Below are 57,314 nucleotides of genomic sequence, written 5' to 3' on the forward strand. Positions count from 1 at the left end.
CGCGCCAATGGCGTGAACGGCGTCTGCCTGCGCGGCAAGGCCGGCTGGGGCGAGAACATGGCCTTCCTAACCGCCATGTCGAACTCCTTCGGCGCCCGCTGGTTCGATGAGAACTGGAAGCCGCAGTTCGATCAGCCCGAGTGGAAGAGCACGCTGCAGTTCTATGTCGACCTGATGAAGGCCGACGGCCCCGAGGGCGCATCATCCAACGGCTTCAACGAAAACCTGGCGCTGTTCCAGCAGGGCAAGTGCGGCATGTGGATCGATGCCACGGTCGCGGCGTCTTTCGTCTCTGACCCGAAGGCCTCCACCGTCGCCGACAAGGTCGGTTACGCGCTCGCTCCCGACAATGGTCTCGGTAAGCGCGGCAACTGGCTGTGGGCCTGGTCGCTGGCCATCCCCGCCGGCACGCAGAAGGCTGATGCGGCACAGAAGTTCGTCTCCTGGGCAACCAGCAAGCACTATGCCGAACTCGTCGCTTCGAAGGAAGGCTGGGCCAATGTTCCTCCGGGCACGCGCTCCTCGCTCTACGCCAACGCCGAGTACCAGAAGGCGGCGCCTTTCGCCAAGATGACGCTGGACTCGATCAACGCGGCCGATCCGACGCATCCGACCGTCAAGCCGGTGCCTTATGTCGGCGTCCAGTTCGTCGCGATCCCTGAGTTCCAGGGTCTCGGCACCACCGTCGGCCAGCTCTTCTCCGCGGCACTTGCCGGCCAGTCGAGCGTCGACGATGCCCTGAAGCAGGCTCAGGACGCTGCCACGGCAACGATGACCGAGGGCGGTTATATCAAGTAGGCTCCTCCCGGTGCCGAATGCCGGTCGTCGATCATGACCGGCAACGGCCGCCCGAATCCCAGTTCGGGCGGCCGCCTTCACAATCCCAGGAATTGTGGCACAACTCTGAAAATCTGACTGACCTTTGGAGGGTGACCGTCATGGCTACTCAGCAGACCCGTTCGCTTGCCCGCTTCATGATGGCGCCATCCGTGGTGCTGCTGTTCGTCTGGATGATTGTGCCGCTGGTCATCACCTTGTGGTTCTCCTTCCAGCAGTACAATCCGCTCAACCCGATCCGCGATGGGTTCGTCGGCTTCTCGAACTACGCGCTGTTCTATTCCAACCCGGCCTTCCTGCAGTCGATCCTCAACACACTTGTCCTCGTCGGTAGCGTGCTTCTGATCACGGTGATCGGCGGCATCCTGCTGGCGTTGCTGATCGATCAGCCGATGTGGGGACAAGGCATCGTGCGCATCCTCGTCATCTCGCCGTTCTTCGTCATGCCGCCGGTGGCGGCACTGGTCTGGAAGAACATGATCATGCATCCGCAATACGGCGTCTTTGCCGACATAGCGCGCTTCTTTGGTGGGCAGCCGATCGACTGGTTCGGGCAGCATCCGATGCTGGCCATCATCATCATCGTCGCCTGGCAGTGGCTGCCATTTGCGACGCTGATCCTGTTGACCGCCCTGCAGTCGCTTGACGGCGAACAGAAGGAAGCCGCCGAGATGGACGGCGCCGGCTTCGTCAGCCGCTTCATCTATTTGACGCTGCCGCACATGTCGCGCGCCATCACCGTCGTCATCCTGATCCAGACGATCTTCCTCCTGTCGGTCTATGCCGAGATCCTGGTCACCACCAATGGCGGCCCGGGCTATGCCTCCACCAACCTGCCCTTCCTCGTCTACCAGAAGGCCTTGCTGGAGTTCAAAATCGGCCAGGCATCCGCCGGCGGTGTCATCGCCGTCATTCTCGCCAACATCGTCGCCTTCTTCGCCATGCGCGCGGTCGGCAAGAACCTGGACAAGTAAGGGAGGATACGATGGCACGTGCAGTCACCACCCAACACAAGGTCGTTGCGACCGCGGCAGCCTGGATCGTCGCGCTGCTGATCTTCTTCCCGATCCTTTATACGATCATCACCTCGTTCAAGTCGGAGCAGGAGGCCATCCAGGGCTTTGCCCTGATTCCGTCGGGGACATTCGAGAGCTATACCGAAGTCCAGGCGCAGAGCGGCTACTTCAAGTTCTTCTTCAACTCGGTGCTGCTCTCGGTCGGCTCGACCATTCTGGCGCTGATCGTTGCGGTTCCGGCGGCGTGGTCGATGGCCTTCTCGCCGGGCAAGTGGACCAAGGACATCCTGATGTGGATGCTCTCGACCAAGATGATGCCGGCCGTTGCCGTGCTGTTCCCAATCTATCTGATCTTCCGCRATACCGGACTGCTCGACAGCCGCATCGGCCTGATGGTCATGCTGATGCTGATCAACCTGCCGATCGTGATCTGGATGCTCTACACCTACTTCCGCGAAATCCCGGGTGAAATCCTCGAAGCGGCGCGCATGGACGGCGCCACGTTGTGGGGCGAGATCATCTACGTGCTGACTCCCATGGCGGTGCCAGGCATCGCTTCGACCATGCTGCTCAACATCATCCTGGCATGGAACGAAGCATTCTGGACCATCCGCCTGACCACCACCGAGGCGGCACCGCTGACGGCCTTCATCAGTTCGTTCTCAAGCCCGCAGGGCCTGTTCTGGGCCAAGCTTTCGGCAGCCTCGACGCTGGCGATCGCGCCGATCCTGATCATGGGCTGGTTCAGCCAGAAGCAGCTTGTGCGCGGCCTGACATTTGGTGCTGTGAAGTAGCGTACCTTGCCTGAAGCAATCCACGAAAAATAACCCTTCGGGGGAGGAAACCATGGGAAACATCACGCTCAAGAACGTCTCCAAGCACTTCGGATCGACGATCATCATTCCGGGCCTCGACCTGGTCATCGAGAATGGCGAGTTCGTCGTCTTCGTCGGTCCGTCGGGCTGCGGCAAGTCCACGCTGCTGCGCCTCATCGCCGGCCTCGAGGACACCAGCGGCGGTACCATCAACATCGATGGCCGCGACGTCACCGGCGAGGCGCCGGCCAAGCGCAAGCTGGCCATGGTGTTCCAGTCCTATGCGCTTTACCCGCATATGACGGTGGCCAAGAACATCGGCTTCCCCTTGAAGATGGCCGGCGAGGATGTGGCGACGATCGACAAGAAGGTGAAGGACGCCGCGCGCGTCCTCAACCTCACCAACTATCTCGAACGCCGCCCCGGCCAGCTCTCCGGCGGTCAGCGCCAGCGCGTCGCCATCGGGCGCGCCATCGTGCGCCAGCCCTCGGCCTTCCTGTTCGACGAGCCGTTGTCCAACCTTGACGCGGCACTGCGCGGCACCATGCGCCTCGAGATCAGCGAGCTGCACCACCAGCTCAAGACGACGATGATCTACGTCACCCACGACCAGATCGAGGCCATGACCATGGCCGACAAGATCGTCGTGCTGAACGCCGGCAACATCGAGCAGGTCGGTTCGCCGATGGAACTCTACAAGTCGCCGAAGAACCTGTTCGTCGCCGGCTTCATCGGCTCACCGAAGATGAACCTGATCGAGGGCACGCCGGCCGCCAATTACGGCGCCAAGACCATCGGCATCCGGCCCGAGCACATGAACATCTCGACGACGGCGGGCGAATGGAAAGCCGTCGTCGGCGTCGCCGAACATCTCGGCTCCGATACCTTCCTGCATGTGCAAGCCGATGGCGTTGGTCCGCTGACGGTGCGTGCCGACGGCGAAATGGCCGTCCGTCACGGCGATACCATCTATCTGTCGCCCGACAAGGCCAGGATGCATCGCTTCGGCGCCGACGGAAAGGCGATGGCGCAGTGAGGCTGAAAGGCAAATCGGCGCTGGTCACCGGATCGGCACGTGGCATCGGCAGAGCTTTCGCCGAAGCCTATGTGCGTGAAGGTGCGACCGTCGCCATTGCCGATATCAACCTGGCGGCTGCCGAAAAGACAGCCGCCGAGATTGGCGCCAAGGCCTATGCAGTCAGGCTCGATGTCAGCGACCTCGCCTCGATCGAGGCGGCGGTGAAGGCGGCGGAGACAAAGACCGGCGGCCTCGACATACTGATCAACAACGCTGCGCTGTTCGATCTGGCGCCGATCGTCGAGATATCAAAGGCGAGCTACGACAAACTGTTTTCGGTCAACGTCGCCGGCACTTTGTTCATGCTGCAGGCCGCGGCACGTTCGATGATCGCACGGGGCAAGGGCGGCAAGATCATCAACATCGCGAGCCAGGCCGGACGGCGCGGCGAGCCGCTGGTCGCCGTCTACTGCGCCACCAAGGCCGCCGTGATTTCGCTTACCCAGTCAGCCGGGCTCGACCTGATCAAGCACCGCATCAACGTGAATGGCATCGCGCCCGGCGTCGTCGACAGCGATATGTGGGATGAGGTCGATGCGCTGTTCGCCAAGTACGAGAACCGGCCAAAGGGCGAGAAGAAGCGGCTGGTCGGCGAGGGCGTGCCTTACGGCCGCATGGGTAAGCCGGAGGATCTGACCGGCATGGCGGTGTTCCTGGCCAGCGATGACGCTGAATACATCGTCGCCCAGACCTACAATGTCGATGGCGGCCAGTGGATGAGTTGAGGGGCGAAGGCACTCCTCTCCCCGTCCCTCCACGGGGAGAAGAGGCCGGGATCACCCAGGCCGCAGCCCGGCCGAAGGGTAAAAGCAGATGACCATGAAACTCTCGTCTTCCGTCCTCGCCAAGCTCCCCTCGAAGGTCGCCGGCCCGAAATACGATCGCTCGACGCTCAAGGCCGGCATCGTGCATTTCGGCGTCGGCAATTTCCATCGCTCGCACCAGGCCGTCTATCTCGACGATCTGTTCAATTCCGGCGTCGGTCACGATTGGGCGCTGATCGGCGCCGGCGTGTTCGAGGGCGAGAAGATCGGCCGCGGCAAGCTTGCCGAGCAGGACTGGCTGACCACCGTGGTCGAGCAGGACAGTGGCCATATGAGCGCCCGCGTCACCGGCGTCATGATCGACTTCCTGATGCCCGGCGATGCCGCCGCGATCATCGATCAGCTTGCCGATCCGGCGATCAAGATCGTTTCGCTCACCATCACCGAGGGCGGTTATTTCATCGACCCGGCGTCGGGCGTGTTCAACCCGACCCATCCCGACATTGTCGCCGATGCGCAACCGGGTGCTGTACCGAAGACGGTGTTCGGCCTCATCCTTGCCGGACTGATCCGTCGCCGCGATGACGGCATCGTGCCGTTCACTGTCATGTCCTGCGACAACATCCCCCACAATGGTCATGTCACCTCGGACGGGGTTATCGGACTGGCGCGGCTGATCGACGAGGACCTGGCAAACTGGGTGAGCACGAAAGTCGCCTTTCCCAACGGCATGGTCGACCGCATCACGCCCGCGACCAGCGACCGCGAACGCGGTATCCTCTCCAGCGAATTCGGCCTCGACGACAACTGGCCGGTGTTCTGTGAGCCGTTCAAGCAGTGGGTGCTGGAGGATCGCTTCACCGCCGGCCGGCCGCCACTGGAAAAGGTCGGCGTGCAGTTCGTCAAGGAAGTCGCGCCTTACGAGCTGATGAAGATCCGCATCCTCAATGGCGGTCACGCCACCATCGCCTACCCAGCCGGCTTGATGGACATTCATTTCGTGCATGAAGCGATGCAGGAGCCACTGGTGCGCGGCTTTCTCGCCAAGCTCGAGCGCGACGAGATCATTCCGACCGTGCCGCCGGTGCCGGATACCGTGCTGGAAGACTACTACCAGCTGATCGAGGGCCGCTTCTCCAACCCCAAGATCGGCGACACCATCCGGCGGCTTTGCCTCGACGGCTCCAACCGCCAGCCGAAATTCATCATCCCGACCATCGCCGACCGGCTGAAGGCGGGAAAAAGCGTCGCTGGCCTGGCGCTGGAATCCGCGCTCTGGTGCCGCTACTGCTTCGGCACGACCGACAGCGGCGCCGTCATCGAGCCCAATGATCCCAACTGGGACCGGCTGCAGGCAACCGCCAAGGCGGCCAGGGATGCGCCCGGCGCCTGGCTTGCCATGGAAGACATCTATGGCGACGTCGGCCGCTCGGCAGCATTCGCCGATGCCTTTGCCCATGCGCTCAACGTGCTGTGGGCAAACGGCGCGCGTGCGACGCTGACGCGCTATATCGCCGGCAAGCTCTGACACCAAGCAATGACGGCCATGGCGCCTGAACTGGTCATTTTCGACTGTGACGGCGTGCTGGTCGACAGCGAAGCGCTGTCGGTCAAGGCGCTGCTCGGCATGATCGCGCTCGCCGGCGGCGATGTCAGCGAGGACACCGCCTACGAGCATTTCCTCGGCAAGAGCATGAAAAGCGTCCGCGAAATCCTTGGCCGCGATTTCGGCATTGAGATCACCGACCAGCATTTGACCGCGATGCGCGTCGAACTGATGCGCAAATTTCGCGAGGAGCTGAAACCGATGCCTGGCATCGCTCAGGTTTTGCCCAGGCTCGGCGTGCCGTTCTGCGTCGCCTCGTCCGGCACGCTCGACCGCATCCGCTATGCGCTCGACATCACCGGGCTGCTCGGGCTGCTGGAGCCGCATCTGTTCAGCGCTGCCATGGTGGCAAAGGGAAAACCGGCGCCGGACCTTTTTCTCCATGCGGCTGCCAGCATGCGGGCTCAACCGCGCAACTGCGTCGTCGTCGAGGACAGCCCGGCGGGCATTGCTGCGGCGCGCGCGGCGGGCATGCGCGTCCTTGCCTTCACCGGCGGCACCCATGCCGGCAACCCGACGCTGAAAGCGCGGCTTGCGTCGAGTGAGCCGGACTTTATATTCGCTGACATGCTGCAATTGCCCGATTTGATTGCAGGCCTGGGAGCGAGAGTAAGAGCATCTTGACGAAAAGCTTCGTTTGCGCGGTCGATGTCGGCACCGGGAGCGCCCGTGCGGGCATTCTCGACACCAAAGGCACCTTGCTCGGCCGCGCCGAGCACCCGATCGTCATGCACCAGCCGAAGGCTGACCACGCCGAGCACAATTCCGAGGATATCTGGTCGGCGGTCTGCATTGCCGTGCGTGCCGCCCGTGAAAAGGCAGGGGTCGCGGCGCAGGATATCGTCGGCATTTCCTTCGACGCCACCTGCTCGCTGGTGGTGCGCGGCCGGGATGGCGGTCAGCTCAGCGTATCGGTGTCAGGCGAAAAGCGCTGGGACACCATCGTCTGGCTCGATCACCGCGCCATTGCCGAGGCCGACGAATGCACGATGAGCGGTCATGCCGTGCTCGACTATATCGGCGGCGTCATGTCGCCGGAGATGGTGACGCCGAAGCTGATGTGGCTGAAGCGGAAGCTGCCGGGAACGTGGAATGAAGCCAGCTATCTATTCGACCTCACCGACTTCCTGACCTGGAAGGCGAGCGGCTCGCTGGCGCGCTCGCAATGCACGCTGACCGCCAAATGGACCTATCTCGCGCATGAGCAGACAGGCTGGCGGCTCGACTTCTTTGAAACCGTCGGCCTCGGCGATCTTTTCGAACATGGCAATCTGCCGGAGACGGCGAGCCCGGTCGGCGCCGATATAGGGGCGCTGAACGCGCAAGCCGCTGCCCAACTCGGCCTGACGGAGCAATGTCGCGTCGGCGCCGGGGTCATCGATGCCTATGCCGGCGCGCTCGGCGTGCTCGGCGGCTTTGCCGGCGACGAGAAGAATATCGGCCGGCACTTGGCGCTGATCGCCGGCACGTCGAGCTGCGTCATGGCGATGTCGCCCGACCCGCAGCCCTTTGCCGGCGTCTGGGGACCGTATTATGGCGCGGCCCTGCCCAAGCTGTGGCTGTCGGAAGGCGGCCAGTCGGCCACCGGCGCGCTGCTCGACCACATCATCCGCTGGCACGGCGCCGGCGGCGAGCCGGATGCGGCGATGCATGCGAAGATCGCCCGTCGCGTCGCCGAACTGCGCACCGCCGAGGGCGATAATCTCGCCGCACGGCTGCATGTGCTGCCGGACTTCCACGGCAACCGCTCTCCGCTCGCCGACCCGCATGCGGTCGGCGTCGTCAGCGGGCTGACGCTGGATGCGTCCTTCGACAGCCTGTGCAAGCTCTATTGGCGCACCGCTGTCGGCATCGCGCTTGGCGTGCGCCATGTGCTGGAAGCGCTGAACGAGAACGGCTACCTGATCGACACGCTGCATGTCACCGGCGGCCACACCAAGAACCCGCTGTTGATGGAGCTTTATGCCGACGCCACCGGCTGCACGGTCATCGAGCCGCTGGCCGACGAAGCGGTGCTGCTCGGCACCGGCATGGTCGCGGCCACCGCCGCCGGGCTGTTCCCCGACCTGAACGCCGCTTGCGTCGCCATGCAGCAGGGCGGCAAGAAACGGCCGTCAAACCCGGCCTCATCAGGACGCTTCGACCGCGACTACAAGGTGTTCCTCGAAATGCACCGGCAGCGGCAGGTGCTAGACGCGATCAGATAGGCAGGCTGCTTTTGCCGGCGTCTGGTCTCAACAGGGACGCCCCGGATTGCGCATCGAACAGATGCAGGCTCTGTTCGTCGATCGTGTAGCGGACAGGGCTGCGCAGGACCGGGCACTCGCGGGTCGGCACCAGCGCGCTGATTTCCTTGCCGCCGAAACCGAAGATCACCAGCGCGTCGTTGCCATGAAACTCGATCAGATCGGCCGTGCCCTCCAGAAGATTCCCGGTGGCATCAGGGGCCGCGGTCTTCAAGTCTGGCGGCCTGACACCAAGCACTGCCCTATGGACCCCCCGCAGATCGAAGCGCGAGCCTTCGATGGAAAAGACTGTGCTGGCGCTCGTCAGTGTCCAGCGGTTGTCCTTCCGCCCGACGGCAACATCGATGAAGTTCATGTTCGGCGTTCCGATGAATCCGGCCACGAACAGATTGCCTGGCCGTTCATAGATTTCCGCCGGTGAGCCGATCTGCTCGATCTTGCCATCCCGCAGCAGCACGATGCGGTCGGCAAGCGTCATCGCTTCGAGCTGATCGTGGGTGACGTAGACGGTGGTCGTCTTCAGCGACTGATGCAGCCGCGCGATTTCGATGCGCATATGGTTGCGCAATTTAGCATCGAGATTGGACAGCGGCTCGTCGAACAGAAACACTTTTGGGGTCTTGATCATCGCCCGCGCAATGGCGACGCGCTGCTGCTGGCCGCCGGACAGTTCGGCCGGCTTGCGGCCGAGATAGGGTTCGAGACCCAGTGTCTTCGACACGGCCTCGACGCGCTGCTGGATCTCTGCCTTCGCCACCTTCTGCCGCTTCAGGCCGAAAGCGATGTTGTCGAAGATCGTCATATGCGGATAGAGCGCATAATTCTGGAACACCATGGCGATGCCGCGGTCGCCCGGGTCGAGATCGTTGACCACCTTGCCGCCGATCGAGACCTCGCCGCCGCTAATGTCCTCCAGCCCGGCCAGCATCCTGAGCAAGGTCGACTTGCCGCAACCGGACGGGCCGAGGAACACGACGAACTCATGGTCCTCGATGCTGAGGTTCAGATCGCGGATGACGGTGGTGGCGCCGTAGGATTTGTCGACATTCGAACAGACAATCGCGGACATGGTTTCTCTCAGCCCTTCTCGCCGGCAAGCAGGATCTGCAATTTGACGTCTTCCGGTCTGCCTGCCGCAGCCCGTTCGAACGCCTTGATGCTGTCGGAGAAATCGTAGGTGCCGGTGATCAGCGGGTTGAGATCGACCTTGCCCGAAGCGATGAGCTGCAGGGCGCGATCGAAAATGTTGGCGTAACGGAACACCGTCTCGATGCGAACTTCCTTCGAAATCGCCGCCGGAACGTTCAGGCTCACCGGCTCCACCGGCAGTCCGACGAGCACCACCGCGCCGCCGGGGCGCACGATGTCGAACAGATTGGCGAACGCCTTCGAGTGGCCGCTGGCCTCGAACACGATGTCGGCGCCCCAATTGTCGGTCGCCGCGGCAACCGCATCGACCAGCGACTGCTCGCCGATATTGACCGGGACGATGCCGGGATAGCGGGCCGCGATCTCCAGCTTGGGGGCGGAGAAATCGGAAATCAGCACTTTCGAGCACCCGCCGGCCAGCGCCGCCAGCGCGATCATGATGCCGATCGGGCCGCAGCCGACGACGACCGCGACGTCGCCCGGAACGATGCGGGCGCGGGCCGCCGCCTGCATGCCGATGGCAAAGGGTTCAACCATTGCGCCTTCGGCGAAGGAAACGTTGTCCGGCAGCTTGTAGGTGAAGGCGGCCGGATGGACGGCTTCGGGCGCAAGAATGCCGTGCACCGGCGGCGTCGCCCAGAAGCTCACATCCGGGTCGACATTGTAGATGCCGAGCTTGGTCGCCCGCGACGACATGTTCGGCACGCCCGGCTCCATGCAAACGCGGTCGCCGACCTTCAGCGTCCTGACATTGGCGCCGACCTCGACGATTATCCCTGACGCTTCGTGGCCCAGCACCATCGGCGCGCGCACCACATAGCTGCCGATGGCGCCATGGGTGTAATAGTGCACGTCGCTGCCGCAGACGCCGACCGTATGGATGGCGATTTTGACATCGTCCGGCCCGACATCGAGCGGCAACGCAATCTCGCGCAGCGCCAGTTCGCCTTTTTTCTCAAGTACCAAAGCCCGCATCGGATCGTCCTCGCATCAAGTCTTTTTTTGCCGGAAAACGGAATTCAGGAAACCGCTCAGCACGCCGAGAAACAACAGCGGCGGCAGCGACAACAGCACGACCGAGGCATTCAGGATGCCCCACGGCACGTTCATGCCTTGCTGCGACAGTTCCGAGGCGACGATCGGCAATGTCTTGGCGTTGGAGCTCGACAGCATCAGCGCGATCAGGAACTCGTTCCAGACCAGCACGAAGCTGAAGGCGACCGCGCCGATCAGCGAGCGTGCCGCGACCGGCAACGCGATCTTCCAGAACACCGAATAGGCGCCGTAGCCGTCGACGAAGGCGGCTTCCTCGACCTCCTTCGGCACGGCCTGGAAGGCGGGAATGGCCAGCCACATGATCACCGAGATGGTCAGCAGCGAATAGGTGACGATCAGCGCCGCCAGCGTGTCGTAGAGCCCGATCTGCAGCCAGATCACCATCAGCGGGATGGCGACCGCCACCGGCGGCAGGAAGCGCAGCGACAGCACGAAGAACTGGATGTCGCCGGCCCAGCGGTTGGGGTAGCGCGCCACCGCGTAAGCCGCCGGCAGGCCGAGCACCACCCCGATCAGCACCGCGACGCCGCAGGCGATCACTGAATTGTGCAGGCCGGTCATGACGCTGTCGCGGCCGATGATGTAGCTGATGTTGCCGAGCGTCGGCGTGAACACCAGGCGTGGGACGCGGGTGATGATGTCGACATTGTTCTTCAGCGAATTGAGCGCCGTCCAGGCGAGCGGAAACACCGCCATGAAGCCGGCAAAGGCCAGGATGGCTTTGGCGATCAGGCGGCCCGGTTTCATGCGAGATGATCTCATGCCTGCACCCGCTTCCACAACATGGTGAAGGTGATGACGGTGGCGATCATCATCAGCACGGCCATCGCCGAAGCATAGGACACTTTGCCGGATTCGATGAAGCCTTGCGAGAAGGCGTACATATCGAGCGTTTCTGTGGCGACGCCCGGTCCGCCACGGGTCATCACATAGATCAGGTCGAAGGAGCGCAGGGACTCGATCATCTTGACGAACATCAGGCTGATCAGTGGCGCCTTCAGCATCGGCAGCGTGACATAGGCGTGGATCTGCCAGCGCTTGGCGTGGTCGAGCCTTGCTGCCTCGATCGGCTGCGGCGGCAGCGTTTCCAGTAGCTTCAGCACGATGACGGCGAAGAACAGCCCCCATTGCCAGACATCGACCGAGGCGACGGCAAACAGAGCCGTCGACGGCTTGGACAGCGGATCGAAGATCAGCCCGCCGGTCAGCAGCCTGTAGGGGTAGGTGGCGATGCCGTAGAGCGGATGATAGGCGAACTTCCACACGAAGGCGGCGGAGACGCGCGGCAGCAGCACCGGGATGATGAACAGCAGGCAGTAGAAATTGCGCAGGCGCGGTGACGCGACCTCGAACATCAGCACGCCGAGGCCAATGGCCACCGCCATGGTGGCGACAACGGTGACGATTTCCCATTTCACCGACACCCAGACGGCGTTGAGAAAGCGGCGGTCGAAGAACAGGTCGTAAAAATTCGAGAACCAGACATAGGAATAGGTCGCCGAGCTCAGCTCGCGGTTCTGCAAGGCGATGACGATCGCATAGAGCGTCGGCACCATCGACAGCACCAAAAGGATGGCGAGCGTCGGAACGACAAAGGTGACCGGCAGGGAGGAACGTCGCGGCATCGGTATCTATCTCGCGTGTCTCGAACGCTTGGCTGGCATGGAGCGCGGAAATCCTGCGGCGCACAGATCCCAACATTCGCTCGAATGCCGCAGACCGCGCGCCGCAGGGGGAGGATAGCTTATTTCTTCACCAGCTCGTTGGCATACGCTTCAAGCTCGTTGAGGCCGCCCTTGATGTCGGTGCGGGTGCCGGTGACCAGCTCCTCGAGGATGATGCCCCAGCGGTCGCCGAGATCCGGCCAGCGCGGGTCCTGCCAGAAGTTGACAGCCGTGACCTTGCCGGTCTCCGCCAGCGCCTGGCCGAGGTCGGCGCCGTAGATGTCGGCGAATTCCTTGCTGGACAGGATGCTGGTGCGGTTGAGCTCGCCGAACTGATGCGCGTCGAGCCGGCGCTTCTCGTTTTCCTTCGACGTTGCCCAGGCGATGAACAGGCCGGCGCATTTCTTCGAGGCGTCGTCGGCGTTGGCTTTCGCCGCGATGGCCAGGCCGTGGCCATAGCCGCCGCCGGTCAGCGGCGCCGGGGGCGGCAGGAAGCCGACCTTGCCGACCACCTGCGAGGTCTTTGGATCGACCGACATGCCCGACAGCGGTGTTGATTCCACAAGGATGGCGACCTGGCCGGACAGGAACGCACCGGTCGATTCATCCCAGCTGCCGGTCTGCGTGCCGGGTGCCGAATCCTTGAACAGCTGCAGATAGGTCTCGGTCGCCTTGACGGCGGCATCCGAATTGAAAGCCGGCTTGTCCCCGTCGAACCACTTTCCGCCATAGGCCTTGAAGAACGGCATCCAGCGCCAGACATTGGCGCCCGAACCGCGCGCACCGCGCAGCGCGATGCCGTACATGCCCTTGTCGGGATTGGTCAGCTTCGGCACGGCGGCGATCAGCTCGTCCAGCGTCTTCGGCGGCTGGATGCCGGCGGCTTCCAGCACATCCTTGCGGTAGACCATCAGGTCGCCGCCGCCGGTCAGCGGCGCAAACCAGACCTTGCCGTCATAGGTCGCGACCTTCTGGCGGCCCGGATCGAAATCGGCGTAATCATAGTCAGCCGGATAATAGTCGGTCAGCGGCACGATCCATTTCGACGAGGCAAACAAAGCGACGTTGGCTTCATCGACATAGTAGACGTTGTAATTGCCGACGGTGGACGCATCGGCGCGCGACTTGGCCCGGCGGTCGTTCTCGTTGAGGTAGTCGATCTGGAAGCTGGCGCCGGCAAGCTTCTGGAACTCGTCCTTCGAGTCATCCAGCAGCGTCAGTCCGTCGCGTGGCTGCGCCAGCACCTTGACCGGCGCCGAGCAGACCGGCGCCTGCGCCAGGGCCATGGTTGAAACGGTAGCGGAAAGCATGAAAGCTGCGCTCAAGCTCGCAGCGAGCCGAATTGGTTGCATGATCTTTTCTCCTCCAGGAACACTCGCAGGAAGCGCAAGTCCTCGGGTTGTGCGATCCTCACTATCGCCCGAGCGACAAGCCACCCATCGCCAAAATGCGGAGTTGCGTCGGGCCTTGCTAGAAGCCCCGTTGCAGTCGACCTGTACTTTTATGCATTGTGCAGCGCAAAAAACCGCCTGCGAATGCCGGAGCCGTCACACGAGTACCGATCGGGTCTGAAATGGTAATTTAGACTGCGCTTAAGCCCGCATTGTCAGCCGCTGTCGTGACAGCCGGCGATAGGACGACGGCGTCATTTTGTGCTTGCGCATGAAGGCCCGGTTGAAGTTCGAGATGTTCATGTAGCCGACCTGAAAACAGATGTCGGTGATGGCAATATCGGTGTCCGCCAAGAGCTTGCAGGCCTGCCAGAGCCGGAGCTTGGCCAGATGGTCGCTGAAGCTGTTGCCGGTGTTCTTCTGGAAGAAACGCGAAAACGTGCTTTCGCTCATTCCGGCGAGCTCCGCCACTTCCGGCAACTTCAGATCCTCGGCGAAGTGCTGGAACAGATAGGTCAGCGTGCGCTGGATGATGTCGAGCGAGGCCGCATCGAGAACCGGCGAGAAATCCGGCGACGACAACAATTCATATTCGTCGGTTCGGGCCAGCAGGTCCACCAGTTCGAGGAACAGGCAGAGCCGGGCGAGCCCATGCACCTCGCCCATCCGCTCCATCATCTCGGCGCCCTTCAGCGCCGTGTCGCCATGGAAGACGATGCCGCGCAGCGACCGCTCCAAAAACGGTTCCAGCTCGCGCAGTTCCGGCAACAGCCCCGCCGATCCGCGCAGCTTTTGCGCATCGAACTGCAAGACGATGTCGCGGCCCTCGATCAGCTCGCCCGGCTGCACCGCCGTGACCCAGTCATGCGGCAGTCCGCCGCCGACGATCGAGAGATAGCCCGGGCCGAATTCGCCGATATGGTCGCCGACCAGCGCAACGCCCGAGGATTTTCGCAGCAGGTGGATTTCGTATTCCGGGTGGAAGTTCCAGACGTTGCGCTCCCACGGATAGTCATCCAGCCGCCACAGGAAACTGTCGCTCGCCTCGGTGACGATGTGCTCGAAGGACGGCGCTGTCCGCGGGATCGCGGCCGGGTTTTTTCGCTGTCTGAACTGCATCCAAACCTCCCGGCACTGCGTCGGCTGCCGATATGCCGGGCAATCCGTAGCAGCCCCGGGCCTGCAAGTGAACGCGGCACCGGAGGCTCCCGGCTTGCTGCTGGCTCAATCGCTCACCATCCCTCCTCCTTGCCTTCGTCTAGGGTTTCGTTCAAAAGACGGCGCAAACGCCGCGAAACCGAAGGTTTTGCCGTTTGAAATGCGGCTTCCGGCCCTTTGCCGACGTGCCGCACCTGGAAAGAGCGGAAATGTCTGCGATCGAAGCCGGTGCTCGCGCACCGGAAAATCTTTGGCGTCAGGAAATCAGGGCGACGCTGGCGCTCGCCTGGCCGATGGTACTGACCAATCTCGGCCAGACCGCGATGACCGCCACCGACGTCATGATGATGGGACGGCTGGGACCCGACACGCTGGCCAGCGGCGCGCTAGGCGCCAACCTCTATTTCATGCCGCTGATCTTCGGGCTTGGCCTGATGCTGGCGACCTCGCCGATGATGGCGACCGAGCTTGGCCGCCGCCGCCATTCGGTGCGTGACCTGCGCCGCACCGTGCGCCAGGGCCTGTGGCTGGCGATCCTGATCTGCATCCCGATCTGGCTCGTGCTTTGGCACGGCGAGGCCATTCTGCTGGCGATGGGCCAGGAACCGACATTGGCGCATCAGGCCGGCATCTATCTGCGCTGGCTGGAATGGGCGGTGCTGCCTTTCTATGGCTATATCGTGCTGCGCTCCTTCATCTCGGCGCTGGAGCGGCCGGGCTGGGCGCTGGCCATCGTCTTCGTTGCCGTCGCCTGCAACGTCTTCTTCAACTGGGTGTTCATGTTCGGCAATCTCGGCGTGCCTTCGATGGGCATTGCCGGCTCCGGCCTCGCCACCACGCTGTCCAGCATGCTGATGTTCGTCGGCCTGGCCGTGGTGGTGATGTTCGAGAAAAAGTTCCGGCGCTACCGCCTGTTCGGGCGCTTCTGGCGCGCCGACTGGCCGCGCTTCAAGGGCTTGCTGCGGCTCGGCCTGCCGATCGCCGGCATTCTCGCCTTCGAGGTGACGATCTTCAACGCCGCCGCCCTGCTGATGGGCCTGATCGACGCCGCTTCGCTGGCAGCGCACGCCATCGCCATCCAGATCGCCTCGATCTCCTTCATGGTGCCGCTCGGCCTCAACCAGGCGGTGACGGTGCGCGTCGGGCTTGCCCATGGCGCCGGCAATCCGGAAGGTGTCAGCCGCGCCGGCTGGACGGCCTTCGTCATCGGCGTCTCCTTCATGGCGCTGATGGGGCTGGTGATGATCCTTTGGCCGCATCTCTTGATCAGCGCCTTCATCGATCTCGCCAATCCGGCCAATGCCAGGGTGGTCGCGCTCGCCGTGTCGTTCCTGGCGTTTGCCGCACTGTTCCAGATCTTCGACGGTGCGCAGGCGGTGGCCGCCGGCATGCTGCGCGGCCTGCACGACACCAAGGTGCCGATGATCTATGCCGCGATCGGCTATTGGGGCGTCGGCCTGCCGCTCGGCGTGCTGCTGGCCTTCCATTTCGGCTTGCACGGCGTCGGCATCTGGATCGGCCTGGCCTCGGGACTGGCCGTGGTGGCGGCGCTGCTTCTGGCGCGCTGGCTGCGCCGCGACCGCATCGCGCCGCAGCTGGCGTTCGGGCATTGAAAAACAAAACGGCCGCCGGACATTTGCGGCGGCCGTTTTCGTTTGAGCTGGTCGGCTAGTTGCCGTCCGACGACATGGCGCCGAGCAGCCTGCGGATGTCGCCGAACCTGGCGATCGAGCCGAATACCAGGGCCGCCACCGCGACGAAGAACACCGACACCGAAGCCATGGTCGGCGTGTAGCCGTAGCGCAGCGCGTTGAAGATCTTGATCGGCAGCGTCTCGGTGGTGAAGCCGATCGTCATATAGGCGACGATGTATTCGTTGAGCGACAGCACGAAGGCGAAGGCGTAGCCCGAAACGAGGTAAGGCAGGATCAGCGGCAGCACCACCGTCTTCAGCACCGTGCGGTCGTCGGCGCCCATCGTTGCGGCGGCTTCGACCAGCGAACGGTCGATGGAGGCAAAGCCCAGCGACAGTGTCACCAGCGGCAGCGTCACGAAGAAGATGGCGTGGCTGATGATGGCGGTGAAGAACTGGCCAAACAGCCCGACCGTCGCCCAGAAGGTGAGAAAGCCGAGCGCCGTGATCACCGGCGGCAGGATGAACGGCGCCAGCCCCAGCACCTGAAAAATGTTCGCCCATGGCGCGATGCGCCGCCACAGGAACCAGGCCAGCGGCAGCGCGATGGCCACCGCAATCGCCGCCGAGCAGACGGCCAGCGTCACCGAATGGATCAGCGCCAGCCGCCATTCCGGATCGTTGAAGATCTGCCCATACCAGGCCAGCGAGAAGCCGACCGGCGGGAAGGCCAGATCCTGCTTTTCGTTGACCGAGACGCCGGCAACGACGATCAGCGGCGCCGCCAGGAACAGCGCGACGACGGTGAAATAAAGGCGGCGAAGCAAGGTCTCGATCATAGCGCATTCTCCCGGCGTCCGACGAGCAGCGTCATGCCGACCAGCGCCAGCGAGATCAGCACCAGGAACACCGCCATCGCCGCCGCGAACGGCATGTTGGACTGGTAGATCGCCTGGTCGGTGATCAGCACCGACAACGTCCAGTGCTGCGGCCGGCCGAGAATCTGCGGCAACAGATAGGAGCCGAGCGCGAAGACGAAGACCATGATCAGCGTCGCCACGATGGTGTTTCGCAGCGCCGGCGCGACGACATTGAAGAAGGCCTTGATTGGCGAAGCGCCAAGCGTGCGCGCGGCCTCGAGCAATGTCGGGTCGAGGCGTACAAGGGCGGGGTAGAGCACCAGGATGGTGTAGGGCAGCGCTTGGTAGACCATGCCGGTCAGCACGGCGCCGAAGGTAGGCAGCAGCGCCATTGGCTTGTCCATCAGCCCCAGCGCCACGAACAGATTGGTGATCCCCGCGGTGCGCGAGAACAGCGTCGACCAGGCAAAGCCGATGATGACTTCCGACAGTGACAGCACCGACAGCAGCCCGACCAGCCACAGCGTCTGCACGGTGCGCGGCCGCCTGGTCAGGAGATAGGTGAAGGGAAAGGCGATTGCGACGCAGCAGATGGCCACCAGCACCGCTAGCATCAGCGAGAAGCCGAGCACGCCGCCGAAGAATACCGACAGGAAGCGGGCGTAATTGTCGAAGACGAAATCCGGCGTGTAGAAACCGGCCGGGTTGCGCTTGAAGAAGCTCACCGCGATCATCGTCGAGAACGGCACGACGAAAAAGACGACGAGCATCAGGCCCGGAAAGAACAAAGGTGCGTAGTCGGCTACCGACCTTGGGGCTTCGCGTCTCATGAGCCGAGCACCACGCAGCTTTCGGGCGGCAGCACGACGCCGACCTTGGCGCCGACCGCAACGTTGAGCCGCTCGCGCGGTGTCGTCACGGCGATGATGCTGGTGCTGCCGACCTCGACGAAGGTCTCGATGGTGCCGCCGAGGTCGCGCACGAAGCTCACCTGCCCGGTGATGGCGCGGCTGCCGGGTTCGCCCAGATGCACATCCTCTGGCCGGATCGACACCGAGGCCTTGGTCATGCCGGCCGGCATGGCAAGGCCGGGAATGGCAGTGCCGAGGATAGTGGTGCGCCCGGCGCTGTCGAGTTCCGCCGGCAACAGATTGGTGATGCCGATGAAGTCGGCGACGAAGGCATCGGCCGGCTTGCGGTAGATCTCGATCGGCGGCGCCGCCTGCAGGATCCTGCCATGGCCCATGACGACGACCAGATCGGCCATGGTCATGGCTTCGCGCTGGTCGTGGGTGACGACGATGGTGGTGATGCCGAGCCGCTGCTGCAACTGGCGCAGCTCTACCTGCATGGCTTCACGCAATTTGGCGTCGAGCGCCGACAGCGGCTCGTCGAGCAGGAACAATTTGGGCGACAAAGCCAAAGCGCGGGCGATGGCCACGCGCTGGCGCTGGCCGCCCGACAGTTTCGCCACCGGCCGGTCGGCGAAGCCGGTCAGATGGATCAGCGTCAGCAATTCGTCGACGCGCTTCTTCTGCTCTTCCTTCGAAGCACCGCGAATGCGCAGCGCATAGGCGATGTTGTCACCGACCGAGAGATGCGGAAACAGCGCCAGCGACTGGAACACCATGCCGAGATTGCGCTTGTGCGTCGGCAGCGGTGTGATGTCCTCGCCGTCGAGCACGATGGCGCCGCTCGTCGGCTCCTCCAGCCCGGCGATCATGCGCAAAAGCGTGGTTTTGCCGCAGCCCGACGGGCCGAGCAGGCACACGAAAGTGCCATGCGGCACGTTCAGCTGAACATTGTCGACGGCGGCGAAATTGCCGAATTTCTTGGTGATGGCGTTGATGTCTAGTCCGGACATGAGTTGATCCTGGTAACCGGAGGATATTGCGAATGGTCGTTTCCCCACTTCGCGATGCGAATGGGAATTCGGCGATCGGCGGCCTCTCCCCTGTCAGAGGAGAGGCAATATGCGGGGTCAGGCGAGTTCTTCGGGGCTCACCCGACGATGAGCTCGGTCCATTTCTGGTTTATCCAGTCGGCCTTCGACGTGTAGAGGTCGTAGCGCGGAATGATCGGCTCGATCTCCGACGACACCGAGGCGAACTCTTCCGGCGTCAGGTCGAGCACCTCTTTCTTGAGCGTCGGCGTGGTGCCGACCTTGCGCGACATCACACCCTGCATTGAAGGCTGGCTCATATAGTCGATGAAGACATGCGCTTCGTCGACCTTGGTCGAGGCCCGCGACAGCACCCAATTGCCGGAATCCTGGATGCCGCCTTCCTTCGGGAAGGTCGAACGGACATGGAAGCCGTCGGCGACCGCCAGCCCGGTAACGTCGTGATAATATTGGCCCATTGGGATCTCGCCCGACTTCAGCGCCTGCTCGAACTGCGCCTCGTCGCGATACCACAGGCGGACGTTCGGCTTGACCTCGGCGAGCTTCTCGAACGCCTTGTTCAGCCCCTCTTCAGTGTCGAGCGCGTTGGTGCCGCCCATGAAGGTCTTGGCCGTCACTTCGAGCAGGAACGAGTTGGAGGCAAGCGCCAGCAGGCCGAGCTTGTCTTCGTTCGCCTTGTCCCACAGGGCTGCCCACGATGTCGGCGCGTCCTTGTAGACGTCGGTGTTGCTGACCAGCGTGATCCACCAGGCGACGGCGCCAATGCCGGCGACGCGGCCATCCGGATATTTGTTGATGAAGCGCGGCAGCAGGTCGCCATAGTGCTTGAACTTCGAGGTATCGAGCGGCGTCCAGAGTTCGGTCGACTGGCCCTTCAGCGTCGAGGTCTGCGACATCATCGAAAGGTCGGCCGGGGCCTGGCCGGCCTTGGCCGCCTGTTCGAGCTGCACCAGCCACGCCTCGCCGGTCGGCTCGGCGACGGACTCGACCGTGATGCCGGTTGCCTTGGTGAAATCGGGGAAGACATGCTCGTCGAAGGATTTCTTGAAGTAGCCGCCATAGACGCCGACCTTCAGCGACTTCTCCTGCGCCCGCAGGATCGACGGCATGGCAAGCACGCCTGCTGAGGCAAGGCCGGCGCCAAGCACGCCGCGCCGGGTGACGGGTGTTGCGATCAATCTGTTCATCTGGTTTCTCCTCTGTTGATGCCGGAGTCCCGGCTGGTTCCCTTAATTCCAGTGTCCGCCGCTTGGCGGCTCAGTGGGCCGCCGCTCGTTGCTCGAGCGTGCGGGCGTATTGCGTCAGCGGAAAGCACATGACGAAGAAGATCAGCGCCACCAGCCCGTAGACCTTGAACGGTTCGAAGGTGGCGTTGTTGATGGCGTTGGAGGTCTTGACCAGTTCCTCGAAGCCGATGATCGAGGTCAGCGCCGTCGACTTGATCAGCTGCACCAGGAAGCCGACGGTCGGTGCGCGGGTGATCGAAAAGGCCTGCGGCAGGATGATCAGTCGGAGTTCCTGCAGATAGTGCAGGCCGAGGCTGGCGCCGGCGTCCCACTGGCCGCGCGGCAGTGCATCGACGCCACTGCGCCAGATCTCGGCGAGGTAGGCGCTGGCGAAAAAAGTCAGGCCGAGCACGGCCGCGGTCCACGGTTCGATACGCAGGCCCAGCATGGGCAGGCCGAAGAACATCAGGAACAGCTGCATCAACAGCGGCGTTCCCTGGAACAGCGCGATGTAGCCGGAGGCAATGCGCTGGCTCCATTTGTTCTTGGCGATGCGGAAGAACAGCACGACCATGCCAACGATGCCGCCGCCGATGAAGGCGGCCAGCGACAGCAGCACCGTCCAGCGGGCGGCGAGCAGAAGGTTGCGCACGATGTCCCAGAAGGTGAACTCGATCATGTCACGCCAGCCCCCAACACGCGGCGTCCGCCTGTAACCAGTAGCCGGCGCAAGGCCATCGACAGGACGAGATAGACCATCGTCACCACAAGATAGGTCTCGAACGAGCGGAAGGTGCGGGCTTGCAGCATGTCAGCCTCGTAGGTGAGCTCGCGCACCGCAATCTGCGACACCACGGCGGACTCCAGCATCATGATGACGATCTGGCTGGTCAGCGCCGGATAGATCACCTTGAGCGCCTGCGGCAGCACGATCTTGATGAACACCTGGCGCGGCCTCAAGCCCAATGCGAGGGCTGCTTCCGTCTGCCCACGCGGCACCGCGTCAAGCCCGGCGCCGACGATCTCGATCGTGTAGGCCGCCATGTTGAGCGTCATCGCCAGCATGGCAGCCAGGAGCGGATCGAGCCTGACGCCAAGGCTGGGCAGCCCGAAGAAGATGAAGAACAACTGCACCAGGAACGGTGTGTTGCGCATCACCTCGACATAGATGGCGATTGCCCGCTTCACGAACGGCGGGCCGTTTCGCCGGCCAGCCGCGCCGAGGATGCTGAGCAGCGTTCCCACCAGAGTGGTCACGACGATCAACAAGACCGTCGTGAGCGCTCCGCGTGCGATATCGCCCACTGCACCTGGAAGCCAAGCAAAGGCCACGGCACATCAATCCTTGAGGTTGTCGGGATTGAGCGGCGTCTTCAGCCAGGCCTTCGAGCTTTCGTCCAGCTTGCCGTCTGCCAGCATCTTGGCGACCGCATCGTTGACCGCCTTCTTCAGCCGATCCTCGTTCTTGTTGAGGCCGATATGCGAGGGCGAGGTCAGCAGCTGGAACTTCTGCTCCGGCTGCAGCGCGTCCTGCTTGGCCAGCACCTGCGCGCCGACATCGTTGCCGACCACCATCAGCTGGGTCTGACCCGAGATGAAGGCCTGGATGACGGAGTTGTAGTTGTCGAAGCGCTTGATGTCGGCCGATGCCGGTGCGGCCTCGGTCAGCGAGGTATCTTCGAGCGTGCCGCGGTTGACCGCGATCGACTTGTCGGCGAGGTCTTCCTTGCCTTTGACCGCCAGTGCTGCCGGGCCGATGACCGCGATATAGTAGGGCGCGTAGGCGGCGGCGAAATCGATCACCTGCTCACGCTCCTTGGAGTAGCCTACGCTCATCAGAATATCGACGCGCTTGTCGGTGAGATACGGGATGCGGTTCTGGCCGGTGACGCTGACCAGATTGAGCTTCACCTTCAGCGCATCGGCGATCGCCTGGGCCACGTCGATGTCATAGCCCTTGATGCTCATATCGGCGCTGGCCGAGGAGAAGGGCGGGAAGTCGGAGAAGATGCCGACATTGAGGGCGCCCGCCTTGGTGATGTCGTCGACGGCGTCGGCATTGGCCTGAGAGGTGAAGCCAAAGCCGGTCGCGCCGAGCATCAGCACGGCGGCAATGGATGATTTGAGTTTCATGTGAAGTGTCATTGTCGTTCCCATCTGGAAGCTTGTTTGTTTGAGTGCGACCGCCGGCTCCAGCGCGGCGGCCGCCTTGGGATATGTTTGAGTGTCAGGCTCCCTTGCCGGTGATCGCCGGGCTGAACACCATCAGGCTCAGGATTTCGAACAGCACCTGCGCGCCGACATGGGCGGTGTTGGTGGTCGCGTCGTACTGCGGCGCCACCTCGACGACGTCGCCGCCGACAATGTTGAGACCCTTCAGACCGCGCAGCAGTTCGAGCACTTCGCGCGTCGTCAGCCCGCCGATCTCAGGCGTGCCGGTGCCCGGCGCGAAGGCCGGATCGACGCTGTCGACGTCGAAGGAAATGTAGGTCGGGCCGTCGCCGACGATCTTGCGCGCCTTCTCGATGATGGCGGGAATGCCGAGGCCGGTCACCTCTTCGGCATGCACCACGGTCATGCCGGATTCGTAGGTGAACTCCCACAGATATTCAGCCGAGCCGCGTATGCCGATCTGGATGGTGCGGGTCGGGTCGAGCACGCCGTCCAGCACCGCATTGCGGAACGGTCCGCCATGGTGGAACTTGGTCATGTCGAACAGCCCGCTGGTGTCGCAATGGGCGTCGATGTGGATCATGCCGACCGGCGCCTTCTTGCCGACCGCCTTCAGGATCGGATGGCTGATCGAGTGATCGCCGCCGACAGAAAGCGGAATGACCCCGGCATCGACGATCTGGTTGGTGCGGCGCTCGATGTCTTCGTGGCTGATCTCGAGCCGGTAGCGGCTCCGGAACGGCGTATCGCCGATGTCGGCGACGCGAAGCTCATGCGTCGGCGCGCATTCCAGCACGTGGTTGTAGGGGCCGATGCGCTCGATGGCGCGCAGCGCCCTTGGCCCGAAGCGCGAGCCCGGCCGGTTGGTGACACCGAGATCCATCGGCACGCCGATGATCGCCACCTGCAGGTCGCCCAAATCCGGATTGTCTGCGGCAATTTCGCGATAGGGCGCGGCGAGGAAAGTCGGTATGCCGGAATAGGGCGCCAGCCTGGTGCCGCTCTTGGAAAAGATCTTGTCGGCGACGCGCCGAAATTTTGGATCGAACATCTCGCCGCCATGGCTCTCGCCATATTTGCGACGCAAGGCTTCGAGCTTGCCGCGATCGTAACCCATCTCCGGTCCTCCTGCTGGGCTGATGCAGTGCGGCCTCGGCGACATCTAACGAACTGACCGTCATCCGGCCGGGTCGCTGTCCCGCTGGCTGCCTGCAGATTTCCAAGTCTTGATGCTGTTCCGAGCCAAAGTGTCCGGCAGCCGCATTGAAAAATCAATTGATATTGTTAGGGTGCAGCTTGTGAGAAAATCTCACAATGAATCTGGGTGCCCATGGCCAAGCGTTTGCCCCCCTTAAATCCGTTGCGCGCCTTCGAGGCGACGGCGCGCCATGCCTCGCTGACCAAGGCGGCGGCTGAGCTGAACGTCACCCACGGCGCCATCAGCCATCAGATCAAGGCGCTCGAACAATCGCTCGGCGTCAAGCTGTTCGAACGCACCGGCCAGCGGGTGAAGCTCACGCCGCACGGTGCCGAACTGCTGCCGGCGGTATCGACCGCCTTCGACGGCATCGCCGCCGCCACGCAGCGCATGACAAGGCCGGCCAGCGCCGGCACACTCTCGGTCTCCTGCGTGCCGGCGCTGCTGCTTTTGTGGATGACGCCGCGGCTCGGCAGCTTCATGGCGCAATATCCCGATATCAGGCTGACGCTGATCCCCTCCAACGACGCCAAGGATATCCGCGCCCCGCAGATCGATGTCTGCGTGCACTATGGCGATGGCAGCTGGACCGATTGCTGGATGCGCAAATGGTCGGGCCTCGAACTATTCCCGGTGGTCAGCCCGACGCTGATCAACAACCGGCCGATCCGCACCGTCCGCGACCTCGCCGATCATGTCTTCCTGCATGGTGATGACGGTCGCGAGTGGCACACCTGGCTGGCCGCCGCCGACGGGCTCGATCTGGAGCGCGGCCGACGCCACCATCTCGGCGACGCCCGCATGTCGACGGAAGCCGCGGTTCATGGCCATGGCGTGGCACTCGGTGATTCAGTCACGGCGAGCGCGCTGCTCGCCAGGGGGTTGCTGGTTGCCCCGTTCAGCCTGTCGGTGCCGGCGGTCGACGATTTCTACGTCGTCTGTCGCAACGAGATGAAATCGACGCCGATTGTGCAGCTGTTCATCGACTGGCTGTTTGCCGAGAAGGAGCAGGCCGACAGCCGCGCCGATGCGCCGGTGGCGGGCCGCATCGGCATCCGCAGGAAACGCCCGGCGCTGCGCGTCATCGGCGCCAAGACCTCGTCCTGAGCCTGGCCCGAGCGTTTTCTTTTTGTCGGGCCAGCCGCAAAGCGGGAGGCGCTTTCAAAAATTCAATGCTAAGAGGCTTTTGCGGGGAGCGAGCGAAGGCGGCATCGAGATATGGCAAAAACCGATATAGCGCGGCGCGTCTACAATCACACCTGGAAGCTCGACCCGATCGTGCGCAGCCTGCTCGATACCGACTTCTATAAGCTTTTGATGCTGCAGATGATCTGGGGCATGTACCCCAAGGTCGACGCCACCTTCTCGCTGATCAACCGCACCACCACGGTGCGCCTCGCCGACGAGATCGACGAAGGCGAGTTGCGCGAGCAGCTCGATCACGCCCGCACGCTGCGCTTCTCGAAGAAAGAGATGATCTGGCTGGGCGGTAATAATTTCTATGGCCGCAAGCAGATCTTCGAGCCGGAATTTCTTGCCTGGCTGGAGAATTTCAGGTTGCCCGAATACGAGCTTTCCAGGCACGGCGGCCAGTACGAACTCACCTTCAGCGGCCCGTGGATGTACACCACCCTGTGGGAGATCCCGGCGCTCGCCATCATCAACGAATTGCGCTCACGCGCCGCCATGCGCGCCTTCGGCCCCTTCGCCCTCGATGTGCTCTACGCCCGCGCCAAGGCCAAGATGTGGGCCAAGACCGAGCGGCTGAAGGCGCTGCCCGGCATCCGCATTTCCGATTTCGGCACCCGCCGCCGCCATTCCTTCCTGTGGCAGCGCTGGTGCGTCGAAGCGCTGAAGGAAGGCATCGGCGAAGCCTTCACCGGCACCTCCAACGTGCTGCTCGCCATGGACAACGACCTCGAAGCGCTCGGCACCAACGCCCATGAACTGCCGATGGTGTTCGCAGCACTCGCCAATTCGGAAAAGGAATTGAAGGAGTCGCCTTACAAGGTGCTGCAGGACTGGCAGCGCTACTATGGCGGCAATTTGCTGATCGTCCTGCCCGACGCCTTCGGCACGGCTTCGTTCCTGCGCGACGCGCCGGACTGGGTCGCCGACTGGACCGGCTTCCGCCCCGACAGCGCGCCGCCGATCGAAGGCGGCGAGAAGATCATTTCCTGGTGGCGCGAAAAGGGCAGGGATCCCAAGCAGAAGCTGCTCATCTTCTCCGACGGGCTCGAGGTGGAAACCATCGAGGAAACCTACCGCCACTTCCGTGGCAAGGTGCGCATGTCCTTCGGCTGGGGCACCAATCTGACCAATGATTTCGAAGGCTGCGCGCCAACCGAAACCAACAGCCTCGACGCCATATCGCTGGTCTGCAAGGTCACCGAAGCCAATGGTCGCCCGGCGGTCAAGCTGTCCGACAACCCGGCCAAGGCGACGGGTGACCTGAAAGAGATCGACCGCTATCTCAGGATATTCGGGGCGAAGGATCGCGTGGAGCAGCTGGTCAAGGTGTGAGGGGAGGCGGGGCTCTTGGATAGGCTGAGTTCCTGGCACCCTCCTCTGTCCCGCCGGACATGTCCCACGCAAGGGCCGACGGTATGCACACACATTTCAAAAGCCGTTGTGTCAACTGCTTGATGAGATTGTTTGATGACCCGGCAGAGGCTCCTTTCCTCTCCCTCCGGAGGGGGGAGAGGTGGCGCCGCGAAGCGGCGACGGAGTGGGGGAACCACTTGGCAGCCGCCGCAACGCACATAGGAAAGCGGACAACGCGCAAGCATCGTTTCGACCCGCATCAGGGTCGACCCCCACTCCGTCGAGCTGCGCTCGAYACCTCTCCCCCGATCGACGGGGGAGAGGAAGGGTGCCAAGCTGTCCGAGCAGGCACCTGTCCTCAAAGGCAGAGGCTCACTTCCGAAGATAACAGCGTGATCTCCCCCCAAGTGGGGGAGATGTCCGGCAGGACAGAGGGGGGCGCCGTAGAGCGCTGCCGTCCGGCAGCCAAGGCGATTCTCGGCCTCGGCGCTTCGATAGCCCTCCTCTCGCCCACCCCCGCCTTCGCCCACGCCTCCGACCGCGGCCACGTCCTCCTTCTCCCCACAGGCTACTATGTTGCCGGCGGCGCGCTCGCCGTTGCCGCCAGCTTTCTCGTTCTAGCTTTGCTATCGCCAGACGCGCTCGACCGCTTCTGGCGCCGACGCCTGCCGCTTTTCGCCCTCGGCGACCGCGCGCGCACAATCGTCAGCCTGCTATCTTTTGCCGGCTTCGCAATTCTCATCGCCGCCGGCCTGTTCGGCAGCCGCGACCCGCTTTCCAATCCGCTGCCCCTGGTGATCTGGACGCTGCTCTGGGTCGGGCTTGCCTTGCTGCAAGGCCTGCTCGGCGACCTCTGGTCGTGGCTGAACCCCTGGTACGGGCCCTGGCGCATCGCCTCCCATTTGATCGGCCTATCCGACGACGAAACGCAGGCGTCGCAACTGCCCGCATGGCTCGGCTGCTGGCCAGCCGTCATCCTGTTCTTCGCCTTCGCCTGGTTCGAGCTGATAGACCCGGCCCCCGACGACCCGGCGCGACTGGCCTGGGCTGCCGGCCTCTATTGGCTGGGCACCTTTGTTGCCATGCTGGTGTTCGGTTATCCCCACTGGAGCAGCCGCGGCGAGTTCCTGACCGTCTTCTTCGCCATGGTGGCGCGCTTCGCCATTGTCGAACGCGATGAAGATGGCCGGCTCAATTTCTGCTGGCCGGGCGCCAAACTGCTCACCGCCGAGTCGCTGCCGCTCAGCGGCATCGCTTTCCTGCTGCTCAGCCTGTCATCAGTCTCGTTCGATGGCCTGTCGAAGACCTTCTTCTGGCTCGGCCTGTTCGGCATCAATCCGCTGGAGTTTCCCGGCCGCACGGCGCTGATCGGCATCGGCAGTTTTGGCCTCGTGCTGACCTTTGTCCTGCTGGCAGCGGCGTTCGCGCTTGCCGTTGTCGTAGGCCAGCGTATGGCCTCCAGCCCGCATCCCTTCACTCAGGCTGCCGGCCTGCTGGTTTGGTCGATCGTGCCGATCGCGCTCGCTTATCATGTCGCCCATTATCTGACGGCGCAGCTGGTCGATGGTCAATACGCGCTTGCCGCCGTCTCCGATCCGTTTGCGCTGGGCTGGAACCTGTTCGGCACCGCCGACATGCAGATCGAAGCCGGCGTCGTCGCCGGCGCCGACTCGGCCTGGTGGCTGTGGAATGTGCAGGCCGGAATCATCATCGCCGGCCACATGCTCGCGGTCCTTGTCGCCCACGGTTTCGCCTGGCGACTGCACCCGGTTCCCGCGCGCGCCGCGCTCAGCCAGTTGCCGCTCACCCTGCTGATGATCGCCTACACCGTCTTCGGCCTCTGGTTGCTTGCCACACCGACCGCCGGCTGAGAACAAGGCGACCGGCATGCCTTTGCGCAAAGCTCGCTTGCCAGGTCGCGGCTTTGGTGATTTAGTTTGTACACATGCGATTTCTGCCCTCCCACTTGGGAGTGGCCTTGCCTCGTTGCTGCCAGTCAAAACTCAAAAACAGGGGAACTGCCGTGACCGACAAGAATGGGTTTTTCGATCTCTCCAAAACCGCTCTCTCTCGCCGCACTGCGCTGAAGGGCCTCGCCGCCGGCGCCGGCCTTGCCGTCGCCCCAGGCTTCATCCGCTACAGCCAGGCGCAGAGCTCGGCGCCGATCAAGATCGGCTTCCAGTCGCACCGCACCGGCATCGGCGCCGCCTATGGCCGCTGGTACGAGAAGACGAGCGCCGCCGCGGTCAAGGCAATCAACGATGCCGGCGGCATCAACGGCCGCCCGGTTGAGCTGGTGATCGAGGATGACGGCACCGATCCCGCCCGCGGCGCCGAGGTGGTCGGCAAGTTCGCCACCCAGCACAAGACCGACATCGTCTTTGGCACCTTGTTCTCGCATGTTGTCATCGGTTCGGCGCCAGCCGCCGGCGAAAACAAGATCCCCTATTTCGTCGTCAGCGAAGGTCACCACGTCGCCTCGACCAAATTGAACCGCTACGTCTTCCAGCCCGGCATCACCGACGTGAAGAGCCAGATCCAGTCGATGGCGCCGTGGATCGCCGCCAACGCCGGCAAGAAGGTGACGCAGATCTTCCCCGATTTCGCTTTCGGCTACGACCATCGCGACTACCTGCCGCCAGCGCTGAAGGCCCAAGGCGCCGACGTCATCGCCCAGATCGCCATCCCGCCGACGGAATCCTCCTTCACCAAATATTTCCCGCAAATCCCCGCCGAAACCGAGGTCATCTACCACGTGATGGTCGGCCCGGCCGTGCTCACCTTCGTCAAGGAACTCGGCGAATTCTACGGCTCCAACCGGCCGCAATTGTTCGGCTTCATGGATTCACTCGAGGCCACCGACATCAACAGCCCCGGCCTCGAATTCCTCGACGGCAGTCATTTCTGGGAGGGCTCGCCGCGTTATGCGCAAGCCGATGATTCCGCCGGACAGAAGGCCTATCGCGCCGCTGTCGGCATCGACGACAATGGCGCAGCCGTCGGCGATCCCAAGGACGTCTCCACCGCGTCGCACATGTTCGGCTGCTGGGAAACGCTCTACGTCGTCAAGAAGGCGATGGAGGATGCCGGCTACAAGGGACCGGAAGACCGCGCCAAGCTGGTCGAGGCGACCGAAGCGCTGACCGAATTCGCCGAAGGCCCCGAGCATCCGCAGGGACCAAAAACCTTCAACGGCAAGATCCACCAGTGCTTCGGCATCCAGAACATCTCCAAGGTCGAAGGCGGCAAGCTGAAGGTCGTGCACAAGACCAAGATCGAGGACGGCCTGTACGAGGCCGAGGGGGATTACACGACGCAGGCGCTGTGAGCCGCCTTGCCCTCCCCGTTGGGGGGAGGGTCGGCAAGCAGGCTTTGCGTCCGCGAAGCCTGTGCGACGGGGTGGGGGTCGCGACGGCCCATGCCCCACTCCCCCACCCGACCGCTGCGCGGTCACCCTCCCCACAAGGGGGAGGGTAAGGGCGCCTTGAATGCACTTCGGACCCCACCTCCTCCTCGCCGCCCTCGAAGGCCTCGTCACCTCCGCCGTGCTGGCGCTGACGGCGCTTGGCCTGTCGCTGGTGTTCGGCGTCATGCGCGTCGTCAATGTCGCCCATGGCGAGTTCTTCATGCTGGGCGCGGTGCTGGCCTGGGCGATCACCACGGCTATCGGCGGCCATCCGGCACTCGGCTTCCTCGCCGCGCTGGTGCTGGCGCCACTGATCGTCGGCGCCATCGCGCTCGTCGCCGAACGGTTGGTGCTGCGCCGGCTCAACTACAATCCCGAAGCCACCATCGTCGCCACTATCGGCATGCTCTACATCATCCAGCAACTGGCGCTGACCTTCTACGGTCCTGAGGCGCGGCCGGTCGAGCCGCCTTTCAGCTACCGCATCCTTCTGCCGTGGTTCGGCTACTCCGGCTACAAGCTGTCGATCATTGCCGCCTCGGCCCTGCTGCTTGTCGCGACATGGTTCGTGCTGACGCGCACCAGGATCGGCCTCGTCATGCGCGCCACGCAATATGACAGCGAGACGGCGCAGGCCTTCGGCATTCCGGTTGGCCGGGTTTATGCCGGCGTCTTCGCGCTAGGCGCCATGCTGGCGGCCGTCGCCGCCGTGCTGATCGTGCCGATCAGCCAGGCGCATTACCTGATGGGACAGGACCCGCTGCTCTTGTCCTTCATCGTCGTCATCATCGGGGGCCTCGGCTCGCTGCGCGGCACCGTTGTCGCCGCTGTGCTGATCGGCATGTCGGACGGCATCATCTCGGTGTTCTTCTCGCCGACCCTGGCCAAGATCATCGCCACGATGCTGGTGGCGATGGTGCTGGTGTTCCGGCCGCAAGGCCTGTTCGGGACGGCCCCGCGATGAGCGAAGCTTCGCCGGCAAAGGCCTATGCATTGCATCTGGGCGTCATTGCCTTGCTTTTCGCCTTGAGCTTCGTGCTGCCCGATTATCACCACGGCCTGCTCGCCCGCATCATGGTGCTGGCTGTCTTCGCCATGGGCTACAACATTTTGTTCGGCTATGTCGGCTTGCTCAGCCTCGGCCATGCCATGTTCTTCTCCGCCGGACTCTATGGCGCGGGCCTAACCGTCATTCATCTCGGCTGGAATGTACCGGCCGCCTTCGCCGCCGGGCTCGCCTGCGGCGCGCTTCTGGCGCTGGTGATCGGCCTCTTGGCGCTGCGCACGACCGGTGTCGCGTTCATGATCGTCACCATGATGTTTGCGCAGGTGTTTTATCTCATCATCCTTTATTTCGCGTCGTGGACCGGCGGCGACCAGGGCATGGTCGTGCCGCAGCCGGCGCGCGTGCTCTCCTTCGGCGCCACATCGCTCGATCTCACCAATCCGACCGTGCGCTACATGACAGCGCTCTCCCTGTTCTCCGTCGTGCTGCTCGTCACGCTTGCCATCGTCCGCTCCCGCTATGGCCGCGTGCTGGTCGCCATCCGCGAGAACGAGGAACGGACGAAGATGCTCGGCTACGACACCTTCTCGAACAAACTCGTCGCCGTCGTCGCCTCGGGCACCATCTGTGCGGCGTCGGGTGCCGCCTATGCGTTGCTGTTCGGCTATGTCGGCTCTAGCTTCGCCTCGGTGCAGTATTCCATCCTGCCGCTGCTCTGGGTGCTGCTCGGCGGCGCCGCCACCACGCTTGGAGCCCTGATCGGCACGCTGTTCATGTACTATGTCACCGACATCACCAGCGGCTTCACTTCCGCCTATCTGCTGATCGTCGGCATCGCTCTCATCCTGCTGGTGCTGTTTTTCCCAAAGGGCATTCTGGGCAGCATCCGCCAGCGTTGGCTGGGGTGGTTGCCATGATGCCGCTGCTGACCACCAAAGGCCTGTCGCGCAATTTCGGCGGCCTGCGCGCCGTCGATGGCGTGGATTTCGCGCTGATGTCGGGCGAGATCCGCGCCGTCATCGGCCCTAATGGCGCGGGGAAAACCACCTTCGTCAGCCTGGTCAGTGGTCGCATACAGCCGTCTTCCGGCATGATCGTCTTCAACGGCGCCGACATCACCAACCAGCCGGCCTATATCAGGGTTCGCCAGGGCATCGCCTACACCTTCCAGATCACCAGCGTCTTTGCCAATCTCTCCGCCTACGACAATGTCGCGCTGCCGGTGCAGCGCACGCTGACCGATGGCCGCTCGAAGGGTGCGGTCCGCGCCGGCGTCATGGCAGCGCTCGAGCGCACCGGCCTTGCCGACCGGGCCCACATGCCGGCCGGGCAGCTCTCCTATGGTCACCAGCGCCTGCTGGAAGTGGCGATGGGCCTGGCGCTGAAGCCGCGCCTGCTGATCCTGGACGAGCCGACGCAAGGGCTGGCCGACAGCGAGATCGACAATTTCATCACCCTGGTGCGTGAGATCGCCAAAAGCGCCACTGTGCTTTTGATCGAGCACAACATGCCGGTGGTCATGCAACTCGCCGACCGCATCACCGTCTTCAACGCCGGCAAGATTCTCGCCGAAGGCACGCCCGAGCAGGTCCGCGAAAACGCCGATGTGCAGGAAGCCTATCTGGGGACGGTGCATGACTGAGGCGCTCACCATCTCCGGGCTCGACTGCTTCTACGGCGAAGTCCAGGTGCTCTATGGCCTCGACCTGGTGCTGAACACGGGCGAGGTGCTGTGCCTGTTCGGCCGCAACGGCGCCGGCAAGACGACGACGCTGAAAGCGATCATGGGCCTCGTCCCGGCCAGCGCCGGTTCGATCAGGCTCGACGGTAAGGAGTTGACCGGCCTGCCGGCGCACGAAGTGCCGAAGGCCGGCGTCGCCTATGTGCCGCAAGGCCGGCGGCTGTTCGCCGAGATGACGGTGGCCGAAAACATCGAGATCGGGCTGATGGCGCGCGGCAAGGGCAAGGCCGTGCGGGAAAATGTCCTCGACCTTTTTCCATTGCTGCGCCAGCGACTGCGCCAACGCTCCGGCACGTTGTCCGGCGGCGAGCAGCAGATGCTGGCCATGGCGCGGGCGCTGTGCATCGAACCACAGGTGCTGCTGCTCGACGAGCCGACCGAAGGGCTGATGCCGTCGATGATCGCCAAGATCCGCGAGACGGTGTCGAAATTGCGCGAGTTGGGAGTGTCGACCATCCTCGTCGAGCAGCGCGTCGACGCGGTGCTGTCGGTTGCCGACCGTGTCTGCTTCATCGAGAATGGCCGCAACCGCGAGACGGTCGATGTCGATGAACTGCGCGCCGATCCGTCGGCGGTGCGCCGCTATGTCGGCGTCGGCTGATCAGCCGAAGAACAGAAAACCGGCGATCAGAAAGGTCGGGATCAGCACTGCGCCCGACCACGCCATATAGCCGAAGAAGCCCGGCATCTTGACGCCGCGATGCCTGGCGATGGCGTAGACCATGAAGTTGGGCGCGTTGCCGATATAGGTGTTGGCGCCCATGAACACCGCACCGGCCGAGATCGCCGCCAGCGTGGAGGCGGCCTCGGTCATCAGATGCTGCGGATTGCCGCCGGCGAGTTCGAAGAACACCAGATAGGTCGGCGCATTGTCGAGGAAGGACGACAGCGCGCCGGACAGCCAGAAATAGGCAAGGTCGTTGGGTTGGCCCGAGGGCGCGGTGACCAACGCCACCAGCGGCGACAGCGCCCCGTCATGGCCGGCCCTGAGAATGGCGATGACCGGCACGATGCAGATGAAGATGCCGGCAAACAGTTTTGCCACCTCAGTGATCGGCCCCCAATTGAAGCCGTTCGCTTCGCGGTGGCTCTTGCGCGACACGGCAAGCGAGACGAAAGCGAGCGCTAGGATGACGGCGTCGCGCACCAAATTCTGCAATTCGAGGCTGACGCCGAGGACTGAAAAGCTCACGCCCGGCTTCCAGGTCGCCGAAAGCAGGATCGCGCCGACCACCCCGGCCAGCAGCGGAATGTTGGGCAGGCCGCGGATGCGCACTTTCGTATCGGGCGTCGGGTCCTTGATCTTCGGCGCGCCGCCCTCGCGGCGATGCAGCACAATGTCGATGGCCAGGAAGACAAGCAGCACAAGGCCGCCCGTCAGCAGCGTCTCGCGCCAAAGGTTCACCGTCGTCCAGAAGAAGTCGACGCCGCGCAGGAAGCCGACGAACAATGGTGGGTCGCCCAAGGGCGTCAGTGAGCCGCCAATGTTGGAGACGAGAAAAATGAAAAAGATGACGACATGGGCGTTGAACGGCCGGTTGTCGTTGGCGCGCAGCATCGGCCGGATCAGGATCATCGAGGCGCCGGTGGTGCCGATGATCGAGGCGAGGATCGCCCCCACCAGCAGCAGCCCGGCATTGACCAGCGGTGTGCCGTGGATGTTGCCGGCCACCAGAATGCCACCCGCAATGGTGAACAGCGCAAACAACAGGATGATGAACGACATATATTCGGTGAGCAGCGTGTGCAGCACCGCTTGCGCTGCCGAATTCATGCCGAAGGCGAGAGCCAGCGGCACCACCACCAGCGCTGCCCAGAGCGCTGCGATCTTGCCGTAGTGATGCTCCCAGACATGGGGAAACAGCAAAGGCCCGGTGGCGATCGACAACAGCAGACCGGCGAAAGGCAGCCCCCACCACAGCGACATGGCAGCGCCGGGCAGGTCGTGTTCCTCGGCCGCCAAGGCCAGTCCCGGAAACAACATTGCAACAGCCACCGCAGCGCCTGCCGTCAAAGCTGTCGCCCGCACCGCATTCATGGTCTGTCAGTCCGATGCGTGGTCTTCAAGGCTTACGCCGGCTTCGCGCATTCGCTTCAGCATCGTCTCGACCGAGCCGTTGAGATTGATACCGCGACAGGCGTCGAGCCGCACCGTGGTCGCAAAACCGTGTTTGACCGCGTCGAGCGCCGAAAAGGCGACGCAGAAGTCGGTCGCCAGGCCGACCAGGGTCACGCTATCGACTCCGCGCTCCTTGAGATAGCCGGCAAGCCCGGTCGGCGTCGTGCGGTCGTTCTCGAAGAAGGCCGAATAGCTGTCGATGGCCGGGCGGAAGCCCTTGCGGATCACCAGTTCAGCCTTGGTCCAGGCGAGGCCCGAATGGAAATCCGACCCAAGACTGCCCTGGATGCAATGGTCCGGCCACAGCGTCTGCGGGCCGTAGGGCATGTCGATCGCCTCGAAAGGCTGCTTGCCGGGATGGCTGGAGGCGAAGCTCGAATGTCCCGCGGGGTGCCAGTCCTGCGTCAGCACGACATGCTCGGTGCGCCGGATCAAATCGTTGACCAGCGGCACGATCTCGTCGCCGCCGGCGACTGCCAGCGCGCCGCCCGGGCAAAAATCGTTCTGCAAGTCGATGACAACAAGCGCTTCGTCGGCCATGGGGCCTCCCTCTTTTGTCTCAGGCTCCAGTGAAGAAATGCCGCTGATGCGACCGGATGCAGAAACTTGACCAGATGGGCGGCGGCGTCAACCGCCAACGGCATAACAAATGCTTGTCCGCGGCATTGATGCCGACAGCTGCGCAAACTCTGGCTTTGACAATTCCTGCCGGCTTGATATCATTTGCATACGAATGAATTTGACTGGCTCGGACGCTGGCAGGTTTCCTCGGGAAAGCCCCTTTTCTGGAAGGCCCTTTGTTTTGGAAGGCAAAGCGTGATCCGTTACGCGAAACCCACCACTGTCGACGAAGCGCTCGCTCTGCTTGGCGAAGCGCCGTGGCGTATCCTTGCCGGCGGCACCGATTTCTATCCGGCGCAAGGCGCCAAGCCGTTTCGCGACAACGTCCTCGACATCAATGGCCTCGCGGCGTTGCGCGGTATCACTGAAGCCGAGACCCATTGGACGATCGGTGCGCGCACCACCTGGACCGATCTCGTCCGCCATCCCTTGCCGCCGGCCTTCGATGCGCTGAAGCAGGCGGCGCGGGAGGTGGGCTCGGTGCAGATCCAGAATGCCGCCTCCATGGCCGGCAATCTCTGCAATGCCTCTCCGGCCGCCGACGGTGTGCCGCCCTTGCTTGTGCTCGATGCCGAGATCGATTTGCGATCCGCAGTGGCAACCCGTACTTTGCCGCTGGCAAAATTCATCCTCGGCAACCGCCGCACCGAACTGCAGCCCGGCGAAATGGTCACCGCCATCCGCGTGGCGAAACAGGCAGGCTTGGGCACGTCGGCTTTCGTCAAGCTCGGCGCCCGGCGCTATCTCGTCATCTCCATCGCCATGGTGGCCGCGCGTGTGGTTGTGAAAGACGGCATCGTCAGCGAAGCGGCCGTCGCGGTCGGTTCCTGTTCGGCCGTCGCCAAACGCCTTGCGGGCGTCGAGGCCGCCTTGCGCGGCCACCCTGCCAACCACGCACTCGCCGATGCTGTGCTGGCCGCGTCGATGGACGAGCTTGCGCCGATCGGTGATGTGCGCGGCAGCGCCGAATACCGGCAGGATGCTGCACGCGAGATCGTCGCCCGCGCCGTGCTTGCTGCTGTCGGCCACGCTACCGGCGACAAGGTGGCGGCATGATGGTACGCGCCGACATCGCCTTCGAGGTCAACGGCGCCGCAGTTTCCGTCTGCGTGCCGCCGGTCCGCCGTCTCTCCTCGGTGCTGCGTGATGAATTGCATTTGACCGGCACCAAGGTCGGCTGCGACGCCGGCGATTGCGGCGCCTGCACCGTGCTGGTCGACGGCAATCCTGTCTGCGCCTGCCTGGTACCGGCAGCCTCCGTGGCCGGGGCGACCGTGACAACCGTCGAGGGCCTCGCCAATGGCCGGCTGTCGGCGCTGCAGGCCTCGTTCCTCGAGCATGGCGCGGCGCAGTGCGGCATCTGCACGCCCGGCCTGCTGGTCGCCGCGACAGCACTTCTGGACGAGAAACCCTTCCCGACCGAGGCCGAGACCCAGGATGCGCTGGGTGGCGTCCTTTGCCGCTGCACCGGCTACCGCAAGATCATTGCCGCGGTCATGGACGCATCGCGCCACGCCAATGGCCTTGACCACCGCATGCCGCAGTCGGGCCATGCCGTCGGCTCCTCGCCGATCCGCCTCGATGGCCACCCAAAAGTCACCGGCGGCGAAAAATTCGGCGGCGATTCCTTCCCGGGGGATGCGCTGTCGGTGCTGGTGGTCCGCTCGCCGCACTATCATGCCGGGTTCACCTTCGGCGATCTCGGATCTTGGGCTAGAAATCATCCTGGCATCGTCGGTGTCTTCACCGCGGCAGATATCCCGGGAAAGAACTGCTTTGGCGTCATCGGCCCGTTCGCCGACCAGCCCGCTCTCGCCGAAGGGTTCGCGCGCTTCCGCGGCGAGGCGGTGGCGCTGGTTGCCGGCGAGCGCGAGGCCATGCTCGATCTCGACCTTTCAGACTTTCCTGTTTCCTGGACCGAACGACCGCATTTCCTGCAGCCCGGTGAAGCACAGGCCGGCGGCGCGAAGCCGATCCACGACCACCGGCCGGCAAACCTGCTCACCTCCGGCTTTGTCGAACGCGGCGATCCCGACGCGGCGCTAGCCAGTGCCGTCGTCACCGTCTCCGGTGCCATCGACACCGCCTATGTCGAACACGCCTATATCGAGCCGGAAGCCGGCTACGCCTATATGGATGGCGACACGCTGGTCGTCGTCGCCTGCACGCAGGCGCCCTATATGGACCGCGACGACACGGCAAAGGTGCTCGGCCTCTCCGTCGACAAGGTGCGCATTGTCCCGACCGCCACCGGCGGCGGCTTTGGCTCGAAACTCGATGTTTCGCTGCAGCCTCTCGTCGGCCTGGTGGCGCTGAAGACCGGAAGGCCGGCGGCACTCACCTACACCCGCAATGAATCGATGATCTCGACCACCAAGCGCCATCCCGCTGAGATGAAGGCGACCATTGGCGTCGATGCGGATGGCCTTGTCACCGGCATGATCTTCGCCGGCGATTTCAACACCGGCGCCTATGCCAGTTGGGGGCCGACGGTCGCCAACCGCGTTCCCGTGCATGCCTCCGGTCCTTATGCGACGCCGAATTATCGCGCCGAGGGCCGTGCCATCCACACGCATGGTCCGATCTCCGGCGCCTTCCGTGGCTTCGGCGTGCCGCAGGCGACGATCATGCAGGAAACTCTTTATGACGAACTGGCCGAAAAGCTTGGGCTGGATCGGCTGGCGTTTCGGCTGAACAATTGCCTTCGTAACGGCTCCGAAACGGTTACCGGCCAGAAACTGGAGTCGGGCGTCGGCATCGCCGAGTGCCTCGAAGCGCTGCAGCCGCATTGGGCGCGCGCGCTTGCCGATGCCGCAGCCTTCAATGCTGCCAATGAGAAGCAAAAGCGCGGCGTCGGCGTCGCGTCCTGCTGGTATGGCTGCGGCAACACCTCGCTGCCCAATCCGTCGACCATCAGGGTCGGCATCTCGCCCGAAGGCGAGGTCATCCTGCATCAGGGCGCCGTCGACATCGGCCAGGGCTCCAACACCGTCATAACCCAGATCTGCGCCGACGCGCTTGGACTGCCGCTGGACAAGTTCCGGCTGAAGAGCGCCGACACTGCGATCAGCCCCGACGCCGGCAAAACATCGGCCTCGCGCCAGACTTTTGTCACCGGCAAGGCCGCCGAAAAGGCCGGCCGCGCCTTGCGCGAAACCATCCTGCGCTTTGCCAATGTGTCGGAGAAAGCGTCCCTGCATCTCGACGGGCCGGCAATCGTCATCCGCGAGGGCGAGGCCACCCGCCGCATCGACCTGGCCGCGCTTGATGTCGATGCCGGCGGCTTCGTCTTCCGCGCTGAGGAAACTTATGATCCGCCGACCCTGCCGCTAGATGCCAAGGGCCAGGGCAAACCCTATGCCCTCTATGGCTACGGCGCCCAGATCGCCGAACTCGAGGTCGATCTCAAGCTCGGCACGGTCAAGCTGATCAAGATCACCGCCGCGCACGATGTCGGCAAGGCGATCAATCCGCTGCTGGTCGAGGGCCAGATCGAGGGCGGCATCGCGCAAGGCATCGGCATGGCGCTGATGGAGGAATACATCCCCGGCCGCACCGAGAATCTGCACGACTATCTGATCCCGACCATCGGCGACGTGCCGCCGATCGAGACCATCCTGATCGAAGTTCCCGATCCGGAGGGACCCTTTGGCGCCAAGGGGCTGGGCGAGCATGTGCTGATCCCGACGGCGCCGGCTATCCTCAACGCCATCCGCCACGCCACCGGCGTGCTGGTCACCAAGGTTCCGGCGACGCCGACGCGCATTCGCGCCGCCATACGGGAAAAGGAGGCACGCCCATGAGCGAGCTTGCCGAACGTTTCGAAACCCACGATCCCGGCGAAAAGCAGGTGGCGGAAAAGATCCGCTGCGATGCCTGTCCGGTCATGTGCTACATCGCCGATGGCCACACCGGCGCCTGCGACCGCTACGGCAATGTCGGCGGCCGCATCGTGCGCATGGATCCGCTGACCATCCTCGACCACGCCGCCGAAACCGGTGGCGCGGTTGTGCCCTTCGTCGCCGACGGTGAGGAGTGGGACGGCGAACTGGTCAACACCGGCCGCCGTTTCGTTACGGCAATAGGCGCGGGCACCACCTATCCCGACTACAAGCCGGCTCCCTTCATCGTCAGCCAGGAAGTCGAAGGCGTCGATCTGGTGACCGTGGTCACCGAGGGCATCTTCTCCTATTGCGGCGTCAAGGTGAAGATCGACACCGACCGCCACCTTGGTCCGGAGACCGCCATCGTCCGTGCCCAGGGCGAGGCCATCGGCCATGTCACCACCGGCGAATACGGCTCACAGATGCTGTCGCTGGGCGGTGTGCATCATTTGACCGGCGGCTCCAAGCCTGAGGGACGCGCCACTTGCGATGCGCTGCTCAATCTGTGCAACCGCAAGCCGGTCGAACTTGTCATCGATGGCGGTGCGACCATCATCGTCGAAGCCGGCAAACCACCTGTCATCGACGGCAAGGTCGAACACCGCATGCGCGTCGGCTGCGGCTCGGCCACCATCGGCATGTTCGCCACCCAATGGCGCGGCCTGGTCGACGAGGTGGTGGTGGTCGACGACCACATCACCGGCGTCGTCTCCGAGCATCAGGCGGGCAAGGTTCTCGGCTGGCAGGATACCGGCATCAAGATCATTGGCCGCCGTTCGACGCCCGGCCGTTATTTCAAGGTCTCCGAGCCAGGCCTCGGCTGGGGTGGCACCTCGATTTCCGACCCGCTGTCGATCCTCGGTGAATGGAATTCCAAGAAAGGCGCGCATCCTGGCTTGTCGCTGCTGATGGTGTCGACCACCGGCGAGCAGTTTGCGTATTACGAGCTCGACGACGAGTTGAAGCCGGTCGAAAAGCCGTTTCCGGAGCGGCTGCAGAAATCGGTCGGGCTGATTGAGGACAATTGCGAGCCGGCACTGTGCACGGTGTTGTTCATCGGCGGCGCCGGCGGCTCGCTGCGCGCCGGCGTCACCGAAAACCCGGTCAACCTCACCCGCTCGGTGCAAGACCTGAAGACCTACGTGACCGTCGGCGGCGCCCCCGTCTATGTCTGGCCGGGCGGCGGCATCACCCTGATGGTCGACGTCACCCGCGTACCGGAAGGCGCTTTCGGCTATGTCCCGACCCCAGCGCTGGTGGCGCCGATCGAGTTCACCTTGCGTCGCGACGACTATATCAGGCTCGGCGGTTACGAGGCCGAGATCCGCAGTGTCGACGACATTGTCGCCAAGGGCGGCGAGTACCTCAACCCGCGCCGCGGCGCGGGTGCGGCAGCGCAGAACCCGTGGCCGCCGCTGGCGCAGTTGCGCCGCACCGGCTCGAACGGGGCCGGGTGATGCAAGGTCCGCAAGTGCATTGGCTGCAGGACGGCAAGCGGCTGCATCTCAACCATGGGCCGATCGACCTGATCGTCGAGGCCTTCGGCGAGGCGGATGAGTGTCGTGCCGCCTATGCCCAGGCCGTCGAGCGCTTCCAGACGATCCTGGTCGAGTTGGTCAAGGAGCTTCCCGAATTGCGCCTCCCGGCATTCTTCCTGGCGCCACGCGCCTTTGACGGTCCGACGGCGCGCCGCATGGAAGCAGCCGTCATGCCCCTGGCGGAAGGCTTCATAACGCCGATGGCCGCCGTCGCCGGATCGGTAGCCGACGAAATGCTTGCCGCACTGCTTGCCGGTCGCAAGCTCGATCGCGCCTATGTCAACAATGGCGGCGACAGCGCTCTCCATATCGGCAAGGGCCAGTCAGTGAACCTGGCGATCGCCGGCACCGGCAACGGTATGGCGGACCGCATCACCATTCGCTCCGAAGACGGTGTGCACGGCGTCGCCACCAGCGGTTGGCGTGGCCGGTCGTTTTCGCTCGGCATTGCCGACGCCGTCACTGTGCTGGCGCGGACTGGCGCCGAGGCCGATGCGGCGGCGACGCTCATTGCCAACGCCGTAGACCTGCCCGGCAATCCTGCCATCAAGCGCATTCCCGCACAGGAACTGTCGCCCGACAGCGATCTCGGCGCGCGGTTGGTGACACAAGCCGTCGGCACGCTTGCATTTGGCGAGGTGGCGCGGGCGCTGGACAATGGCCTTGCTGTCGCCGAAGATTTTCGTCGACGCGGCCTGATTGCCGCATCGGCGCTGTTTCTGGGCGGTGAGGCCCGCATCAGTGGTTCTATGGCGCTTGCCGCGTCCAACAAAAGTCCAGGGAAGGAAGTTGCCCATGCCTGAGTTTCCGATCCGCAAGATCGCGGTTCTGACCGAAGAGATCTTTCACGATGGCGGGCCGGTCGCCGCGGCGCCGCACCGACGCGCCGCCGCTGTGGCGCTGGTGAAAAACCCGTTCGCCGGCCGCTACGTGGAAGAGTTGCAGAGCGCCATGGACGATCTGAAGCCGCTTGGCCTGCTGCTCACGGACAAGCTCATTGCCGCATTGGGCGGCGACGTGAAACAGATCGACGGCTACGGCAAGGGCACGATCGTCGGCTCGTCAGGTGAACTCGAGCATGGCGCGCTGTGGCATGTGCCGGGCGGCTACGCCATGCGTGAGCGGCTCGGCGGCGCCAAGGCGATCGTGCCGTCAGCAACCAAGGTCGGCGCCTTCGGCTCGCGGCTCGACGTGCCGCTCGGCCACACCAACGCCGCTTATGTGCGCAGCCATTTCGACGCCATGGAGGTCGGACTCAGCGACGGGCCTCGTCCCGACGAGATCCTGTTCTGCCTGGCCATGAGCTGCGGCCCGCGCGTGCATGACCGCATGGGTGGACTGGCGGTTGGCGACATCAAGGCTTGGGACGGTTTGCGATGAGCGGCGGGGACAATCTGCTGAAACTGGTCGAGGCCGAAGAGCCTGACGAGCATGACTACCGCTTGCAGGAGCAGGTCGGCTTCATCCTGCGCAAGGCGCACCAGCGCCATGTTTCGATCTTTGCCGCGCGTATCGCCGATCTGACGCCGCCGCAATTCGCCGCTCTGGCCAAATTGCACGACGTCGGTGAGACCTCGCAGAACCAGCTCGGCACGCTGATCGCCATGGACGCGGCGACGGTGAAGGGCGTCATCGACAGGCTGAAGGCGCGTGGCTTGGTCGACCTCACCAAGCACGAGGTCGACAAAAGGCGCCTGCTGGTCAACCTGACCGCCGAGGGTCGCGACGCCATCGAGCGACTGATTCCGCTGGCCCGCGCCATCACCGAGGAAACGCTTGCGCCGCTCTCCGCCAAGGAGGCCGCCACCTTCATGAAGCTGCTGTCCAAGCTCGCAGCCGCGCCCCTTCAGGATCGAAGAACGGTATCGGCGCCACCACCGCGCGTGTCGGCGTGCTGTCGATGTCGATGCTCAGCTCGGTGCCGATCGCGGTGAACGGCAGCCTCAGATGCGCGGTCGCCAGCACCTTTCCCAGCGAATAGCCGTGATCGCTATAGGTGACGACGCCGGCATCCTCGCCATCGGCCAGAACCCGCGCATTCATCGCAGCTGGCGTGCTGCCGTCGAGGATCAATCCGGTCCAGCGTTCGTCGAGGCCTTTGTCGCGGAGCTTGAGCAAAGCTTCGCGGCCGATGAAATCGCCCTTATCGAACTTGATCCAGCGGTCGAGCCCGACATGAAACGGCGTGCGGCTCTCGTCCATGTCGATGCCATGCGCCGGATAGGCCTTTTCCAGCCCAAGCGTGAACATCGCCAGCACGCCATAGGCTTGAGACCAAAATCCCGGCCGGCCCGCATCAGTGCGTCCCAGATCGCAGTGGCCTCGTCTGCGGGCACGAACAGCTCGAAGCCGAGCTCGCCGGTCACGCCGGTGCGCGAAATCAGCACCTTCGTCTCGCCGATGCGCCCTGATGTGAACGCCCAGCGTTTCAGCCCGTCCAGGTCGGCGTCCTGCACCAGCGCCTTCAGCAACGCCCGCGAGCGCGGCCCCTGGATCGTCGGGAAGGCGATGGCCGCAGTGATGTCGGTCACGTAGGCCTTGCGGCGCTCCGCATGATGCAGCAACCAGGGCAGCATCTTCAGTCGATTGACCGAGCCGGTCACCAGCATGAAATGTTCGGGCGCCAGCCGGAACACGGTGAGGTCGTCCATGATTCCGCCATCGTCGCGGCACACGGTGGAATAGCGCACCTGTCCCGGCTTCATCGCGGCGGCGTCGTTGACGATGACATGATTGACCAGCGCCTCGGCCTCCGGCCCCTTGATGTCCATCTTGCCCATGGTGCTGAGATCCTGGACGCCGACATTTTTCCGCGTGTTCAGGTGCTCGTCGGCAATGCCAGAATAATATTTGGCCGAGACGAAATCGCCGCCGACCCGGCCCATGGTGGCGCCGAGCCCGACGATGCTGTTGTAGAAAGGAGAGCGTCGCTCGGCCAAGAAAGTTCTCCATCATTCATGAAAAATCGGCAGCGCCGGGCGGCACTGCCGATGTCGGATCGGTGAAGGGATTAACCCCCGTAGACGTCGAACGAAAAATATTTGTCGTTGATTTCCTTGTATTTGCCGTTGGCGCGCAGCGCGTCGATCGCGGCATTGAGCTTGTCGGTCAGCTCCTTGTTGCCCTTCTGCAGCGCGATGCCGACGCCGGGACCATGGATGGCTGGGTCCGGGCTCAAGGTGCCGAGCAATTTGCAGCAGGCGCCATCGGGCTTCTTCAGCCATTCGGTCAGGATGATCGAGCCGTCCATCACCGCGTCGAGGCGGCCATTGACCATGTCGGCGCGGGCGTCGTCGCCGGTCGGGTAGGCCTTGATCGTCGAGCCGCTGTACTTCTGCTCGGCGAAATTCTGGTGGATGGTCGCGCTCTGCACGCCCAGCACCTTGCCTTTCAGATCGTCCGGCGACGTGCCGGCGATGGTCGAATCCTTCGGCACGGCGATGGCCGGCGGCGTCTGGTAATACTTGTGGGTGAAATCCACCTTCTCGGCGCGTTCCGGCGTGATGGTGATGTTGATGATCGCGTCGAACTTGCCGGCCTGCAGTGCCGGGATCGAGCCATCGAAATCCTGCACGACGAATTCACATTCGGTCTTCATTTCGGCGCACAATGCCTTGCCGAGGTCGATGTCGAAGCCACCCAGCGTGCCGTCGGCATTGGCGTAGTTGAAGGGCGGATAGGCGCCTTCGGTGCCGAGCTTGAGCTCATTGTCTTGGGCGCAAGCTGCACCCGTGGCGACAGCCAGGGCGGCGGAAGCGGCAAGCGCGAAACGACCGAAAAGACGCATGTTCCTGAATCTCCGTTGAGCGGAGAAGTCTATGGTCTTTTACGGGCTCCACGGAGACGGAAACGACATGCTCTGCGGCGATCCCGGCGCAGCAAATCTCAACGTAATCTAAATTACAGATCGATCATGTGCATCGGCAGATGCTGGGCCTGTCGCAGACGGTCGTGGGAGGGACTTGGGATGGACCAGCAGGAATTCGTGCAGGAAGCCGCGCAGCGGCGCATCGATGAAGACATCGCCAAGCGCATCCGCGTCCACCAGGCCAACATCGAGCGGCTGGCAACCGCAAGGGAAAGCGCCGGCAATCTCGCGGCCGCCGTCTCCAACCGCCCGCTGGTGATGCTGGCGCAGGGCGATTCCTGGTTTGACTACCCGTTGACCGGAAACGGATTTCCGCTTGTCGACACCGATGTGATCGCGCAACTGCGTCGGATCGGCTCGATGCCGCCGACGATCCTGAACCTTGCGCATCATGGCGATGCGGCGACCGACGAGATCTCGCTGCCCAAGCAGCAACGGATGATTTCAGCCTTGCGCAACAAGGCGAACTGGCTGGACGGCAAGCCCGACGCCATCCTGTTCTCGGCCGGCGGCAACGACATTGCCGGCGACCAGTTCTGCATTTTCCTCGACTTCAATGACGGCCATGCCGCCGGGCTCAACAAGGACCGGTTCACCAAGGCGCTCGGCATGGTCGAGGCCTGCTATCTCGATCTCTTCGCATTGCGCGACCGGGTGGCGCCTGGCGTGCCGATCTTCGGCCATTGCTACGACTTTCCGATCCCGAATGGGTCGCATCCGTCTTGTGTCGGTCCGTGGCTGAAACCGTCGCTCGATTTCTGCAACTGGTCGGTCGCGCAAGGCACGGTCATCGTCCATGACACGCTGGCGGCGTTCCGGAATCTCGTGAAACGCCTTGCGGATGAGCCTCGCAACAAATTCCATCTGGTCGATACACAAGGAACGCTGAAACCAGCCGACTGGGCCAACGAGCTTCATCCGGGTCCAGCAGGGTTCAAGAAGATCGCGCAGAAATTTGCTGACGCTCTGAAGGCGAATTTGTAGGTGCGGCCGTCAGCTTTGCCCGGCGGCGCTCGGTCCTGGCTCGCAAGGACTGCGTTCGTCGCGCGTCTACCCTTTGTGCGTCGGTGACCACCCGAACATCTTCGTAGCCTGCTCGACCGTATAGTAACCCAGGGCCACATCCCGCAGCACCAGATCGGCGTCGCGTTCGAACGGGTCGCCATAACCGCCGCCACCTGGCGTGCCGACGCGCACCCGGTCGCCGGCCTTCAGCGCGATGTCCTGTTCCTTGGAGAGATGCGGCGGTACATGTTCCTCGCCGCCACGGAACACGGTCACCGTGTTGACCGCGCCATCCTTGCCGCCGAGCGCGCCTTGCGGGCCGAAACGGCCGTGATCCATGACGAAGGAGGCGCGGGCGTCACCGCGCAGGATCTCCACCTCATATGCGAGACCAAAACCGCCGCGATGCTTGCCGGCGCCGCCGGAACCTTCGCGCAAGGCGTAGTGGCGATAGAGCACCGGAAACGCCTGCTCCATGATCTCGACCGGCGGCGACTTGGAAATGCCGATGGTCGAGCAGCCATTGGTCAGGCCGTCATGGCCGGCATTGCCGCCATAGCCGCCGCCGGAGATCTGGTACATCACATAATCGCGGCCGCGCGCTGGGTCGTTGCCGCCGAGCGCGAAATTGCCGCTGGAGCCGGCGGGTGCCGCCGTCACCTTGTCCGGCAGCGCTTGCACCATGGCCGCGAACACCGCCTCGGCGATGCGCTGCGAAACCTCGGCCGCACAGCCGGATACGGGGCGCGGATATTTGGCATCGAGGAACGTGCCTTCCGGCCGCTTGACGATCAGCGGCTCGAAAGCGCCGGCGCTGATCGGCACGTCGGGGAAAATATGACGCATGGCGAGATAGACCGAGGATAAGGTCGTCGCCAGCACGCTGTTCATCGGCCCGGCGCAAGGCTTTGACGAGCCGGTGAAATCGAAGCTCAGCGTGTCGCCCCGCTTTTCGATCGCCAGCGCGATGGTCAGCGGCTCGTTCACCACCCCGTCGGAATCGACGAATGCCTTGGAATGGTAAGTGCCGTCGGGAATGGCTGAGATGTTGGCGCGCATCTGTTCGGCGGCGCGGCGGCGCAGTTCGGCGATCGCTTCGACAACCGTTTCGTCACCGTAACGGTCCAGGATTCCATTGAGCCTGTCCTGGCCGATCAGCAGCGCCGCCGCCTGCGCACGGATATCGCCAATGCGTTGGTCGGCGACGCGGATGTTCGAGCAGATGATCGCGTAGATCTCGGGATCGAGCACGCCCTTCTTGAACAGCTTGACCGGCGGCAGCCGCAGCCCTTCCTGCTCGACCGCCGTCGCCGAAGCCGAGAAGCCGCCCGGCACCGAGCCGCCAATGTCGGGCCAGTGGCCGGTGTTCGACAGCCAGCAAAATATCTTGCCGTTCCGGTAGACCGGCATGGCGAAGCGCACATCCATCAGATGCGTGCCGCCGAGATAGGGATCGTTGACGATGTAAATGTCGCCCGGTTCCGGCGGCAGGCAGCGTCCGTCGGCGATCATTTCGATCACCGTTTTGGTCGAATACTGCATGACGCCGACGAATACCGGCAGGCCCTGGCTGCCTTGCGCGATCAGCGAACCATCGACGGCGGAATAGATGCCGTCAGAGCGGTCATTGGCTTCGGCGATGACAGGCGAGAAGGCGGCGCGGGAAAAGGTCAGGTCCATCTCGTCGCAGACCTGCTGCAGGGCCGCCTGGAGGACCGAAAGCGTGATGGCGTCGAGCTTTTGCATCTCAGGCCTCGCCGATCTCGATGATGATGTTGCCGTCGGCGTCCGAGCGCGCGCGGTCGCCGGGTTCGAGCACGGTGGTCGCGTCCATCTGTTCGAGGATCGCCGGTCCTTCGATGATAGCGTCGAGCGGCAGTTTTTCGCGCGCATACACCGGCGTCTCGTACCAGGTTCCGGCGTACCAGACCGGCCGTATCTCGCGCCGCGCTTCGTCAAGCGTTTTGGCGCGCCCCGCCGGGTCGATCAGTCGCGACAGATCGATCGCCGGCCGCACGCCGGTGACCGAAGTGTTGAGGTTGACCAGATTGGCGCGGATCTCCGGCAGCTCGACCTTGAAGCGGGCGAAATAGGCTTTTTCGAAAAGCTGCTGCAACGTTGCGCGGGTCACCGACGACGACGGCAGCGGCACGTTGATTATGTGGGTCTGGCCAACGAACTGCATGTCGGCGGAGTGGGTGACGCGGATCGTCTCTGGCGTCACCGCCTCCTTGCCGATCAGATCCTCGCCTTCGTTTCGGTGCCGTTCCAATACCTCGCGAAGCTTCGCTTCGTCGAGCATGGCGACCGGCTGGTTGATCGTGTTGACGAAATCGTGGCGCAGGTCGGCGACGACGCAGCCGAGTGCGTTGGTGATGCCCGGACGCGCCGGCACCAGCACTTTCGGCAGGCCGAGCTCGCGCGCCAACGCAGTCGCATGCAGCGGCCCGGCGCCGCCAAAGGCGAACAGCGCGAAATCGCGCGGATCGTGGCCGCGCGACACCGAGACCATGCGGATGGCGCCGGCCATCTTCATGTTGCCGAGCCGCAGCACCGCACCCGCCGCCTCGACGCCGGAAAGGCCGGTTGCGCGGCCAATCTTGTTCTCGAAAATGCCGGTGACGCGTTCGACGGTGACCGGATTTTCGACCGCCAGCAATTTCTTCGGCGCCAGCCGGCCGAGCACCAGATTGGCGTCGGTGATGGTCGGCTCCAGGCCTCCGCGCCCATAGCAGATCGGGCCGGGATTGGCGCCGGCGCTTTCCGGGCCGATCTGGATGAGCCCTGCCGCATCGACGCGGGCGATCGAGCCGCCACCGGCGCCGACCGTATGCACGGCCACCATCGGCACATGGATCGGCATCGCATATTCGATCTCGATCTCGTTGGACACTGCCGGCTCGGCATTGCGGATCAGCGCCACGTCGGTCGAGGTGCCGCCCATGTCGTAGGTCACCAGGTTTTCGAAGCCGGCGCGTTTTCCCGTATAGGCGGCGGCGATGACGCCTGAGGCCGGCCCGGACATCACGGTCTTTGCCGATTCGCGGGTGACGAAGCGAGCCGAGATCATGCCGCCATTGCCGTTCATGATCAGGAAGTCGCGGGCGTAGCCTTTTGCGCCCAATTCCTTGCGCAGCCGCTCGACATAGCGCTCGAGGATCGGCTGCACCGAAGCGTTGACCGAGGCGGTCACGCCGCGCTCGAATTCGCGCGCTTCCGAAAGCAGTGCATGGCCGGTGGTGATGTAGCCGTTTGGCCAGAGTTCGGCGGCGATTTCCGCCGCGCGCCGCTCATGCCTGGGATTGGCGTAGGAATGGAGGAAATGGATGACCAGGGACTCACAGCCGTCGGCGATCAACTGCGAAAGTGCCGCCCGCATCTCGGCCTCGTCGAGCGGAATGCGCACCGCTCCGGACGCTTCGACACGCTCGGACACTTCGAGCCGCAGATTGCGCGGAATGATCGGCACGAAAGTGCCGGTCATGCCGTAAGCTTGCGGCCGCGTGCGACGGCCAAGCTCGATCACGTCGCGAAAGCCGCGCGTGGTGATCATGCCGGTTTTCGCCAGCCGGCGCTCCAGCACGGCGTTGGTGGTGGTGGTCGTGCCGTGCACGATCAGGTCGATGCCGTCGATCGGAAATCCGGTGGCCCCGAGTGCTGAAACGACACCGAATGCCTGGTTGTCGACCGTGGTCGGGGTCTTGGCGATATGCACCCGTCCGCCGTCGCGTCCGTCGATCAGAAGCAGGTCCGTAAAGGTCCCGCCGACATCGATGCCAGCGACGACTTTGCCAAGGGAATCGTGCGCCTGCGCCGAAAAATTCTCTTTCATTGTCGAAACCCGAAATATCAGGACTACGGATATGTCTCAGTTTGGAAAGCTGTTTCACACTGGCGTCTTGACGCAAATATCGTTTGTATACTAATAAATTCCGGACACAAGAGCTTACCGCTTGGCAGTGTGCAAACGGCACGCCAGAACCTGAATGGTTCGGGCGCGCAGGTGAAAGTTCGGCGCCCGCATCCTGAGTCGGGCCAGAAAGTTGGATTTGATGAACACCACATCCGCTCTCAACACCGCCGGCGCCCGTCCGCTGCAATTCCCGATTCCGGCCAACGTCTATGCCGAGACCGTTGTCTCGGTGAAGCACTATACCGACCGCCTGTTTTCGTTCCGCATCACCCGCCCGCAGTCGCTGCGCTTCCGCTCCGGCGAGTTCGTCATGATCGGCCTGCCCAATGCCGAGAAGCCGGTGTTCCGCGCCTATTCCATCGCCAGCCCGGCCTGGGACGAAGAGCTGGAATTCTTCTCGATCAAGGTGCCGGACGGCCCGTTGACCTCGGAGTTGCAGAAGATCCAGGTTGGCGACACCGTCATCATGCGCCAGAAGTCGACCGGCACGCTGGTGGTCGACGCTCTGACCCCGGCCAAGCGCCTGTTCATGATCTCGACCGGCACCGGCATCGCGCCTTTCGCCAGCCTGCTGCGCGATCCCGATACCTATGAAAAGTTCGACCAGCTCATCCTGACCCACACCTGCCGCGATACCGCCGAACTGACCTACGGCCAGGAACTGGTGGCGGCGCTTGAAAGCGACCCGCTGATCGGCGAACTGACCGGCGGCCGCGTCACTCTTTACAATTCGACGACGCGCGAAGAGTCCGAGCGTATGGGCCGCATCACTGCGCTGATCGGCTCCGGGAAGTTCTATGCCGATCTCGGTATCGACAAGCTCAATCCGGAGACCGACCGCATCATGATCTGCGGCTCGATGCATATGCTCAAGGACGTCAAGGAACTGGCCGAAAGCCTGGGCTTCCAGGAAGGCTCGCTGCATCACCCCGCGACCTTCGTCGTCGAGCGCGCCTTCGTCGGCTGACCAGACCCAGGCATCTCAAAACCAGCACTTTTGACCACGCGGTCAAAAATCAGCTGTTTCCGCGGCCTTTTTCAGCTATGACCCTTTGAAAGACTCGTGAAGCATCAATTCACGAGCTATCTTCGGCGCAAGTCGTTGAATGAAAGGGCAGGAGATGAGCAGCACAATCCGCGAAGCCGATCTTGGCTCGCCCAAGGTGACGCCGTTGCCGGCGCGCGCCGCCGCCAACACGCCTGTCCCGCTCGACCATCGCATCGCCCGCAACCCCGGCATGAAGCTCGATCTCGGCTTCATGGAATCGGTGCGTAGCGTCAACCGTTCGGCACTCGAACGCCGCGTCGCCAGCCTGACCAAACGGCGCTCGATCAAGGCCGACAATCAGGCGGCCTGGCTGCTGCGCGCCGTTGCCTGCATGGACCTGACGACGCTGAATTCCAACGACACCGAGGAGCGTGTGCGCCGGCTCTGCGCCAAGGCGATCAATCCGTTCCGCCGCGACATCGTCGAAGGCCTCGGCATAGTGGGTGAAAAGATCCGCCCGGCGGCGGTCTGCGTCTATCATCCCTTCGTCGCCACCGCCGTCGACGCCGTGCGCGGCACCGGCATTCACGTTGCTGCCGTGTCCACTGCTTTTCCGCATGGCCTTGCCCCGCTTTCGACGCGCCTGCAGGAGATTGAAGCCTCGGTCAGGGATGGCGCCGACGAGATCGACGTCGTCATTCCACGTGGCTTGGTGTTCGGCGCCAAGTGGCGGGAGCTTTACAATGAGATCGTCTCGATGCGTGCCGCTTGCGGCGATGCGCATCTGAAGGTCATCCTCGGCACTGGCGACCTCGCCACGCTGCGCAATGTCATGCTGGCCTCGATGGTGGCGATGATGGCGGGTGCGGATTTCATAAAGACCTCGACCGGCAAGGAGAGCGTCAACGCGACGTTGCCCGTTGGCCTGGCCATGGTGCGCGCTATCAGGGCCTATTTCGAAGAGACCGGCTACCTCATCGGCTTCAAGCCTGCCGGCGGCATCTCCACCGCAAAAGTCTCGCTCGACTGGCTGGTGCTGATGAAGGAGGAGCTCGGCCGTCCATGGCTGGAGCCCGAGCTGTTCCGCTTCGGTGCGTCGAGCCTGTTGACCGACATCGAGCGCCAGCTTGAGCATCATCTGACCGGGCATTATTCGGCCAATCACCGCCACGCGATGGCGTGAAACCCCCACCCCGATCGGCGTTGCCGATCGACCCTCCCCACAAGGAGGAGGGTGAAGGAGGCACCACATGAACATTCTCGAACGCTATCACGCCATGGAGTACGGCCCGGCGCCGGAAGCCCGCAACGAGGCCGACGCGTGGTTGGCTGCGCGCGATTTCGGCAAGGCGCTGTTCATCGGCGGCGGCTGGAAGGCAGCCACGGGCGGCAAGACTTTTGACACCAGCGAGCCGTCCTCGGGCAAATTGCTGGCCAAGGTGTCGGATGCCGGCGCCGCCGACGTCGATGCCGCGGTTACGGCTGCCACCAAGGCGCTGCCGAAGTGGTCCGCTTCGTCAGGCTATCAACGCGCCAAGGTGCTTTACGCCATAGGCCGCGCCATGCAGCGCCACCAGCGCTTGTTCGCGGTGCTTGAGACAATCGACAACGGCAAGCCGATCCGTGAAAGCCGCGACATCGACGTGCCGCTGGCCATCCGCCATTTCATCCACCATGCCGGCTGGGCGCAGGCGCTGGACAAGGATTTTCCCGGCCACAAGGGCGTCGGTGTCGTTGGCCAGATCATCCCGTGGAATTTTCCGCTGCTGATGCTGGCCTGGAAGATCGCGCCGGCGCTTGCCGCCGGCTGCACGGTGGTGCTGAAGCCGGCCGAGTTCACGCCGCTCACCGCCATCCTGTTTGGCGAGATCTGCGAACGCGCCGGCGTGCCGAAGGGCGTCGTCAACATCGTCCAGGGCGGGCCTGAGGCAGGCGCGGCAATAGTCAACCATCCCGGTGTCCAGAAGATTGCCTTCACCGGCTCGTCCGAGGTCGGCAAGATCATCCGCAAGGCCACCGCCGGCTCGGGCAAGAAACTGTCGCTGGAGCTCGGCGGCAAATCGGCCTTCATCGTCTTCGAGGATGCCGATCTCGACAGCGCCGTCGAAGGGCTGGTCGACGGCATCTGGTTCAACCAGGGTCAGGTCTGCTGTGCCGGCTCGCGCCTTCTGGTCCAGGAGGGCATTGCCGATGCCTTCATCGCCAAGGTCAAGACGCGGATGAGCCGGCTGCGCGTCGGCAGCCCGCTCGACAAGAACACCGATATCGGCCCGCTGGTCGACGTGACCCAGCTTGACCGCGTCAAGGGTCTGGTCGCCGAAGGCGCCAAGCAGGGCGCCGTCTGCTGGCAACCGGATGTGGCGCTGCCGTCTTCCGGCTATTACCATTTGCCGACGCTGGCTACAGGTGTTGCGCCGGCTAACATTCTTGCGCAGGAGGAAGTGTTCGGGCCGGTGCTGGCCACCATGACCTTCCGCAACACCGAGGAAGCGATCGAGCTCGCCAACAACACCCGCTACGGGCTGGCCGCTTCGGTGTGGAGCGAAAACGTCAACCTCGCGCTGCACGTTGCGCCGCAATTGAAGGCCGGCGTCGTCTGGGTCAACGGCACCAACATGTTCGACGCCGCCTGCGGCTTCGGCGGCTACCGCGAGAGCGGTTTTGGCCGCGAAGGCGGGCGCGAAGGCATGTTCGAATATCTCGTGGCAAAACTCCCGCTCGGTCCGGTCATCAAGCCGGCAATCGCTTCGGCCCAGGCCGTCGAGCAGTCCGAAGGCGAGGCCATCGACCGCACGGCAAAGCTGTTCATCGGCGGCAAGCAGGTGCGGCCGGACGGCAATTACTCGATTCCTGTCGCCACTGCCAAGGGCAAGCTTGCCGGCGAGGTCGGTCTCGGCAGCCGCAAGGATATCCGTGACGCCGTCTCGGCGGCTCGCGCCTGCAAGGCATGGCCGGAGGCGACCGCCTACAACCGCAGCCAGGTCCTCTACTACCTCGCCGAAAACCTCTCCGGCCGTGCCGACGAATTTGCCGCGCGCCTCACAGAACTCACCGGCGCAACGGCCAAGGCCGCAAGGGAAGAGGTAGAGCAGTCGATCGAGCGGCTGTTTCTCTATGCCGGCCTCGCCGACAAGTTCGAGGGCCGGGTGCATCAGCCGCCGGCGCGCGCCGTCACGCTGGCGCTGCATGAGCCGGTCGGCGTCGTCGGCATCGTCGCACCGGACAATGCGCCCTTGCTTGGCCTGATCTCGCTGGTGGCCCCGGCGCTTGCCATGGGCAACGCCGTGGTTGCGGTGCCGTCGGAAAAATACCCGCTGCTCGCCACCGATCTCTATCAGGTGATCGAATATTCCGACGTTCCGGCCGGCGCCATCAACATCGTCACCGGGCGCACCGCCGAACTCGCCGGCGTGCTGGCCAAGCATGACGATGTCGACGGGCTCTGGGTCTTCGCCGATGCCGAGACCTGCGCCAAGGCCGAAGCCGAGTCCATCGGCAACCTCAAGCGGGTCTGGACCGGCCATGGTCGCAGCCTCGACTGGGCGTCGAATGAGGCCGCCGGCGATGCTTTCCTGCGCCGTGCCATCGAGGTCAAGAACGTCTGGGTGCCCTACGGCGACTGAGCGTCGCACTCCCTGTCTGGAGCAGGCGTTCGGGCTTGACGCACCAAATAATGTTCTTTACCGAGAAAAAACATTTTTCGGTCGAGCGCAGGCGGCACAATAGTGCTTGCCTGGCACAATGCGTCTTGCCCATCCGCCGGTAGAACCCGGCTGATCGCAAACGGACGAGGAGAAGACGAATGGCGGATCTGACCGGCAAAACCGTTGTCGTCACGGCTGCGGCGCAAGGCATCGGCCGGGCGAGCGCGCTGGCCTTCGCCAAGGCGGGCGCCGTCGTCCATGCCACCGACATTAACGAAGCGCTGCTCGCCGAACTCGGCAAGACCTCTGGCATCAAGACCCGCAAGCTCGATGTGCTGAACGACGAGGCGGTGACATCGGGATTTGCCGCGATCGGCCCGGTCGACGTGCTGTTCAATTGCGCCGGCTTCGTTCATTCCGGCTCGATCCTCGAAATGAAGGATTCCGATCTCGATTTCGCCTTCAATCTCAATGTCCGCGCCATGATCCGCACCATCCGCGCTGTACTGCCCGGCATGCTGGCGCGTGGTGACGGCTCGATCATCAACATGTCTTCGGTCGCCGGCGCCGGCAAAGGCGTGCCAAACCGTTTCGCCTATGGCGTCACCAAGGCGGCGGTCATCGGCCTGACCAAGGCGATCGCTGCCGACTATGTCGGCAAGGGCATTCGCTGCAACGCCATCTGCCCCGGCACGGTCGAAAGCCCGTCGCTGCAGGACCGCATGCACGCGCAAGGCGACTATGATGCAGCGCGTGCGGCCTTCATCGCCCGCCAGCCAATGGGCCGCCTCGGCACGCCCGAGGAGATCGCCGATCTCGCCGTCTACCTGGCCGGTGCGACTTATACGTCTGGACAGGCCTATAATATCGACGGTGGCTGGTCGATCTGATCACGGGTTTCGGAAAAGATCGTGGGCGAACAGGAAGATCGGTTCCCGTTCCGGCGTTTATGGGAGATCGAGCAGTCTGAAAATCTCGCTCGCCGCCTAGCCGCGCTTGCCGGGATCAGGTTGATGGGTACGGTCCGCCCGGTTCCTCAGAGGAGCCATCGCTTCGGCGGAGAGTTTGCAAACGGCCATGAGGCCGCAAGTAGGGAGAATGATTTAGATGAAACTGCTGCGCTATGGCGAGATCGGGAGCGAACGCCCCGGCCTGCTCGACGCCGATGGAACGATCCGCGATCTCTCGGCTCATGTCGTCGACATTGCCGGCAAGGCGCTTGATCCGGCATCGCTCGCCGCGCTGGCGAAGCTCGATCCGAAGTCGCTGCCGGCAGTTTCCGGCAAGCCGCGCCTCGGCGCCTGCGTCGCCGGCACCGGCAAGTTCATCTGCATCGGCCTCAACTATTCCGACCACGCCGCCGAAACCGGCGCCACCGTGCCGCCGGAGCCGATCATCTTCATGAAGGCAAGCTCGGCCATTGTCGGCCCGGACGACGACGTGCTGATCCCGCGCGGCTCGGAGAAGACCGATTGGGAGGTCGAACTCGCCGTGGTCATCGGCAGAAAAGCAAAATATGTCAGCGAGGCTGAGGCGCTGGATTATGTTGCCGGCTACTGCGTCGCCCACGACGTGTCCGAGCGCGCCTTCCAGGCCGAGCGCCAGGGCCAGTGGACCAAGGGCAAGAGCTGCGACACTTTTGGGCCGACTGGCCCGTGGCTGGTCACCAAGGACGAGGTTGCCGATCCGCAGAACCTCAAAATGTGGCTGACGGTCAACGGCAAGACGATGCAGAACGGCTCGACCAAGACCATGGTCTATGGCGTTGCCTATCTGGTTTCCTATCTCAGCCAGTTCATGTCGCTGCACCCCGGCGACATTATTTCGACAGGCACACCGCCCGGCGTCGGGCTCGGCATGAAGCCGCCGGTGTTTTTGAAGGCTGGTGACGTGGTGGAGCTCGGCATCGAAGGGCTCGGCCAGCAGAAGCAGACCTTCAAGGCGGACGTGTAGGGGCGACTTCTCCGTTCTCTCCTTGTGGGCCTCAAAAAGGGGAGGAGGAGGCGGTTTCGCGCCCTTCCTCTCCCCCCTCCGGAGGGAGAGGAAGAGAAGCGCCGAAATATCTACTTGATCGTCCTGCCGTCGGCTCCAAACCGATACGTCCTCGCCGGATCCGGCGTCGCGTACAGCGTGGAACCCGGTTCGGCATTATAGACGCCGAAAATACGCACGGTAATAAGCCCGGCCTTTTCGCAGTCGAGATAGAGGTTGGTGTCGGCGCCGAGATGCTCGGCATGGACGACCGTGCCCTTCCACGCCCCGGATTTCGGATCGACGGTCAGGTGCTCTGGTCGCACGCCGATGGTCTTGGCCGTCTCGCCAAGCCTGGCACCGTCGACGAAATTCATTTTCGGTGAGCCGATGAAGCCGGCAACAAATTCGTTCGCCGGCGAATTGTAGAGCTCCATCGGCCCGCCGATCTGCTCGATCTTGCCGGCGTTCAGCACCACGATCTTGTCGGCCAGCGTCATCGCTTCGACCTGGTCATGGGTGACATAGATCATCGTTGCCTTCAGGCGGCGATGCAGCTGCGCGATCTCCAGCCGCGTGTTGACGCGCAGCGCCGCATCGAGGTTGGACAGCGGCTCGTCGAAGAGAAACAGTTTTGGTTCGCGCACCACCGCGCGGCCGATGGCGACACGCTGGCGCTGGCCGCCGGAGAGTTCGGCCGGCCGCCTTTCGAGATAGGGTTCCAGCGACAGCATCGACGAGGCGATGCCGATGCGCCGCTCGATCTCTGCCGCCGGCGTACCCGCCTGCTTCAGGCCAAGGCCCATATTGTTCTTCACCGTCAGATGCGGATAGAGCGCATAGGTCTGGAACACCATGGCGATGCCGCGTTTGGCCGGCGGCGTGGCGGAGACATCCGCGCCGTCGATCACCACCCGGCCGGAGGTCGAATCCTCCAGCCCGGCGATGACCCGAAGCAGCGTCGATTTTCCGCAGCCGGAAGGACCGACGAAGACGACGAATTCGCCGTCATTCACTTCGAGGTTGATGCCTTTCAGCACCTCGACCGGCCCGAAGGCCTTCTTCACATTCTCGATTATCAGCGAGCCCACGGCGTCGTTCCTATCGTTAGAGTTTGACGGCTGCGCCGCTGCGCACGCTCTCGTCGGCGGCAAGGCAGACGGCGAGCGATTTCACCGCGTCGTCCATATGGCGGGTCAGGTCGAGATCCTCGCGGACCGCCTTCAGCACGAAGGCCTGTTCGAGGTCACAAAGGTCCTGGTGGCCGGGTTCGCCCTGCATCGACAGCATCTCG

51 protein-coding genes and 1 pseudogene (2 of these 52 only partly in view) are annotated in these 57,314 nt (G+C 63.7%); 29 read left to right on the plus strand and 23 right to left on the minus strand.

Annotated features, from left to right (window positions below; translation table 11 throughout):
- From AC1DXN_RS15310 to AC1DXN_RS15345, 8 genes are all read left to right on the plus strand, one after another.
- A protein-coding gene (locus AC1DXN_RS15310; protein ID WP_477240737.1) for an ABC transporter substrate-binding protein crosses the window boundary here: on the plus strand, window positions 1-798 show its 3' portion. Its footprint begins 513 nt before the window's first position; the window shows 798 of its 1,311 coding nt (coding positions 514-1,311); its start codon lies beyond the left edge, outside the window; its stop codon occupies window positions 796-798.
- Between the two features lie 140 nt (window positions 799-938).
- Entirely contained in the window at window positions 939-1,811 is an 873-nt protein-coding gene (locus AC1DXN_RS15315) for a carbohydrate ABC transporter permease (protein WP_477240739.1), read from the plus strand.
- Window positions 1,812-1,822: 11 nt separating this feature from the next.
- Window positions 1,823-2,647, plus strand: a complete 825-nt coding sequence (locus AC1DXN_RS15320) for a carbohydrate ABC transporter permease (RefSeq protein ID WP_477421585.1) — start codon at window positions 1,823-1,825, stop codon at window positions 2,645-2,647.
- A gap of 52 nt (window positions 2,648-2,699) precedes the next feature.
- A complete protein-coding gene (locus AC1DXN_RS15325; protein ID WP_477274366.1) occupies window positions 2,700-3,704 on the plus strand; it encodes an ABC transporter ATP-binding protein in 1,005 nt (334 codons plus the stop codon).
- Window positions 3,701-4,471, plus strand: coding sequence for an L-iditol 2-dehydrogenase (locus tag AC1DXN_RS15330; RefSeq protein ID WP_477274368.1), 771 nt, complete (start codon window positions 3,701-3,703; stop codon window positions 4,469-4,471). Before AC1DXN_RS15325 ends, AC1DXN_RS15330 begins: the two co-directional genes overlap by 4 nt.
- A gap of 88 nt (window positions 4,472-4,559) precedes the next feature.
- The gene (locus tag AC1DXN_RS15335) at window positions 4,560-6,038 is read left to right on the plus strand and encodes a mannitol dehydrogenase family protein (RefSeq protein WP_477274370.1); all 1,479 of its coding nucleotides are present in this window, start codon (window positions 4,560-4,562) and stop codon (window positions 6,036-6,038) included.
- 18 nt (window positions 6,039-6,056) lie between these two features.
- Entirely contained in the window at window positions 6,057-6,740 is a 684-nt protein-coding gene (locus tag AC1DXN_RS15340) for an HAD family hydrolase (protein ID WP_477274372.1), read from the plus strand.
- Window positions 6,737-8,323 carry an FGGY-family carbohydrate kinase gene (locus AC1DXN_RS15345; protein WP_477274374.1) on the plus strand — a complete coding sequence of 529 codons (1,587 nt, stop codon included), beginning with the start codon at window positions 6,737-6,739 and terminating at the stop codon, window positions 8,321-8,323. Before AC1DXN_RS15340 ends, AC1DXN_RS15345 begins: the two co-directional genes overlap by 4 nt.
- Here AC1DXN_RS15345 and AC1DXN_RS15350 read toward each other — a convergent pair.
- The 6 genes from AC1DXN_RS15350 to AC1DXN_RS15375 all read right to left on the minus strand — a co-directional run bounded on the left by AC1DXN_RS15350 (window position 8,316) and on the right by AC1DXN_RS15375 (window position 14,741).
- Window positions 8,316-9,431 carry an ABC transporter ATP-binding protein gene (locus AC1DXN_RS15350; protein WP_477274376.1) on the minus strand — a complete coding sequence of 372 codons (1,116 nt, stop codon included), beginning with the start codon at window positions 9,429-9,431 and terminating at the stop codon, window positions 8,316-8,318. The genes AC1DXN_RS15345 and AC1DXN_RS15350 overlap by 8 nt on opposite strands.
- 8 nt (window positions 9,432-9,439) lie before the next feature.
- The gene (locus AC1DXN_RS15355) at window positions 9,440-10,486 is read right to left on the minus strand and encodes an NAD(P)-dependent alcohol dehydrogenase (RefSeq protein ID WP_477274378.1); all 1,047 of its coding nucleotides are present in this window, start codon (window positions 10,484-10,486) and stop codon (window positions 9,440-9,442) included.
- A gap of 15 nt (window positions 10,487-10,501) precedes the next feature.
- Window positions 10,502-11,314 (minus strand): carbohydrate ABC transporter permease, encoded by an 813-nt coding sequence (locus tag AC1DXN_RS15360; RefSeq protein WP_477274380.1) that lies wholly within the window; start codon window positions 11,312-11,314, stop codon window positions 10,502-10,504.
- 11 nt (window positions 11,315-11,325) lie between these two features.
- A complete protein-coding gene (locus AC1DXN_RS15365) occupies window positions 11,326-12,192 on the minus strand; it encodes a carbohydrate ABC transporter permease (RefSeq protein WP_477240759.1) in 867 nt (288 codons plus the stop codon).
- A 119-nt stretch (window positions 12,193-12,311) separates the two neighbouring features.
- Window positions 12,312-13,583 (minus strand): ABC transporter substrate-binding protein, encoded by a 1,272-nt coding sequence (locus AC1DXN_RS15370; RefSeq protein ID WP_477274382.1) that lies wholly within the window; start codon window positions 13,581-13,583, stop codon window positions 12,312-12,314.
- Window positions 13,584-13,823: 240 nt separating this feature from the next.
- Window positions 13,824-14,741 carry an AraC family transcriptional regulator gene (locus AC1DXN_RS15375; RefSeq protein WP_477274384.1) on the minus strand — a complete coding sequence of 306 codons (918 nt, stop codon included), beginning with the start codon at window positions 14,739-14,741 and terminating at the stop codon, window positions 13,824-13,826.
- Window positions 14,742-14,989: 248 nt separating this feature from the next.
- Here AC1DXN_RS15375 and AC1DXN_RS15380 point away from each other — a divergent pair, with 248 nt between their 5' ends.
- Window positions 14,990-16,393 carry an MATE family efflux transporter gene (locus AC1DXN_RS15380; RefSeq protein ID WP_477274386.1) on the plus strand — a complete coding sequence of 468 codons (1,404 nt, stop codon included), beginning with the start codon at window positions 14,990-14,992 and terminating at the stop codon, window positions 16,391-16,393.
- 55 nt (window positions 16,394-16,448) lie between these two features.
- Here AC1DXN_RS15380 and AC1DXN_RS15385 read toward each other — a convergent pair whose 3' ends face one another.
- From AC1DXN_RS15385 to speB, 8 genes are all read right to left on the minus strand, one after another.
- A complete protein-coding gene (locus AC1DXN_RS15385; RefSeq protein ID WP_477274388.1) occupies window positions 16,449-17,252 on the minus strand; it encodes an ABC transporter permease in 804 nt (267 codons plus the stop codon).
- The gene (locus AC1DXN_RS15390) at window positions 17,249-18,103 is read right to left on the minus strand and encodes an ABC transporter permease (RefSeq protein ID WP_477274390.1); all 855 of its coding nucleotides are present in this window, start codon (window positions 18,101-18,103) and stop codon (window positions 17,249-17,251) included. Before AC1DXN_RS15390 ends, AC1DXN_RS15385 begins: the two co-directional genes overlap by 4 nt.
- A complete protein-coding gene (locus tag AC1DXN_RS15395) occupies window positions 18,100-19,137 on the minus strand; it encodes an ABC transporter ATP-binding protein (RefSeq protein ID WP_477274392.1) in 1,038 nt (345 codons plus the stop codon). Before AC1DXN_RS15395 ends, AC1DXN_RS15390 begins: the two co-directional genes overlap by 4 nt.
- 137 nt (window positions 19,138-19,274) lie before the next feature.
- The gene (locus tag AC1DXN_RS15400) at window positions 19,275-20,363 is read right to left on the minus strand and encodes an ABC transporter substrate-binding protein (RefSeq protein ID WP_477274394.1); all 1,089 of its coding nucleotides are present in this window, start codon (window positions 20,361-20,363) and stop codon (window positions 19,275-19,277) included.
- Window positions 20,364-20,433: 70 nt separating this feature from the next.
- Window positions 20,434-21,081: an amino acid ABC transporter permease gene (locus AC1DXN_RS15405; protein WP_477274396.1), complete on the minus strand. Its 648-nt coding sequence runs from the start codon at window positions 21,079-21,081 to the stop codon at window positions 20,434-20,436.
- Window positions 21,078-21,734: an amino acid ABC transporter permease gene (locus AC1DXN_RS15410; RefSeq protein ID WP_477274397.1), complete on the minus strand. Its 657-nt coding sequence runs from the start codon at window positions 21,732-21,734 to the stop codon at window positions 21,078-21,080. Before AC1DXN_RS15410 ends, AC1DXN_RS15405 begins: the two co-directional genes overlap by 4 nt.
- Before the next feature lie 6 nt (window positions 21,735-21,740).
- Window positions 21,741-22,547, minus strand: coding sequence for a transporter substrate-binding domain-containing protein (locus tag AC1DXN_RS15415; protein WP_477274399.1), 807 nt, complete (start codon window positions 22,545-22,547; stop codon window positions 21,741-21,743).
- An 82-nt stretch (window positions 22,548-22,629) separates the two neighbouring features.
- Window positions 22,630-23,691 (minus strand): agmatinase, encoded by a 1,062-nt coding sequence (gene speB, locus AC1DXN_RS15420; RefSeq protein WP_477274401.1) that lies wholly within the window; start codon window positions 23,689-23,691, stop codon window positions 22,630-22,632.
- A 213-nt stretch (window positions 23,692-23,904) separates the two neighbouring features.
- Between speB and gcvA the strand changes: the two genes are divergently transcribed.
- The 8 genes from gcvA to AC1DXN_RS15460 all read left to right on the plus strand — a co-directional run bounded on the left by gcvA (window position 23,905) and on the right by AC1DXN_RS15460 (window position 33,070).
- On the plus strand, window positions 23,905-24,879 hold the full coding sequence (gcvA, locus tag AC1DXN_RS15425) for a transcriptional regulator GcvA (protein WP_477274403.1): 975 nt from the start codon (window positions 23,905-23,907) through the stop codon (window positions 24,877-24,879).
- Window positions 24,880-24,990: 111 nt separating this feature from the next.
- Entirely contained in the window at window positions 24,991-26,295 is a 1,305-nt protein-coding gene (gene pncB / locus AC1DXN_RS15430; RefSeq protein WP_477274405.1) for a nicotinate phosphoribosyltransferase, read from the plus strand.
- Window positions 26,296-26,732: 437 nt separating this feature from the next.
- Window positions 26,733-28,187, plus strand: coding sequence for a hypothetical protein (locus AC1DXN_RS15435; protein WP_477274407.1), 1,455 nt, complete (start codon window positions 26,733-26,735; stop codon window positions 28,185-28,187).
- A 152-nt stretch (window positions 28,188-28,339) separates the two neighbouring features.
- Window positions 28,340-29,644 (plus strand): ABC transporter substrate-binding protein, encoded by a 1,305-nt coding sequence (locus AC1DXN_RS15440; protein WP_477274409.1) that lies wholly within the window; start codon window positions 28,340-28,342, stop codon window positions 29,642-29,644.
- A 160-nt stretch (window positions 29,645-29,804) separates the two neighbouring features.
- Entirely contained in the window at window positions 29,805-30,686 is an 882-nt protein-coding gene (locus tag AC1DXN_RS15445) for a branched-chain amino acid ABC transporter permease (RefSeq protein WP_477274411.1), read from the plus strand.
- Complete coding sequence (locus AC1DXN_RS15450; protein ID WP_477274413.1) at window positions 30,683-31,645, plus strand: branched-chain amino acid ABC transporter permease; 963 nt, start codon at window positions 30,683-30,685, stop codon at window positions 31,643-31,645. Before AC1DXN_RS15445 ends, AC1DXN_RS15450 begins: the two co-directional genes overlap by 4 nt.
- Window positions 31,642-32,370, plus strand: a complete 729-nt coding sequence (locus AC1DXN_RS15455; RefSeq protein ID WP_477274415.1) for an ABC transporter ATP-binding protein — start codon at window positions 31,642-31,644, stop codon at window positions 32,368-32,370. Before AC1DXN_RS15450 ends, AC1DXN_RS15455 begins: the two co-directional genes overlap by 4 nt.
- Entirely contained in the window at window positions 32,363-33,070 is a 708-nt protein-coding gene (locus AC1DXN_RS15460; RefSeq protein WP_477274417.1) for an ABC transporter ATP-binding protein, read from the plus strand. Before AC1DXN_RS15455 ends, AC1DXN_RS15460 begins: the two co-directional genes overlap by 8 nt.
- Here the strand turns inward: AC1DXN_RS15460 and AC1DXN_RS15465 are convergent, their stop codons facing one another.
- Both AC1DXN_RS15465 and pncA read right to left on the minus strand, forming a co-directional pair.
- Entirely contained in the window at window positions 33,071-34,453 is a 1,383-nt protein-coding gene (locus AC1DXN_RS15465) for a sodium:proton antiporter (protein WP_477274502.1), read from the minus strand.
- Window positions 34,454-34,513: 60 nt separating this feature from the next.
- Complete coding sequence (gene pncA / locus AC1DXN_RS15470; RefSeq protein WP_477274419.1) at window positions 34,514-35,128, minus strand: bifunctional nicotinamidase/pyrazinamidase; 615 nt, start codon at window positions 35,126-35,128, stop codon at window positions 34,514-34,516.
- 276 nt (window positions 35,129-35,404) lie between these two features.
- On the opposite strand from pncA, the gene AC1DXN_RS15475 reads away from it, so the two are divergent.
- The 6 genes and pseudogenes from AC1DXN_RS15475 to AC1DXN_RS15500 all read left to right on the plus strand — a co-directional run.
- Entirely contained in the window at window positions 35,405-36,265 is an 861-nt protein-coding gene (locus AC1DXN_RS15475; RefSeq protein WP_477274421.1) for an FAD binding domain-containing protein, read from the plus strand.
- On the plus strand, window positions 36,265-39,012 hold the full coding sequence (locus AC1DXN_RS15480) for a molybdopterin-dependent oxidoreductase (RefSeq protein ID WP_477274504.1): 2,748 nt from the start codon (window positions 36,265-36,267) through the stop codon (window positions 39,010-39,012). Before AC1DXN_RS15475 ends, AC1DXN_RS15480 begins: the two co-directional genes overlap by 1 nt.
- Entirely contained in the window at window positions 39,009-40,550 is a 1,542-nt protein-coding gene (locus AC1DXN_RS15485; protein ID WP_477274423.1) for a 6-hydroxynicotinate reductase, read from the plus strand. Before AC1DXN_RS15480 ends, AC1DXN_RS15485 begins: the two co-directional genes overlap by 4 nt.
- Window positions 40,550-41,434, plus strand: coding sequence for a UPF0280 family protein (locus tag AC1DXN_RS15490; protein ID WP_477274425.1), 885 nt, complete (start codon window positions 40,550-40,552; stop codon window positions 41,432-41,434). Before AC1DXN_RS15485 ends, AC1DXN_RS15490 begins: the two co-directional genes overlap by 1 nt.
- Window positions 41,427-42,011, plus strand: a complete 585-nt coding sequence (locus AC1DXN_RS15495; RefSeq protein WP_477274426.1) for an amino acid synthesis family protein — start codon at window positions 41,427-41,429, stop codon at window positions 42,009-42,011. Before AC1DXN_RS15490 ends, AC1DXN_RS15495 begins: the two co-directional genes overlap by 8 nt.
- Window positions 42,008-42,466: pseudogene (locus AC1DXN_RS15500) on the plus strand (MarR family winged helix-turn-helix transcriptional regulator); the annotation flags it as partial. The gene AC1DXN_RS15495 and the pseudogene AC1DXN_RS15500, both read left to right, overlap by 4 nt.
- On the opposite strand, the gene AC1DXN_RS15505 reads toward AC1DXN_RS15500, so the two are convergent.
- The 3 genes from AC1DXN_RS15505 to AC1DXN_RS15515 all read right to left on the minus strand — a co-directional run bounded on the left by AC1DXN_RS15505 (window position 42,441) and on the right by AC1DXN_RS15515 (window position 44,418).
- Window positions 42,441-42,674, minus strand: a complete 234-nt coding sequence (locus AC1DXN_RS15505; protein ID WP_477274506.1) for a glycine cleavage T C-terminal barrel domain-containing protein — start codon at window positions 42,672-42,674, stop codon at window positions 42,441-42,443. The pseudogene AC1DXN_RS15500 and the gene AC1DXN_RS15505 sit on opposite strands and share 26 nt — an antisense overlap.
- 26 nt (window positions 42,675-42,700) lie before the next feature.
- On the minus strand, window positions 42,701-43,570 hold the full coding sequence (locus AC1DXN_RS15510) for an aminomethyl transferase family protein (RefSeq protein ID WP_477274428.1): 870 nt from the start codon (window positions 43,568-43,570) through the stop codon (window positions 42,701-42,703).
- 71 nt (window positions 43,571-43,641) lie between these two features.
- Window positions 43,642-44,418, minus strand: coding sequence for an ABC transporter substrate-binding protein (locus AC1DXN_RS15515; RefSeq protein WP_477274430.1), 777 nt, complete (start codon window positions 44,416-44,418; stop codon window positions 43,642-43,644).
- 180 nt (window positions 44,419-44,598) lie between these two features.
- Here AC1DXN_RS15515 and AC1DXN_RS15520 point away from each other — a divergent pair, with 180 nt between their 5' ends.
- Window positions 44,599-45,483: an SGNH/GDSL hydrolase family protein gene (locus tag AC1DXN_RS15520; RefSeq protein WP_477274432.1), complete on the plus strand. Its 885-nt coding sequence runs from the start codon at window positions 44,599-44,601 to the stop codon at window positions 45,481-45,483.
- A 66-nt stretch (window positions 45,484-45,549) separates the two neighbouring features.
- On the opposite strand, the gene AC1DXN_RS15525 is transcribed toward AC1DXN_RS15520, so the two are convergent.
- Window positions 45,550-47,250: a hydantoinase B/oxoprolinase family protein gene (locus AC1DXN_RS15525; RefSeq protein ID WP_477274434.1), complete on the minus strand. Its 1,701-nt coding sequence runs from the start codon at window positions 47,248-47,250 to the stop codon at window positions 45,550-45,552.
- A 1-nt stretch (window position 47,251) separates the two neighbouring features.
- On the minus strand, window positions 47,252-49,336 hold the full coding sequence (locus AC1DXN_RS15530; RefSeq protein ID WP_477274436.1) for a hydantoinase/oxoprolinase family protein: 2,085 nt from the start codon (window positions 49,334-49,336) through the stop codon (window positions 47,252-47,254).
- A gap of 220 nt (window positions 49,337-49,556) precedes the next feature.
- On the opposite strand from AC1DXN_RS15530, the gene AC1DXN_RS15535 reads away from it, so the two are divergent.
- The 5 genes from AC1DXN_RS15535 (at window position 49,557) to AC1DXN_RS15555 (ending at window position 56,002) form a co-directional block, all read left to right on the plus strand.
- Window positions 49,557-50,384, plus strand: a complete 828-nt coding sequence (locus AC1DXN_RS15535) for a ferredoxin--NADP reductase (RefSeq protein ID WP_477274438.1) — start codon at window positions 49,557-49,559, stop codon at window positions 50,382-50,384.
- Between the two features lie 154 nt (window positions 50,385-50,538).
- Window positions 50,539-51,588, plus strand: a complete 1,050-nt coding sequence (deoC, locus tag AC1DXN_RS15540) for a deoxyribose-phosphate aldolase (RefSeq protein WP_477274440.1) — start codon at window positions 50,539-50,541, stop codon at window positions 51,586-51,588.
- 67 nt (window positions 51,589-51,655) lie between these two features.
- Window positions 51,656-54,028, plus strand: a complete 2,373-nt coding sequence (locus tag AC1DXN_RS15545) for an aldehyde dehydrogenase family protein (protein WP_477274442.1) — start codon at window positions 51,656-51,658, stop codon at window positions 54,026-54,028.
- A gap of 179 nt (window positions 54,029-54,207) precedes the next feature.
- Window positions 54,208-54,939 carry an SDR family oxidoreductase gene (locus tag AC1DXN_RS15550; RefSeq protein WP_477274444.1) on the plus strand — a complete coding sequence of 244 codons (732 nt, stop codon included), beginning with the start codon at window positions 54,208-54,210 and terminating at the stop codon, window positions 54,937-54,939.
- 217 nt (window positions 54,940-55,156) lie between these two features.
- A complete protein-coding gene (locus AC1DXN_RS15555) occupies window positions 55,157-56,002 on the plus strand; it encodes a fumarylacetoacetate hydrolase family protein (protein WP_477274446.1) in 846 nt (281 codons plus the stop codon).
- A gap of 110 nt (window positions 56,003-56,112) precedes the next feature.
- Here the strand turns inward: AC1DXN_RS15555 and AC1DXN_RS15560 are convergent, their stop codons facing one another.
- Together AC1DXN_RS15560 and AC1DXN_RS15565 are read right to left on the minus strand one after the other, a co-directional pair.
- Entirely contained in the window at window positions 56,113-57,111 is a 999-nt protein-coding gene (locus AC1DXN_RS15560; protein WP_477274448.1) for an ABC transporter ATP-binding protein, read from the minus strand.
- A gap of 16 nt (window positions 57,112-57,127) precedes the next feature.
- Window positions 57,128-57,314 carry the 3' end of a Gfo/Idh/MocA family protein gene (locus AC1DXN_RS15565; protein WP_477240849.1) on the minus strand. Its footprint extends 875 nt past the window's final position, so only the last 187 of its 1,062 coding nucleotides appear in the window; its start codon lies beyond the right edge, outside the window; its stop codon occupies window positions 57,128-57,130.

It is taken from the genome of Mesorhizobium sp. P2_H9, assembly GCF_056403215.1.

Bases quoted from the DNA above. Each gene is read 5' to 3' on its own strand.
- AC1DXN_RS15555 (WP_477274446.1), top strand. From the start codon at position 55,157: ATGAAACTGCTGCGCTATGGCGAGATCGGGAGCGAACGCCCCGGCCTG.
- pncA (WP_477274419.1), bottom strand. From the start codon at position 35,128: ATGGCCGACGAAGCGCTTGTTGTCATCGACTTGCAGAACGATTTTTGC.
- AC1DXN_RS15360 (WP_477274380.1), bottom strand. From the start codon at position 11,314: ATGAAACCGGGCCGCCTGATCGCCAAAGCCATCCTGGCCTTTGCCGGC.
- AC1DXN_RS15335 (WP_477274370.1), top strand. From the start codon at position 4,560: ATGACCATGAAACTCTCGTCTTCCGTCCTCGCCAAGCTCCCCTCGAAG.
- speB (WP_477274401.1), bottom strand. From the start codon at position 23,691: ATGGGTTACGATCGCGGCAAGCTCGAAGCCTTGCGTCGCAAATATGGC.
- AC1DXN_RS15355 (WP_477274378.1), bottom strand. From the start codon at position 10,486: ATGCGGGCTTTGGTACTTGAGAAAAAAGGCGAACTGGCGCTGCGCGAG.
- AC1DXN_RS15325 (WP_477274366.1), top strand. From the start codon at position 2,700: ATGGGAAACATCACGCTCAAGAACGTCTCCAAGCACTTCGGATCGACG.
- AC1DXN_RS15405 (WP_477274396.1), bottom strand. From the start codon at position 21,081: ATGATCGAGTTCACCTTCTGGGACATCGTGCGCAACCTTCTGCTCGCC.
- AC1DXN_RS15370 (WP_477274382.1), bottom strand. From the start codon at position 13,583: ATGCAACCAATTCGGCTCGCTGCGAGCTTGAGCGCAGCTTTCATGCTT.
- AC1DXN_RS15480 (WP_477274504.1), top strand. From the start codon at position 36,265: ATGGTACGCGCCGACATCGCCTTCGAGGTCAACGGCGCCGCAGTTTCC.
- AC1DXN_RS15415 (WP_477274399.1), bottom strand. From the start codon at position 22,547: ATGACACTTCACATGAAACTCAAATCATCCATTGCCGCCGTGCTGATG.
- AC1DXN_RS15550 (WP_477274444.1), top strand. From the start codon at position 54,208: ATGGCGGATCTGACCGGCAAAACCGTTGTCGTCACGGCTGCGGCGCAA.
- AC1DXN_RS15435 (WP_477274407.1), top strand. From the start codon at position 26,733: ATGTCCGGCAGGACAGAGGGGGGCGCCGTAGAGCGCTGCCGTCCGGCA.
- AC1DXN_RS15530 (WP_477274436.1), bottom strand. From the start codon at position 49,336: ATGAAAGAGAATTTTTCGGCGCAGGCGCACGATTCCCTTGGCAAAGTC.
- AC1DXN_RS15515 (WP_477274430.1), bottom strand. From the start codon at position 44,418: ATGCGTCTTTTCGGTCGTTTCGCGCTTGCCGCTTCCGCCGCCCTGGCT.
- AC1DXN_RS15375 (WP_477274384.1), bottom strand. From the start codon at position 14,741: ATGCAGTTCAGACAGCGAAAAAACCCGGCCGCGATCCCGCGGACAGCG.
- AC1DXN_RS15505 (WP_477274506.1), bottom strand. From the start codon at position 42,674: ATGAATGCGCGGGTTCTGGCCGATGGCGAGGATGCCGGCGTCGTCACC.
- AC1DXN_RS15445 (WP_477274411.1), top strand. From the start codon at position 29,805: ATGCACTTCGGACCCCACCTCCTCCTCGCCGCCCTCGAAGGCCTCGTC.
- AC1DXN_RS15495 (WP_477274426.1), top strand. From the start codon at position 41,427: ATGCCTGAGTTTCCGATCCGCAAGATCGCGGTTCTGACCGAAGAGATC.
- AC1DXN_RS15395 (WP_477274392.1), bottom strand. From the start codon at position 19,137: ATGTCCGGACTAGACATCAACGCCATCACCAAGAAATTCGGCAATTTC.
- AC1DXN_RS15350 (WP_477274376.1), bottom strand. From the start codon at position 9,431: ATGTCCGCGATTGTCTGTTCGAATGTCGACAAATCCTACGGCGCCACC.
- AC1DXN_RS15545 (WP_477274442.1), top strand. From the start codon at position 51,656: ATGAACATTCTCGAACGCTATCACGCCATGGAGTACGGCCCGGCGCCG.
- AC1DXN_RS15490 (WP_477274425.1), top strand. From the start codon at position 40,550: ATGCAAGGTCCGCAAGTGCATTGGCTGCAGGACGGCAAGCGGCTGCAT.
- deoC (WP_477274440.1), top strand. From the start codon at position 50,539: ATGAGCAGCACAATCCGCGAAGCCGATCTTGGCTCGCCCAAGGTGACG.
- AC1DXN_RS15465 (WP_477274502.1), bottom strand. From the start codon at position 34,453: ATGTTGTTTCCGGGACTGGCCTTGGCGGCCGAGGAACACGACCTGCCC.
- AC1DXN_RS15340 (WP_477274372.1), top strand. From the start codon at position 6,057: ATGGCGCCTGAACTGGTCATTTTCGACTGTGACGGCGTGCTGGTCGAC.
- AC1DXN_RS15485 (WP_477274423.1), top strand. From the start codon at position 39,009: ATGAGCGAGCTTGCCGAACGTTTCGAAACCCACGATCCCGGCGAAAAG.
- AC1DXN_RS15525 (WP_477274434.1), bottom strand. From the start codon at position 47,250: ATGCAAAAGCTCGACGCCATCACGCTTTCGGTCCTCCAGGCGGCCCTG.
- AC1DXN_RS15535 (WP_477274438.1), top strand. From the start codon at position 49,557: ATGAACACCACATCCGCTCTCAACACCGCCGGCGCCCGTCCGCTGCAA.
- AC1DXN_RS15450 (WP_477274413.1), top strand. From the start codon at position 30,683: ATGAGCGAAGCTTCGCCGGCAAAGGCCTATGCATTGCATCTGGGCGTC.
- AC1DXN_RS15455 (WP_477274415.1), top strand. From the start codon at position 31,642: ATGATGCCGCTGCTGACCACCAAAGGCCTGTCGCGCAATTTCGGCGGC.
- pncB (WP_477274405.1), top strand. From the start codon at position 24,991: ATGGCAAAAACCGATATAGCGCGGCGCGTCTACAATCACACCTGGAAG.
- AC1DXN_RS15390 (WP_477274390.1), bottom strand. From the start codon at position 18,103: ATGAGACGCGAAGCCCCAAGGTCGGTAGCCGACTACGCACCTTTGTTC.
- AC1DXN_RS15315 (WP_477240739.1), top strand. From the start codon at position 939: ATGGCTACTCAGCAGACCCGTTCGCTTGCCCGCTTCATGATGGCGCCA.
- AC1DXN_RS15400 (WP_477274394.1), bottom strand. From the start codon at position 20,363: ATGAACAGATTGATCGCAACACCCGTCACCCGGCGCGGCGTGCTTGGC.
- AC1DXN_RS15385 (WP_477274388.1), bottom strand. From the start codon at position 17,252: ATGATCGAGACCTTGCTTCGCCGCCTTTATTTCACCGTCGTCGCGCTG.
- AC1DXN_RS15520 (WP_477274432.1), top strand. From the start codon at position 44,599: ATGGACCAGCAGGAATTCGTGCAGGAAGCCGCGCAGCGGCGCATCGAT.
- AC1DXN_RS15380 (WP_477274386.1), top strand. From the start codon at position 14,990: ATGTCTGCGATCGAAGCCGGTGCTCGCGCACCGGAAAATCTTTGGCGT.
- AC1DXN_RS15460 (WP_477274417.1), top strand. From the start codon at position 32,363: ATGACTGAGGCGCTCACCATCTCCGGGCTCGACTGCTTCTACGGCGAA.
- AC1DXN_RS15365 (WP_477240759.1), bottom strand. From the start codon at position 12,192: ATGCCGCGACGTTCCTCCCTGCCGGTCACCTTTGTCGTTCCGACGCTC.
- gcvA (WP_477274403.1), top strand. From the start codon at position 23,905: ATGGCCAAGCGTTTGCCCCCCTTAAATCCGTTGCGCGCCTTCGAGGCG.